At 54.1% G+C, this 57671-nt stretch carries 42 protein-coding genes (1 of these 42 running past the window's edge); 20 read left to right on the top strand and 22 right to left on the bottom strand.

Annotated features, from left to right (window positions below):
- Positions 1-1074, bottom strand: the 5' portion of a protein-coding gene (prfB, locus tag LOC67_RS01540) for a peptide chain release factor 2 (protein WP_410001106.1). It extends 45 nt beyond the left edge of the window; the window shows 1074 of its 1119 coding nt (coding positions 1-1074); the start codon lies at positions 1072-1074; its stop codon lies off the left edge, out of view.
- Between the two features lie 160 nt (positions 1075-1234).
- Between prfB and mnmA the strand changes: the two genes are divergently transcribed.
- A complete protein-coding gene (mnmA, locus tag LOC67_RS01535) occupies positions 1235-2359 on the top strand; it encodes a tRNA 2-thiouridine(34) synthase MnmA (RefSeq protein WP_230260683.1) in 1125 nt (374 codons plus the stop codon).
- Between the two features lie 75 nt (positions 2360-2434).
- Here mnmA and LOC67_RS01530 read toward each other — a convergent pair whose 3' ends face one another.
- The 4 genes from LOC67_RS01530 to LOC67_RS01515 all read right to left on the bottom strand — a co-directional run bounded on the left by LOC67_RS01530 (position 2435) and on the right by LOC67_RS01515 (position 9885).
- Entirely contained in the window at positions 2435-3796 is a 1362-nt protein-coding gene (locus LOC67_RS01530; protein ID WP_230260682.1) for a DUF1552 domain-containing protein, read from the bottom strand.
- A 99-nt stretch (positions 3797-3895) separates the two neighbouring features.
- Entirely contained in the window at positions 3896-6442 is a 2547-nt protein-coding gene (locus LOC67_RS01525; RefSeq protein ID WP_230260681.1) for a DUF1592 domain-containing protein, read from the bottom strand.
- A gap of 402 nt (positions 6443-6844) precedes the next feature.
- On the bottom strand, positions 6845-8509 hold the full coding sequence (locus LOC67_RS01520; protein ID WP_230260680.1) for an ABC transporter permease: 1665 nt from the start codon (positions 8507-8509) through the stop codon (positions 6845-6847).
- Positions 8506-9885, bottom strand: coding sequence for a hypothetical protein (locus LOC67_RS01515; RefSeq protein WP_230260679.1), 1380 nt, complete (start codon positions 9883-9885; stop codon positions 8506-8508). The genes LOC67_RS01520 and LOC67_RS01515 overlap by 4 nt, the downstream gene beginning before the upstream one ends.
- A 219-nt stretch (positions 9886-10104) precedes the next feature.
- On the opposite strand from LOC67_RS01515, the gene LOC67_RS01510 reads away from it, so the two are divergent.
- The gene (locus LOC67_RS01510) at positions 10105-10998 is read left to right on the top strand and encodes a leucine-rich repeat domain-containing protein (protein ID WP_230260678.1); all 894 of its coding nucleotides are present in this window, start codon (positions 10105-10107) and stop codon (positions 10996-10998) included.
- Between the two features lie 85 nt (positions 10999-11083).
- Positions 11084-12736, top strand: a complete 1653-nt coding sequence (locus LOC67_RS01505) for a hypothetical protein (RefSeq protein WP_230260677.1) — start codon at positions 11084-11086, stop codon at positions 12734-12736.
- Positions 12737-12843: 107 nt separating this feature from the next.
- Here the strand turns inward: LOC67_RS01505 and LOC67_RS01500 are convergent, their stop codons facing one another.
- Positions 12844-13788, bottom strand: coding sequence for a fructosamine kinase family protein (locus LOC67_RS01500; RefSeq protein ID WP_230260675.1), 945 nt, complete (start codon positions 13786-13788; stop codon positions 12844-12846).
- A 140-nt stretch (positions 13789-13928) separates the two neighbouring features.
- Between LOC67_RS01500 and LOC67_RS01495 the strand changes: the two genes are divergently transcribed.
- Positions 13929-15881 carry a redoxin domain-containing protein gene (locus tag LOC67_RS01495; protein WP_230260673.1) on the top strand — a complete coding sequence of 651 codons (1953 nt, stop codon included), beginning with the start codon at positions 13929-13931 and terminating at the stop codon, positions 15879-15881.
- A gap of 64 nt (positions 15882-15945) precedes the next feature.
- On the opposite strand, the gene LOC67_RS01490 is transcribed toward LOC67_RS01495, so the two are convergent.
- Entirely contained in the window at positions 15946-16740 is a 795-nt protein-coding gene (locus LOC67_RS01490; RefSeq protein ID WP_230260671.1) for a hypothetical protein, read from the bottom strand.
- Positions 16741-17081: 341 nt separating this feature from the next.
- Between LOC67_RS01490 and LOC67_RS01485 the strand changes: the two genes are divergently transcribed.
- From LOC67_RS01485 to LOC67_RS01475, 3 genes are all read left to right on the top strand, one after another.
- Complete coding sequence (locus tag LOC67_RS01485) at positions 17082-18287, top strand: PDZ domain-containing protein (RefSeq protein ID WP_230260669.1); 1206 nt, start codon at positions 17082-17084, stop codon at positions 18285-18287.
- Between the two features lie 213 nt (positions 18288-18500).
- On the top strand, positions 18501-19862 hold the full coding sequence (locus LOC67_RS01480) for an ATP-binding protein (protein WP_230260667.1): 1362 nt from the start codon (positions 18501-18503) through the stop codon (positions 19860-19862).
- A gap of 10 nt (positions 19863-19872) precedes the next feature.
- Positions 19873-21252: a tetratricopeptide repeat protein gene (locus LOC67_RS01475; RefSeq protein ID WP_230260665.1), complete on the top strand. Its 1380-nt coding sequence runs from the start codon at positions 19873-19875 to the stop codon at positions 21250-21252.
- Positions 21253-21501: 249 nt separating this feature from the next.
- On the opposite strand, the gene LOC67_RS01470 is transcribed toward LOC67_RS01475, so the two are convergent.
- Complete coding sequence (locus tag LOC67_RS01470; protein WP_230260663.1) at positions 21502-21873, bottom strand: hypothetical protein; 372 nt, start codon at positions 21871-21873, stop codon at positions 21502-21504.
- 405 nt (positions 21874-22278) lie between these two features.
- On the opposite strand from LOC67_RS01470, the gene LOC67_RS01465 reads away from it, so the two are divergent.
- The 3 genes from LOC67_RS01465 to LOC67_RS01455 all read left to right on the top strand — a co-directional run bounded on the left by LOC67_RS01465 (position 22279) and on the right by LOC67_RS01455 (position 25084).
- Positions 22279-23241: a hypothetical protein gene (locus LOC67_RS01465; protein ID WP_230260661.1), complete on the top strand. Its 963-nt coding sequence runs from the start codon at positions 22279-22281 to the stop codon at positions 23239-23241.
- 330 nt (positions 23242-23571) lie between these two features.
- Positions 23572-23766, top strand: a complete 195-nt coding sequence (locus tag LOC67_RS01460; RefSeq protein ID WP_230260658.1) for a hypothetical protein — start codon at positions 23572-23574, stop codon at positions 23764-23766.
- 73 nt (positions 23767-23839) lie between these two features.
- Positions 23840-25084 (top strand): DUF1559 domain-containing protein, encoded by a 1245-nt coding sequence (locus LOC67_RS01455; RefSeq protein ID WP_230260656.1) that lies wholly within the window; start codon positions 23840-23842, stop codon positions 25082-25084.
- Between the two features lie 28 nt (positions 25085-25112).
- Here the strand turns inward: LOC67_RS01455 and LOC67_RS01450 are convergent, their stop codons facing one another.
- The 3 genes from LOC67_RS01450 to LOC67_RS01440 all read right to left on the bottom strand — a co-directional run bounded on the left by LOC67_RS01450 (position 25113) and on the right by LOC67_RS01440 (position 29064).
- A complete protein-coding gene (locus LOC67_RS01450) occupies positions 25113-26183 on the bottom strand; it encodes a potassium channel family protein (protein ID WP_230260654.1) in 1071 nt (356 codons plus the stop codon).
- Positions 26184-26341: 158 nt separating this feature from the next.
- Positions 26342-28837: an ATP-binding protein gene (locus LOC67_RS01445; protein WP_230260652.1), complete on the bottom strand. Its 2496-nt coding sequence runs from the start codon at positions 28835-28837 to the stop codon at positions 26342-26344.
- Between the two features lie 71 nt (positions 28838-28908).
- Positions 28909-29064 carry a hypothetical protein gene (locus LOC67_RS01440; RefSeq protein WP_230260649.1) on the bottom strand — a complete coding sequence of 52 codons (156 nt, stop codon included), beginning with the start codon at positions 29062-29064 and terminating at the stop codon, positions 28909-28911.
- A gap of 978 nt (positions 29065-30042) precedes the next feature.
- Here LOC67_RS01440 and LOC67_RS01435 point away from each other — a divergent pair.
- Positions 30043-30684, top strand: coding sequence for a biliverdin-producing heme oxygenase (locus tag LOC67_RS01435; RefSeq protein WP_261366109.1), 642 nt, complete (start codon positions 30043-30045; stop codon positions 30682-30684).
- An 8-nt stretch (positions 30685-30692) separates the two neighbouring features.
- Here LOC67_RS01435 and LOC67_RS01430 read toward each other — a convergent pair whose 3' ends face one another.
- The 5 genes from LOC67_RS01430 to LOC67_RS01410 all read right to left on the bottom strand — a co-directional run bounded on the left by LOC67_RS01430 (position 30693) and on the right by LOC67_RS01410 (position 39374).
- Entirely contained in the window at positions 30693-32339 is a 1647-nt protein-coding gene (locus LOC67_RS01430) for a hybrid sensor histidine kinase/response regulator (RefSeq protein ID WP_230260646.1), read from the bottom strand.
- Positions 32336-32782: a response regulator gene (locus LOC67_RS01425; RefSeq protein ID WP_230260644.1), complete on the bottom strand. Its 447-nt coding sequence runs from the start codon at positions 32780-32782 to the stop codon at positions 32336-32338. Before LOC67_RS01425 ends, LOC67_RS01430 begins: the two co-directional genes overlap by 4 nt.
- Positions 32779-35049 carry an ATP-binding protein gene (locus LOC67_RS01420; protein ID WP_230260643.1) on the bottom strand — a complete coding sequence of 757 codons (2271 nt, stop codon included), beginning with the start codon at positions 35047-35049 and terminating at the stop codon, positions 32779-32781. Before LOC67_RS01420 ends, LOC67_RS01425 begins: the two co-directional genes overlap by 4 nt.
- Positions 35050-35224: 175 nt before the next feature.
- Complete coding sequence (locus tag LOC67_RS01415; protein ID WP_230260642.1) at positions 35225-36658, bottom strand: aldehyde dehydrogenase family protein; 1434 nt, start codon at positions 36656-36658, stop codon at positions 35225-35227.
- 148 nt (positions 36659-36806) lie between these two features.
- Positions 36807-39374: a U32 family peptidase gene (locus LOC67_RS01410; RefSeq protein WP_230260641.1), complete on the bottom strand. Its 2568-nt coding sequence runs from the start codon at positions 39372-39374 to the stop codon at positions 36807-36809.
- Between the two features lie 124 nt (positions 39375-39498).
- On the opposite strand from LOC67_RS01410, the gene LOC67_RS01405 reads away from it, so the two are divergent.
- On the top strand, positions 39499-39963 hold the full coding sequence (locus LOC67_RS01405) for a hypothetical protein (protein WP_230260640.1): 465 nt from the start codon (positions 39499-39501) through the stop codon (positions 39961-39963).
- A gap of 124 nt (positions 39964-40087) precedes the next feature.
- Positions 40088-41056, top strand: coding sequence for a glycoside hydrolase family 18 protein (locus LOC67_RS01400; RefSeq protein ID WP_230260639.1), 969 nt, complete (start codon positions 40088-40090; stop codon positions 41054-41056).
- Positions 41057-41072: 16 nt separating this feature from the next.
- On the opposite strand, the gene LOC67_RS01395 is transcribed toward LOC67_RS01400, so the two are convergent.
- Entirely contained in the window at positions 41073-42359 is a 1287-nt protein-coding gene (locus LOC67_RS01395; RefSeq protein WP_230260638.1) for a phenylacetate--CoA ligase family protein, read from the bottom strand.
- Positions 42360-42674: 315 nt separating this feature from the next.
- Between LOC67_RS01395 and LOC67_RS01390 the strand changes: the two genes are divergently transcribed.
- The 6 genes from LOC67_RS01390 to LOC67_RS01365 all read left to right on the top strand — a co-directional run bounded on the left by LOC67_RS01390 (position 42675) and on the right by LOC67_RS01365 (position 49518).
- Entirely contained in the window at positions 42675-43928 is a 1254-nt protein-coding gene (locus LOC67_RS01390; protein ID WP_230260637.1) for a type II secretion system protein, read from the top strand.
- 103 nt (positions 43929-44031) lie between these two features.
- Positions 44032-44814, top strand: coding sequence for an alpha/beta hydrolase (locus tag LOC67_RS01385; RefSeq protein WP_230260635.1), 783 nt, complete (start codon positions 44032-44034; stop codon positions 44812-44814).
- Positions 44811-45374, top strand: a complete 564-nt coding sequence (locus LOC67_RS01380; RefSeq protein ID WP_230260633.1) for a DinB family protein — start codon at positions 44811-44813, stop codon at positions 45372-45374. The genes LOC67_RS01385 and LOC67_RS01380 overlap by 4 nt, the downstream gene beginning before the upstream one ends.
- Positions 45375-45598: 224 nt before the next feature.
- Positions 45599-46798 carry a GTPase ObgE gene (gene obgE, locus LOC67_RS01375; RefSeq protein ID WP_230260632.1) on the top strand — a complete coding sequence of 400 codons (1200 nt, stop codon included), beginning with the start codon at positions 45599-45601 and terminating at the stop codon, positions 46796-46798.
- Positions 46795-47832: a type III pantothenate kinase gene (locus LOC67_RS01370; protein WP_230260631.1), complete on the top strand. Its 1038-nt coding sequence runs from the start codon at positions 46795-46797 to the stop codon at positions 47830-47832. The genes obgE and LOC67_RS01370 overlap by 4 nt, the downstream gene beginning before the upstream one ends.
- A 120-nt stretch (positions 47833-47952) precedes the next feature.
- Positions 47953-49518 (top strand): hypothetical protein, encoded by a 1566-nt coding sequence (locus tag LOC67_RS01365; protein WP_230260630.1) that lies wholly within the window; start codon positions 47953-47955, stop codon positions 49516-49518.
- A 300-nt stretch (positions 49519-49818) separates the two neighbouring features.
- Here the strand turns inward: LOC67_RS01365 and LOC67_RS01360 are convergent, their stop codons facing one another.
- From LOC67_RS01360 to LOC67_RS01345, 4 genes are read right to left on the bottom strand one after another with little or no spacing between them, the layout of a single operon-like run.
- On the bottom strand, positions 49819-53742 hold the full coding sequence (locus LOC67_RS01360; protein WP_230260629.1) for a hydantoinase B/oxoprolinase family protein: 3924 nt from the start codon (positions 53740-53742) through the stop codon (positions 49819-49821).
- 7 nt (positions 53743-53749) lie between these two features.
- Positions 53750-55099 carry a Trk system potassium transporter TrkA gene (gene trkA / locus LOC67_RS01355; protein ID WP_230260628.1) on the bottom strand — a complete coding sequence of 450 codons (1350 nt, stop codon included), beginning with the start codon at positions 55097-55099 and terminating at the stop codon, positions 53750-53752.
- The gene (locus LOC67_RS01350) at positions 55099-55290 is read right to left on the bottom strand and encodes a hypothetical protein (protein ID WP_230260627.1); all 192 of its coding nucleotides are present in this window, start codon (positions 55288-55290) and stop codon (positions 55099-55101) included. The genes trkA and LOC67_RS01350 overlap by 1 nt, the downstream gene beginning before the upstream one ends.
- Positions 55287-55910: a DUF6677 family protein gene (locus tag LOC67_RS01345; RefSeq protein WP_230260626.1), complete on the bottom strand. Its 624-nt coding sequence runs from the start codon at positions 55908-55910 to the stop codon at positions 55287-55289. The genes LOC67_RS01350 and LOC67_RS01345 overlap by 4 nt, the downstream gene beginning before the upstream one ends.
- Before the next feature lie 203 nt (positions 55911-56113).
- Between LOC67_RS01345 and LOC67_RS01340 the strand changes: the two genes are divergently transcribed.
- On the top strand, positions 56114-56710 hold the full coding sequence (locus LOC67_RS01340) for a hypothetical protein (protein ID WP_230260624.1): 597 nt from the start codon (positions 56114-56116) through the stop codon (positions 56708-56710).
- A gap of 610 nt (positions 56711-57320) precedes the next feature.
- Here the strand turns inward: LOC67_RS01340 and LOC67_RS01335 are convergent.
- Positions 57321-57509 carry a hypothetical protein gene (locus LOC67_RS01335; RefSeq protein ID WP_230260623.1) on the bottom strand — a complete coding sequence of 63 codons (189 nt, stop codon included), beginning with the start codon at positions 57507-57509 and terminating at the stop codon, positions 57321-57323.
- Positions 57510-57671: the final 162 nt, after the last annotated feature.

Raw genomic sequence — 57671 nt, 5'->3', positions numbered from 1 at the left:
AAACGCATCGAGGAAGCCCTGCAGTTCGCTGCCATCGAGCACGCTATTGAAGTTCCCGACATAGTGCCCGGTCCGAGCGTCCTTTACCCGTTGGTCAGGGTGCAAAAAGTAGTTACGGATTTGGCTGCCGAACCCTGTTTTCGCCTGGGTGTTGTACTTTTTGGCGTCTTCGGCTTCGCGGCGTTCTTCTTCCAGACGTGCCAGCTTTGCCCGCAGCATTTTCCATGCGGTCGCACGGTTTTGGTGCTGACTTCGTTCATTTTGGCACTGGACGACGACGCCACTGGGCGCGTGGGTCAAGCGAATCGCACTATCGGTCTTGTTGACGTGCTGACCACCCGCACCACCGGCCCGAAATCGGTCTTCACGAACGTCTTTTTCGTGAATTTCGATCTCGACCGAATCGTCGATTTCGGGGGATACGCTGACCGCGGCAAAACTGGTTTGGCGTTTGCCTTCGCTGTTGAACGGGCTGATTCGGACGAGTCGGTGAATGCCTTCTTCGCCTTTCAAATAGCCATACGCCATGGGACCACGAATCGCGACGGATGCATTGTTGATCCCGGCTTCTTCGTTGTCTTGTCGGTCGAGTAGTTCGATTTTGTATTCCTGTCCGACCGCCCATGCGGAATACATCCGCAACATCATGTCAGCCCAGTCGTTGGCATCGGTACCACCATCTCGGGCGTTGATGGTCAGAATCGCACCGGCGTTGTCGTTGGGGCCGCTGAGCAGCGCTTTCAGTTCCAGATCATCCAGAATATTTTCCAGGCGGTCCAACTCACCTACGATTTCATCGACAATCGATTCGTCTTCCTCGGCCATTTCCATCAGCGCGCCTAAATCACCGACGGCGGTGGACAATTCATTCATAGGACCGACAATGCTTTTTAGACCTTTCAGCTGGGAAACGGTCTTTTGCGCCGCGTCGTTGTCATCCCAGAAAGTAGGCTCCCCCATCTTGGCTTCGATCTTTTTGACCTGAGCCGATTTGGAGGCAAAGTCCAGCGATTCGGAAAGTTGAGCCAATCGCTTTTTGATTTTGGCACCGCGTCCATTTAGTTCGGCGTCCATTGATAATCCGTTGTTCCCGATCGCGAAGTCGGTCTGGGACATCGCGACGCTGTTTTTGTGGTCGGTAAAGCAAATTTGCGAACATCAACGACTTAGCGATCGCCAAGCGGTTCACCGGTTCGCACGGCGATTTCACCCGTTTTAAGGTAAAGAACTATACATGGCACGCGTTGTTCTGGCGATGAGTGGGGGAGTCGATTCGAGTGTCGCGGCACACCTTTTAAAGGAAGCCGGGCACGAAGTTATCGGCATTTTCATGCGTCACGGAGAAGAATCCAGCGAAGTTTGCAAAGTCGATTCCGGCACCGCAGCGTCCCTTCCAGTTTTGGGGGGCCTCGCCCAAGGCCGCGCCGACCATAAACAGGGTTGCTGCACCGCCAGCGATGCGGCCGACGCCCGGCGTGTTGCCGCTTCGATGGGCATCCCGTTTTATGCCCTTGATCTTCAAGCCGACTTTCGCCGCATCGTTGACTACTTTGTGGACGACTATTTGGTTGGCCGTACCCCCAACCCCTGCATCAAGTGCAACCACTGGATCAAATTCGGACGGCTTTTTGACTATGCAGATGGCGTGGACGCGGACTACGTCGCCACCGGTCACTATGCACGGATGATCAATGGGCAGCTGCATCGCGGACTCGATGGTCACAAAGACCAATCCTATGCCCTGTTTGGGATCCGCCCCGATCGCTTGGACCGGATGATGCTGCCGGTTGGCGATTTCGAAAAGCCTGAAATCCGTCGCATCGCCGAAGGCCTCGACCTAGGCGTCGCGACGAAAAAGGACAGCCAGGAAATCTGCTTTGTAACGCAAGGCCACCATAGTGACTTCGTCAAAGCTCGTCGTCCCGAGATGGTCGGCACCACCGCTGGCGAGATGGTCACCGTCGATGGAACCGTTGTCGGAACCCACCAAGGCTACGAAGCGTTCACGATCGGCCAACGAAAGAAGCTGGGTGTCGCATTGGGCATCCCCCATTTCGTCATCCGAATCGAACCGGAGACTTGCCGCGTTGTCCTGGGCACGAAAGAACATCTAGCCAGCACCGGGCTCCAAGCAAACGAAGCGAACTGGTTGACCGACGACCTGTCCGGCGAGCTTTCGGTGCAGATCCGCTACAACGGATCACCGCACTTGGCTGATGTTCAAATCGAAGACACCGACCGAAGCCGATTCAAAGTCAATTTCACACAGCCGGTCGACGCGGTTGCCCCAGGCCAAGCCGCCGTGGTTTACCGAGGGACGCAAGTCATCGGCGGTGGCTGGATTGAACAATCGGTATAGCTGACAACATCGCTGACTGTTCAGCTTTGAAACGCATTTGTGCTGTGGTTAGATCACAGTGCTAGCTCACCGTGCTTAGATCACCAATCGACCGCTGCTGTCACCAATCGACTCAGCCGGTGTTCCCATCATGTCCAACATTGTCAGGAACAGATTGGCCATGGGGCACTCATCACCGGTATCGATGTAGCGACCGGTTTCGATTTGCCCGGAAGCACCGCCCGCCATCACGATCGGCAGGTCTTCGTGGCGGTGACGATTGCCATCGCTAATGCCACTTCCGTAAAGCACCATCGACTGGTCGAGCAAGCTTCCACCGGCATCCGATGTCGCATCCAACTTTTCGATGAAGTACGCGAACTGCTCCACCAAGTATCGATCGATCTTGGAAAGCTTTTCGACCAGGTCTTCTTTGTTGCGGTGATGGCTCATCCCGTGGTGGCTGTCGCTGATTCCGATTTCGGTATAGCGGCGATTACCACCGGCGTTGTCCAACATCATCGTTGCGACACGAGTCGAATCGGTTTGGAACGCGATTACCATCAAGTCGAACATCAACCGCGCGTGTTCACGGAACTGCTCGACGCGCCCGAACGGGACTTCCAAATCAGGCAATGCAGCGGCATCATCTCGCTCGCTCTGTTCGATCCGTTGCTCGATCTCGCGGATCCCTGAGAAGTACTCGTCCATCTTGCGAGTGTCGGTCTTGCCGAGACTCTTCATCAGGTTCTTTGCATCACCACGGACCACATCCAAGATACTACGACGAACGCGGTTCTTTTCACGACGCTCATGTGCATCGCCGCTTCCAAACAGCCGCTCGAATGCCAACCGAGGAATGGTTTCTTTCGGCATGGGCTGCGTTTCGTTGCGCCATGAAATGTTGCTGCTGTACGCACAGCTGTAGCCGGAGTCACAACTGCCCGCGTTGCGGCTGCCTTCGAGTCCCAATTCGATCGAAGGCAAACGAGTCTTGCCAGCAAGCTGCGATGCGGCAACTTGGTCAACCGAAACACCAAGATGGATGTTGCCGCTCGTTTTAAGCGGGCGGGCGGCTGTTAGGAACGTCGCCCCACATCGCGCGTGATCGCCAGCACCATCTTTGTATCCCCGACCATTGTCCAGTGTCAGGTTACGGAACACATTGATCTTTTCCTTGAATGGACTGAGCGGCTCCAGTGTTTTGGAGCATTGCCAATCGCGTGGATCGTCGCTGTCGCCTTTGATAGGTGTCCAATCGGGAACGATCACACCGTTGGGAAAGAAGACACAGGCCATGCGTACCGGACGGCTGATTGAATCCGCAGACGCATAAGCGCTGCGTGCCATCGGTGTCATCGCCTCCAAAAGAGGCAACCCGAGCACGGCACTGGTGCCGCGCAAAAGAGTCCGTCGGTCGAGACGCTTTTGTTGAATCGGTTTCTGGAGAAAGCTCATCGCGTTTTCGCTTTGGTAGGACGGTGTAGGCGGGATCGCCTGCGGTAAATCGAGCTGGTGGGCAGCCCTCAGCAGCAGGCAAGACGGTGGGAGGCGGGATTATCGGGAAGGTGATTGGAAACGGAATTGTCGACTGTCGACAATCGCCGAAACGATGTCTGCGAGTCGAAAACCGTTCTCTCGGGTGGTCTGGACGACTTCGTCGATTGTACAACGATCGTCGGGTGTTAGCTCGCGACCGATCGCGAAGGTCAACATTCGCTCGGTAATTGTCCGGGCTAAGGCTTCAATTTCGGTATCGCCAAGCATTTTGCTCAACTCAGCGCCACCGTTAAAGGAGCGTCCGTCAGGCATCGCTCCGCTGGCATCGATCGAATGACCACCGTCTTCTGTACGGTATCGGCCAATCGCATCAAAGTCATCCAAGCCAAATCCGAGTTGATCCATCACGCGGTGACATGACGCACAACCGGCACTTTGACGGTGCAGCTCCAACTGTTCACGCAACGAAGCATTCGCCGCTGCGGAACCCGATTCTTCTAATTCGGGAACCCCGGCGGGTGGATCGGGAGCCTTGATTCCTAAGATGTTTTCTAAAATCCATTTGCCGCGGAGCACCGGACTGGTCCGTGTCGGCATACTCGTCAAGGTCAGCACACTGGCGTGCGAAAGCAGACCACGGCGAGGTGTTCCGGCTAGGGAAACCTTTTCGAATTGAGCTCCATTTGATTCAAGCCCATAGAGCTTCGCGAGCGGCGAATTGACGAACGAGTAATCTGCGGTCAAAAATTCGCTGACCGGCAAATTCTCTCGCATCACATGCATGAACAACAACTCGGTCTCACGACTCATCGCTGATTTCAATTCGTCGTCAAACATCGGAAACCGTTCTTCGTCGGCTTCGTGACCGTCAAGATTTCGCAGTCCCAACCACTGTGCCGCAAAATTGCTGGCCAACGCGTTGGCGTGATCGTCACGAAGAAGTCGCTGTACCTGATTACCAACTTCGTCGCCCGTCAACTTGCCTTCGTCGGCCAGCTTCAAAAGCGTCTTATCGGGTGTGCTGCTCCACAGAAAATACGATAGGCGTGCAGCTAGCTGATGCTGTGTCAGCTCATAGTCACCGAACTCGTTTGGCTTTGCATCTTCACTGGGAAGCTCTGCCCGGAAAAGAAATCGTGGACTGACCAACAAAGCCGTTAATGCACGGCGCATCCCCACGTAAAACGATTCACGTTCGCGAGTCGCTTGTTCGACCAATTCGGCGTAGGGTTCGATCTCTTGATCAGTCACCGGACCGCGGAAGACCAATGGCATGATCTCGCGCAGATTCTTCATTGCCGTTTTCTTGACGTCACGATACCGCCCCCGATCTCGCGGCGGCATTTCACGCACGAGTTCGAAATGCTTTGGCGGAAACGCTTCTTTGGGATGACGCTGCGGACCATTGATATCAAGCGAGCGGTACATGAATGGATGCTCGCCAAAGTCAATCCGTCGATTGGGAGCCACCGGCGTTGCCAACTCGGCGAGAACCTGTTTGACGACGGAGTCATCCATCTGGCCAACTTGATCGAACCGCGTCTCGTTGATCTTCAGTTCGCGATCGTCATAGACCGGAATAAATGCCAGGCGTTGCTTGCCCTTTGGCAGATGAACGTTCTGTCGCATGGAGTCTGAACTGCCGCTGCCGCCAAAGTACTTCAGTTCGTCAACCGCTAAGACGAGGCCTTCGCCATCAACAATCGCGACACGAATTGGATCGGACTTTTCACTGGAGACTCCGCCCCGAACTTCGACGCGATATTCACCTTCGAACGGCACATCAATATCGACCCAAGCGAAGCTGGTCTTATCCACGAAGCGGCCATTAAAACTGCCGACTTCAAATTCACCATAAACGGGAATCTGATCAGGAGCCCAATCTTTATCAAGCGAAGCAAACTCGTCAGGATCACCGATGACGTCCGCAGCGACCGACTCGGCCGCCTGAAAATACTTTTCGATCAACATCGGGCTTAGCGAAAGGACGTCCGCGTTGTTATCAAACCCGGCGCCGACTTCATCTGATGGGAACTTATTGGCCGGCTCTAGGTTTGTTCCAAACAGGTCGCGAACGCTGTTGTTGTATTCGCTACGGTTCAATCGCCGAACCGTCACCTTCCCCGCCTTGGGACGCAGGTCACAGGTCGACGCGAATGCCGCATCCTCTAAAGCGCGGACAAGCTGTTTGCGTTCTTCAATCTCGGGCGTGTCGTAATCTTCCGGCGGCATCGCACCGAATCGAACCATTTCCAGCACCCGCTGCACCTCCGCAGGACTGGTGTTCTGCAAGGTTTCAAACGGTGTTAGATCGAGCCCAGCTTCTTTAAAATCGGCATTGTGACAATCGACGCAGTAGGTCTGCATCAAAGGCAAGCCTTCGCTTTTCCAAGCAGCCAATTGCTCTGCGGCAACTTTTTGCAGCAGTTCGTCATCACCAGCAGTGTCCGCAACCTGATCGCTGCCGGGCTTATTTTCGCCCGGCTTATCTTCACTGGCCGTATTGTCACTGGGCTGATCTGCAAACACAGCCTGACCGTGCGAAAAAACGGCAAGCGTTGCAAACAATAAAATGATGGCCTGACGAACCTGAATGCGCTGCATGGGATTCGTGAGCCAATCGATCGTTGGACCGGGCACGTATGCTCAGGGGTATTGGTAGAGGCGGGACCGAAACTGTGGCTGCGTCAGAGGATTAACGCAAACTCCAAACTGGGAACTCCGCTTGGGGAGCGTTCCGGCGTAGGGTGGGACCGTTGTATTGTAGAAATCTGGCGATCTATTTCCACCCAAATCACACGACTAAGACGATCGACAGCCTCCAATCATCGCACTTCATTCACAAATGGCGGCAAAACGCCACTCGTCAGACAACCCAACCCCCACCGTTTGGCCAGCAAAACCGCAGACATTCCGACTAGTCCACCACCAACGGTTCATCACATGTTGGATGCCGCGATGAACGCCTGACAACTGTTAAAACCACACCATAAAAGACGTGTCCGCCTAGAACTCCATCAATGCGACGATCAGGTGAACGAACAAAACGAACAGGGTGGTCCACAAGACGGTTGAAGTAATCGAATGGCTAACGTCACTTGCTGAGCGCTTCGGCGATAGCCCTTGATAGTAAGCGATTGTGGCGGTTCCCAAACCACACACAACATTCTTGGCCAGCACCCAATGCCAGCCCAGCGGTAACCATTGTTCGGGCCGAAACAGATTCCTGTCGAAATGGAGCTGCCAGTAGTACGGGCCGACCTCAGGAAACGACATGGAGAACGCAAACATGCTGACCAGCCGTGACGTCTGGTAGGCGAGCGTTTCCAAAACGGGCGTCCCAAGGACGAACGCGATTGCGATCGGCAGAAACAGATATGCCCTCGACGAAACACCGAGTGTCTTCATCGCATCCACCTGCCCGCCATACTGTTTTACACCGACATCGGCTGCAACAGCGGCACCGCAACGGGCTGCAACCAAAATGGTCGCCAGGATCGGAACAAGCACTCGATAAAGCGCAAAGCCAATCGAAGCGAGAAGCTCGTCTATCAATAGTGGCTGGGTGTAAACACGAAACGGTAAGAACCGAAACGTGAAATACGTCGCGGTGAAACCGATGATCAGTCCCGCAATGATCAGATAAACCCAAGCCGAAGGCCCGGCAACCAAGCGTGCATAGTGCAATGTAAATCGCGCCGCCCAGCGGTACCGCGGGACATAAGGGACTAAATCAAACGGCAGCTTCAGCGCCGCGACCAAGGCACCACCGGTTCGCTCCAAGGTCGGACCGACGATTCGTTCGGTTAAGCTCGGTTTCGCTGCGTCTGTGTCTGCATCGGCTCGATCACGCGCCGGAATCATCAGATTCGGGATTTGGTCCCAACGTTCGCGTTCGACTTCGACAAGTCGTTCGCCCTCGGGATCAAGCAGATAAACCTTGTCAGCGATCGGAATCAGTGTTTCGTAGTCATGAGTCACAACGATGCTTGTGCGGTGATACTGTTCTTGTGTTTGCCGAATCAACTCGGCAACCAGTCGACCACTCGCCGCATCCAAACCGCTCGTCGGTTCGTCGTACAAAATCACTTCGGGTGAAGCCGCCAAAGTCCGCGCGATTGCCAGTCTTTGTTTCTGCCCACCGCTTAGGTACGACACGGCGGTCTTCTGTGGAACCTGCAAGTGCTGCAACCACTGGCTTGCCGTCCAAGCGTGTTGATCACCTTTGCGTCTGGGGCGATGATCGATCGCGAACTGAACGTTTCCTCGCGCCGAAAGCTCGTCGAAGAGCGCAAATTGCTGAAAAACGATTCCAACCGATGGTTTGCCCTGTACCGATGGTGACGCGTTCGCATCGGACGTTTCGCCGTTGTTGTCCAGTCCCCTGTTATCCAGCCCTGAACCGATCGTTCCCGACCAGCGAATCGAATCTCCATTGGGTGGACAAAGCCCGGCAAGCAAACGGAGCAGCACACTTTTGCCGGCACCGCTACCGCCAACGATCACGGTGATTTTCGCTGCCGGAAATACAGCATCGGTCTCGCGCAGCAAACAACGCTCACCGGCCATCACTGTCAAATTTGATAGGCACAGCGAATGCGCATCGGGCAATGGCGCGTTCAGTTCTGCTTGGGCCGCATCCAGCGGTTTGGGTTCGTCGGAATGATTCATTCGTCCGCCATTGCTGAACCCAAATCCGTTTCGGCCATGTAGACCACTGGATAGGGTAAATGATCTTTCGCAAGCTCGATGACACCGTTGTTTGCACCGGTGTGCCAAGCGACAATCCATTGGCGATCCTTGCGCAGGATCTGGCTGCGCAGCACTCGCGCGAAATCGGGATTGATCCCCTGCTCTTCATTACCAAACAAGTCATCGCCAATGCTGCGAATAACAGGCTCCAATCGCTCACTCGCTAAATCCAAGGCCGCATTCGCTTCTTCGCTCGTCCAGACTTCCCGCCAAAGTTGCCGAAGTTCTTCGTTATCGACGAACGCTTCTTTCAAGATGACCTGAACGAGCTTTCTTGTCTCGGGATCGGATGCCAACTCTCCCGCCGCACGCACAGCTTCGCGACGAACTGCATCGTTCTTCGTCACGTCAGTCACGGTCCTTTGGATCGCGACAACGATTTCATCCATGTGGGATTCCAAGATCGGCACAGCATCCTCATCGACAAACCGCTGCCATTCTTGACGCAACAAATCTTTTTGAGGCAAAGGTGACTTGTCGTAGATGGCACGCCAACCGAAACGAAAGATCGAAGCACGGTCCCAGATTTCGCGGCCAATCTTTTCCGCCGGCGGGCGACCATGCTTTTGAACGATCGGAAGAATCTCTTTCTTCGCCAGCGGGATAAGCCGATCTTGAACCATTTCTTGATTCCATCGTCGGCCCAAGCGTTCGATTTCGCCGCGGTGATTGGCAACCGCATCGCGAAACCCGTTTTCGATGATTGGCAGCGATCGACGGAAACTCTCTTCCACCAACGGTGTCAGCGCTCGCGACAGTTCCTCACCATGTTGCTTCATCGCTTTGGTGATTCGATCGCGTATCAGTGCCTGCTTTTCAGGTGGCAGTAGTGTCTGGACGACCTCTGACAATCGGCCGGTGCTTCGATAGCGGAACATCTGACACTGTTCCGGATCGACTGCTGAATCAGCGTTGGCCTTTCCAAGACTCCAGGACTCGTACCAAGTCAACTGAACATCACCACCTGCTTGAGGGGCAACAGCTGAGACATGTCCGACTTGACGAAACAGCATCTCACGGCTGCCCGCTTCCTTGGGCATCGCAAGAAAAATAGGATCGCCTTTCTGCAGTTTTCCGTCAGTATCAACGCGTTCGATGACATGCACAGACCCCATCAGGTAGCTTGCCACGGAAGCCAGACTAGCCGACGTTTGCCGCTGGCCATTGCTGACAAGATCAGGGTGCCCACCCTGCGTCTCAGGATGCTGTGCTTCAGGATGCTGTGCTTCAGGATCTCGCGCGACCCAATACGCCGACAACAACGCGGACGATAAGAGCACCAGCCAAAAGGCCAAGCCGACGATTCGTTTCGAATAACTTGTCAAACCGCTCACCCCAAGGATTGGCCCCGAACCTCTTCGATTTCAGGCATCAATTCGCGAAATTTGGGGCGCAAGTCAAAACTCACACGCCCCCCTGTTCTTCTCGACGACATTCTACGACGAACCGAGTAAACTAAGGGCCTGCGAATCCCTCCTCAATCCCTCCCGATCAACGACAATCCATTGTTCGCCATGCAACCAATCGCCAGCAAACCATTCGGATTCTTTTTGTCGACACTTGTTTTGACCACCAGTTTGGTTGCGACGGCCGCTAAAGCCGACGACGCGGCCGAAAAAAAAGAAGGCGAAGCGAAAGCCGAAAAGGTCGTCTCAATTTTTCCAGACAAGGCACTTGAGGAAGCGGTCCGAAAGCAGGTCTTCGCAAAGAAATACAACGACGAGCCAATCGTTGCCGCCGATGTCGAAAAAATCTCTCGCGTCGAGGGCGTTGGTCAACAAATCAAAAACCTTGAAGGGCTGCAGCACTGCCACGCGTTAATGCTAATCGACCTGCGTGACAATCAGATCAGCGACTTAACTCCGATCGCCGGCCTGAAACGACTGCAATCGGTTTCACTTTCGGGCAATCGGATCAAAAGCTTAGAAGCGGTCAAAGATCTCACCGCGATGCAGTTGCTGGATGTTTCTCGCAACCTGATCGACGACTTAAAGCCACTCGGTGCGATGAGCAACTTACGAACGTTGTATGTCGCCGAAAACGACATCAAGTCTCTGGAGCCGATCGCTTCGCTAAGCAAGATATGGTCACTCGATGCGTCCGGCAATGAATTGCAATCGGTTGAACCGGTCGGCGGGCTGAAGTGGATCACGATGCTTGATCTTCGCAATAACGCGATCGTCGATGTCAAACCGATCGCACAGTTGCCCGCAATCAATATTCTGCGTTTGGACAACAACAAGATTACTGATCTGTCACCGCTGGTCGAAGCTTGTAAAAAAGATGCGGAAGGCGACAACCGATTTGCCCCATTCCTGCGTCTTTATCTAGACGGAAATCCGATCGACGAAAAAGCCAAGGCCGAAGCGCTTGAAGCACTCAAACAAGCCGGCGTCAAAATCAAATAGCCTGGCTTTAGCAGCACTGGCTTCGTCACGAACGATCGGAATCTGATGCTGATCTTCGATCGATTAACCAACTCGGATGGACAACGTGGTCAAGCGACCCAAACGACGAAAACCAAACCTTGCCCCCCTGGCGATCGATGACATTCCTAGCGGGGGCGAGCTTTCTGGGTGGCTTGCAAAGCAAACTTATCCACCCGCGGCACTGCGACAAGCGGCGAATGACCTCGCCGCTTCGGATCGCACTCTCGACGCGTTGTATTTGCTGGACCATCTGATTGGCAGGGAACTTACCTTGCCGGTGGACTGGAAAACGACAGGGCAGTTGCTTTGCAGACTTGGCGAATTTGCACAGGGGATCGATGCGTTACAAAAATACGAACGTTTCGTCCCGCATGATCCCGAGGGCAACCATGACCTAGGTCGTGCCTTTTATAAACTTGGTCGAACCAGTCTCGCACAACACTATCTGCGAAATGCCATACGTTTATCGAGTGAACTGTCGCCGCTACTTGCGCTAGCCACGATGATCCCTGGCGCCAGCGATGCCAGCCAGCACGAGATCCTTTTCTGCAGAACAGAGTTCGCCAAACAACTTGGCCAATCAGATCCGCCACTTCGGTTGATTACAGAGAACCAAGAATCGTCGCCCAACCGGCCGACTCCAATCGGCTTTATCTCCAGTTGGTTTGACAAAGAAAATTACATGAAACCGGTCTGGGCTCTAATCAACCATCTGAACCGCGATCGTTTCATCGTCCACTTTTTCGACGACACCGACTCAGATGAACAAGGCCGGCCACCGGGATACCAAGAAATCGCGACGGATGTGTGGCACGCCACTTCCAGCCGATCGAATGCGGACCTGGCAAAGCTGATTGCCGACAGCGACGTTCAAATCGCGATTGACCTGAATGCTTACAGCACGCCACATCGACTTGGCCTGTTCAACAAACGTTTCTCACCTGTCCAAGCCGCATGGTTCAATATGTATGCGACCAGCGGACTGCCCGAACTGGATTACATCATCGGTGATCACGTCACCGTCAAACCGGACGAAGATCAGTTTTACAGCGAATCGGTTGCCCGTTTGAACCAAAGCTACCTAACGTTCTCTGTCACCCACCAAGCTCCGCCATTGGTTGAACCACCGGTAACCCATTCTGGTCACGTGACGTTTGGGTCTCTGGTCACGTTCTATAAAATCACCCCAGCGGTAATCAAAGCTTGGTCAAACATTCTTCAACGGACTGCGAATTCGCGTCTGCTACTTGGCAACGCGGAGCTTAAGTCGAAACACAACGGACGGTTTTTGCTGGATCAATTCGAAACCAATGGAATTTCGCCGGATCGAATCCAATTGCTTGGCCCCGCGCCGCATGACCAGTTCCTCCGCTATTACGATCAGATCGATATCGCTTTGGACGCGTTTCCTTACAACGGTGGCACCACGACGATGGAAGCCATTTGGCAAGGCGTCCCGGTGATCACGTTCGATGGCGACCGGTGGGCTTCGCGGACCAGTGCCAGCTTATTGGCCGAAACGCCATTCGCAGAATTTATCGCTGAAGATATCGAAGGCTACGTCGAAACCGCAGTGCAACTTGCGACGGCTGAGGATCGCGATTCGAAATTGACAGAGCTACGTCGATCCTGCCGCACACAACTCGAATCATCAACGGTTTGTGATGCCCAGGCCTTCGCACGTGACATGGAATCATTGTTCGTTAGTTGGCTTTAGCAGGAACAGCCCAGCGATGACCCCAGCGACAAACTCAGCAAAGCTTTATCCACTTCACGTTCCGACCTTTGGATACCACCATCAGCTAGTATCCTAAGCCACAGTGGCTATTGCCTTAGCAACCGCTCCGCCGTTGCGACGCAGGCGCCATGATACGACGCACCAAAGAGGTTCAGATGATTGAGCTGGTGATACAGTTTGTATAGCTCGACACGTCGCTGCCATCCGTCTGGCATCGGCCATCGATCTTGGTACCCCGTGGTGAATGACGGTGGACAGCTACCGAACCAAACAATCATTCCCCATTCTGCCTCTCGACATCCACGATAGACAGCCGGATCGATGATTACTGGTTGGTCGTCGCTGTCGAACAGATAGTTACCGCTCCAAAGATCGCCATGCAGCAGGCTGCACACCGGATCACGACCACTTAGCAAGTCAGGTGTTCGCTCAATGATCGACTCACATGCTTTGATCAGACGGGATTCGGCGAGCCCCTGATCTCGGCTCCATCGCAATTGAAAACCCAATCGCCGTTCGGCGAAGAATTCTTCCCAGCTTCTACAAGGTTGATTTTGCTGGGGGGCGGATCCCAAGTAGTTGTCTTGATCCCAACCATGGTCTTCACCCTGGCTGGCGCGATGAAGCTCAGCCAGGCGTTCTCCGAACAAGCGAAAATTGTCAGCCTGGGAGGTGCCCTTTTTCTCGGCAATCCACTCCATCGCCAAGTATGCCTGGTCATCGACGAGGCCAACCGCGATGGGTTTTGGAACCCTGATCGTCTGGGTCGCCGCCAACGCGATCAATCCGGCGGCCTCCGCTTGAAAGTTCGACAGCATCTTGGCTGAATTTCGCTTCACGACAATCGGCAGTGTGCAACCACCGCTTTCTGATCGAAGAGGCGAGCCCTCGATTGCCCTCAAACAAGTCTCTTTGCCCTCTAACGAGATCGTGCAAACTTGCACATCACTGATACATCCGCCACCCAGGGGCCGACTGTCGACCAGCTCTGCGGAGATGCCAAGCAACTGAGAGATCTCACTGGATTTCATAAGGCAAGAGATTGCAGAAATGGATTCTGGGAAAATGAAACTATGAACGCCGGTCCGAGGTAATGTAATCTGATACGGCTTCTTGTTGCAAAATCCGTTTGGCAGCCTCCGATTACTCGACCTCTTGGACGCGATGGGTCATGACAGTATCTCGATTGACAGTCACGCTTTTTTCGATCGTTTGCTTGCTGTTGTCGATGTGCAATGGCAAGGTTCTCGCCGAATCCCCATTGGCGGATTTGGCGTCGCCGACTCTTGAAAGGATCGACCTGGACGATTTCCGCGGACGGCGTTGGACGATCAAGGATTTCGCCAAAGATGACGTGCTGGTAATCGCGTTCCTGGGAACCGAATGCCCGCTGGCGAAACTTTATTCAGTTCGACTTCAATCGATGCAGCAGGAATTGCAGTCCAAACAGGTTCGCATCGTTGGCGTGATGAGCAATCGCCACGACTCGCTGCTAGACATCACGGCCTTTGCAAATCGACAGAACATCAGGTTCCCTTTATTGAAAGACGCCGGTGCGAGATTGGCCGACGAACTGGGAGCCACACGAACCCCCGAAGTCTTCGTCTTTGACCAAGCCCGGAAACTTCGCTATCGAGGACGTGTCGACGACCAATACGGAATCGGTTATGTCCGCGATACCCCACGCCGAAAAGACCTGCAAGCCGCACTCGACGAACTGCTTTCCGGCAAAGATGTTTCGCTTTCGAAAACAGAAGCCGTCGGATGCATTATCGGCCGCAAAAAAGAACTGATCGCTTCGAATGAAGTCACCTATGGCGGTCAGATCGCGGGCTTGCTTCAAAAGCATTGTGTCGAATGTCACCGCGAAGGCGAAATCGCACCGTTCGCGTTGACCGAGTACGAAGAGGTCGCCGGATGGGCTGACATGATTGCCGAAGTCGTTCGCGACCAACGAATGCCTCCATGGCATGCCGATCCGAGCCACGGACACTTTGCCAACGAACGCCGACTGACCGACGATGAAAAGCAACTGCTGTACGACTGGGCAGACGCCGGCGCACCGGCTGGTGATCTGACCGACCTGCCAACCCTTCCGGAGAAAATCACCGATTGGCAACTGCCACGCGAGCCCGACATGGTTTTCAACGTCAGTCCGGAACCGTTCGATGTTCCAGCCGAAGGCGCGGTGCGTTATCAGTACTTTCGCGTTGATCCAAAACTGGAGAAAGACGTCTGGATCCACGCCGCAGAATTGCTGCCCGGCAACCGACGCGTCGTTCACCATATCCTTGCCTTTGCCGTTCCCAAGGGCGAACGCGATATCAATGGTGCGAGAGGCTTTTTGGTTGGCTACGTTCCAGGAATGCGAGTTGATCCGTGGCCCGAAGGTCACGCCAAACGCATCCCCGCAGGCAGCGAATTGATCTTTCAAGTTCACTACACGCCAATCGGCTTCAGCGTCAAAGACCAAAGCAAATTGGGGATATGCGTACTAGAAGACGACGAAGTCACACGCGAAATCGTGACGACCAGCGCCGTTCAAACACGCTTCGAAATCCCCCCACATGCCGACAACCACGAAGTCGCCGCCAGCAGCCCACGTTTCCCTGCCGACGCCAGACTGCTGGCAATGAGCCCGCACATGCACGTGCGTGGCAAAGCCTTTGAATACGCACTGGACAAAAGCGGTGACGTCCTGCTTTCGATCCCCGAGTACGACTTCAATTGGCAAACCACGTATATCCTTGATCCTCCACTGGATCTTGAAACGAACGACCGCATCGTTTGCAAAGCCGCATTCGACAACAGTAAAGGAAATTTGAACAACCCGGACCCGAGTGCCACCGTTCGCTGGGGTGATCAAACCTGGGACGAAATGATGATTGGCTACTACCATCTATCCGTCCCGCGAAGCGATACCCCCAAAGGCAAAGACAGTGCCGACCGTCGTCGTCAGCTGATCGAAAACGCCGTACGCTTGGCGACGTTTGACCGAATCGACAAAGATGGTGATGGCAAAATTACCAAGCCGGATACCCCGCGACGTTTCCACCGTGTGTTCGAAGAACTTGATGCGAATAAAGACGGCGTCTTGACGCGGTACGAAGTCGAAACGAAGTAATCGTTTGCGATAACAACATGTCAGCTGAAAAAAGCTACTGTTGCCACACCGAACTTTGTTCACGTCAGATCAATTCGATTTCTGACGCACGCAGCCAAAGGTCGCGTCCGTCACTTAGCGCCGCATGAACCCATTGATCGCGTTGCTCAATGACCGTGATCTCAACACCTGCCGGCAAGGGTTCCGTCAGTTTCGCGGGTGCTCCCGGAGAATCCGCCGATCGCGCGATGACGTCTGGAATGACGATCACTGCTTCTTCAGGTGAGTCGCCGCCACGCAGTGCGCCATGTATTGCAATGAACACGATCACCGCAACCCAACCAAACAACACCGGGTAAGCGATCCAGCGGAGCTTCGCCGGTCCGACTCTCGATGCGGCAAAGCACAACGCAGCGATAAAGAACATGACTGCGGCTAGCGACTGCCAGTCTGCCGATCGCAGCTGACGCATCGACCCCACGAATGAACCGAATGCAAGCATTTCATCTTCGGGCACCGGCACCCAACCGGGCAAGATCGAACGTGCGTGCACAAGGTTTTGACGTGCCTTTTCGTTCGAAGGATCCACTCGCAACGCACGCCGATATGCCAACACCGCACCGGCAAGATGATCGGCTCCCAAAGCCGCATTGCCAAGGTTGACATAGAGATCTGCCTTCACAGGCGGCGCGATCGAATCGATTGCTTTTGCGAAGTAGCGTTCAGCCCTCTCAAAACGCTCCGTACGCAAACCGCGTTCGGTCGTTTCTAAAGCGCGTTGGTAGTTGTCGATACCATCGCGCAACAATTCTTCCGGATCGGCCGATCGCCCTACAGTGGCTGAACTAAAGACGAACAGAATGACTAAATACGCTCTCATGCCGATCACTCGATTTGATGGAACTCTCGCCGTGAATCATCGATTGGCAGAAAATAATTGTCAATCGAGAACACCGAGACAACGCGTTCGGAGACGTTTTTTACCGATTCAATTCAACTTCGGTGTTATCGAAGTCAAAAAAATCATGCCACCACTTCGCTGGTTTTGGAACTGCATTTGCGACTGTTCCAAAGCCACGTCCCAGTCTTGTTGACCGAATAAGTCAACCAGACACGGCCGCCGCGAATCGACTTATACGCGGACAGGCAGAAAAGCCTAATCAGGCAGAGCATTCTGCTCCAAGGGACAGTGATTCCCCCACAAATCTAAAGGAGATTAAGATGAAATTGCGAAGTAAACTGGCTGCAGTCGGTGCGAGTGTTGCCCTTTTGGCCCCCGCCGTTCAAGCACAAAATATTGGTGGTGCGATTTCCAACGCGGTCCAAGATCGACTGAGTCCTGGCAATCCAATCACAAACGGAACTCCCGTCGAAAACGGAATCCGTCGAGCGACCGGCAGCGTCCTCAATGGCAGCAACTTAAATCAAGCCGTTCGCGACGGCATCAATGAAACAGCTCGCTCAGTCGAGCAGCGTGCATACACGAACGGCGGTATCCAAGCGGATGGATCGATTCGTGCTACCAATCAAGCGTACGTGAATGGCCAAAGTCGTTCGATGTATCAAGGCAACGACGGTCGCTGGTTCTACCTGAATAGCAACGGCCAAGCTGTCTACACCAATGCACCAATGCACTCGAGCAGTCAGCAGTACGACAATCGTACTAGCGGACATGCACAATACTACGGTCACCAGAACAACTATTCGACCAATGGTAACGTTGCCTACCAAAGCCAGCAGCGTGGCCGCCTAGGTGCCTCGATCGAAGAAACCGATCAGGGCGTACGTGTCACTAGCGTTTCGCAAGGCAGTGCCGCCGAGCGAGCAGGCTTGCGAACGGGCGACATGATTATCACCGCCAATGGGCAGAAGATTGAATCGCCAACGGCACTTGGCCAGCGTATCGCTGACGCCGATGCCAACTCGCAAATGACGTTCGTCGTCAAACGCGATGGACGTGAGCAAGAACTGCAAGCGTCGCTTGGCGCGAAGGTCAGCAGCGAAGGTGAAAACTGGAACGGCAGCGGCCAAATGCACAGTCAGGCTGCACTTAGCACTCGGGTGAATCAACTTGAGCAAGAGCTAAACCGTCTGCGTACGAACATCGATACCTTGCGACGCGACATTGATGCCGGTGCTGAAAACGCGATGACTGCTGCGGAACAAACCACCGATGCTGTCAGCAACGAAGCGCAGGAAACCGCCGAAGATGTCACTGCAACCGCATCGAACGCTGCCAATGAAGCGAGTGAAACGGCGAATGAAGCTGCCGATACTGTTGAGGAGACTGCAAAGTCGACTACAGAAACGGTTCGCAACACCACCGATAAAGCTGTAAACAAGGCTTCGGATGCGGCAAAGAAGGCTGGAAACTCAGTCGAAAACGCAACCAAATCTGTTAGTGAGTCGCTTGGCTTTGATCAGTAATCCTTGCTGATACTCTGTCACATGACCACAACAAGTCAACGTCGACGATGACGTTCGCACTTGAACTGCCAAAGTACCCCGGCGAATCGTCGGGGTATTTTTTTTGCCATTGTGTCGCTCGCTGAAACGGGATATCGGCATTGGTTACCTCATGGAAGCGATCGATAGATTGCCTGTATACTCTTGCGATCCTTTCCCTGAGAGCAAGTGAAGATGAGTGACCAAAAGACGATCGAGAGCTTACGATTAGCTTTGGAAGTTTCGCCGGAGAACGTGCCACTGCGATTGCATCTATCTGAAATCCTTGCCGGGTTGCGTCAGTACGATGACGCCGAAACGATCCTACGGACAGGGATGGCCAAGCAGCCGAACGACAACGACCTGAAGCTCGCCCTCGCAAACGTCTTCTATCTGCAAAAGAAAGACAATGAGGCGATCGTGCTGCTCGAAACGATCGGCAAGAAGGAAAAGCAATATGCCGAATCGATGCTACTGCAAGCGAAACTATTAGCTCGCAGTGGTGATAGTCGACAGGCAGCGAATGCCTATCGAACAGCGATCGACGAGGATCCCGAGCTTGCCGACGAAGCGCTGAGCGAAGAACTCGGCGTTTTCCCTTCGCCAGACTGGGGCTCCCCTGATCCCGCATCAAAACCTTGGCGGCAGGCAGAACCCGCCGGTGACCAGCAGGCCTCGACACAATCAAGTTTCGAACTTGAACGGCCAGACGTTTCGTTTGATAACGTTGGCGGTATGGAATCGATCAAAGAAGAAATACGGATGAAGATCATTCATCCGCTAACGCATCCGGAGATCTACAAGGCTTACGGAAAATCGATCGGTGGCGGAATCCTGATGTACGGCCCGCCCGGATGTGGCAAAACGCATCTCGCCCGAGCAACTGCCGGACAGGTCAACGCTAAATTTCTATCTGTCGGCATCCATCAAATCTTGGACATGTGGATCGGCAACAGTGAAAAGCAACTTCATGCGTTGTTCGACCAAGCCCGCAGGAACGCCCCTTGCGTACTTTTCTTCGATGAAGTCGATGCGTTAGGTGCTTCACGAACGGACATGAAAACCAGTGGCAGCCGACACTTGATCAATCAGTTTCTGTCCGAGCTTGATGGGGTGAACTCATCCAACGAGGGCGTTTTAATTCTGGCTGCGACAAACGCGCCTTGGCATTTAGATTCCGCGTTCCGGCGCCCGGGACGATTCGACCGAGTGCTATTCGTGCCGCCTCCGGATCGGACCGCGCGCTCGGCGATCATCGAGATCATGCTAAGCGGCAAGCCTATTGATAAAGTCTCCTATGATTCGTTGGCGAAGAAAGCAGAAGGCTTCAGCGGCGCCGATCTGAAAGCCGTCATCGACGTGGCGATCGAGGCCAAATTGACCGAAGCCATGAAAGCAGGTATCCCCCAACCACTAACAACCAAGGATCTACAGCAAGCGATGTCTAAAGTGAAGCCATCGACAGCCGAATGGTTCTCCACCGCCAAAAACTATGCCTTATTCTCCAACCAAGGCGGTGCGTACGACGACATTTTGGATTACCTGAAGCTGCGATAGGGACATAGCAATGGAACAGTACGACTCCCTGATCAATCGTGCGCAATTATTGCTGACGCAAAATCGATACGACTTGGCCGACGAAACGCTTCGGAAAGCAATCGGGCTGGAACCCAATCGTGGTGATGCCTACATCATGCTTTCGCTGGTCAAGTGCAGCCAAGAATCCTATCGCGAAGCAAACGAACTGGCTGAACGCAGCATCGCGCTCGCACCTGACAATCCAAATTCCTATTACGCGCTCGCATCGGTTCTGTACCACCGAGACAAGTTTGCTGAAGCCGCGAAAGCCATCGATTCGGCAATCCGCCTGGACCCCACCGACCCGAACTATCACGGACTATCAGCCCACATCGCGCTCCAACAATACCGTTGGCAAGACGCTGTCGATGCGGCAGAGATGGGGCTGCAGTTCGACCCGGATCATCAGAACTGCAATAACACTCGAGCGATCGCGCTTACAAAATTAGGGCGACGCGACGAAGCCGGTATCGCGATCGACTCTGTACTCGCCAAGAATCCCGAAAACTCGACCACACATGCCAACAGTGGTTGGACCAAGCTACATGCTGGCAAAGCAGATGAGGCAGCCGAGCATTTCAAAGAAGCGTTACGCTTAGACCCCAACAACGAATGGGCACGCAGCGGAATTGTTGAATCGCTCAAGGCCAAGAACTTTATTTACAGGCAGTTCCTTCGCTACATCTTGTGGGTGTCGAGATTTCCGCCGAAAGTTCAGATGATCGCGTTCATCGGTATCATCGTCGTCCTTCAAATCATGGTCCGAATGCCTGAAGGCGGCCTGCTGCAAACGATCGGTCTGTGGCTCGCACTCGCCTACATGTGCTTTGTCGGAAGCCTTTGGCTGGCCAGCCCTCTGTTTGATCTCCTGCTTCGCTTCAGCCGCTATGGCCGGATGGTGCTTACCGATGCTCAAAAGGCAGATACAAACTACTTGGTGATCGCCGCGACGGCGGTTGCGATTTTGATATCGGGGCCGCTACTGACAAGACTTCGGCTGAACGATTTGATTTACTATGCCGTTCTGTTGCTGCCAGTTGCGGTCTGCCTGAACACGTCGCGGGATGCAAAACGCAAACAGGCGGCTGCAGCAGTCGTCGCCATCTTTGTGATCGCGGGGATCTACTGGTACCGGTTCTATATCAACACGGGTATCGATGGCCTGACGACGATCCGAGACGTGGTTGACTATGTCGTGCAGATCTCGTTAGCTGAACCTGACGACGCCGGTGAGAAAGCCAAAGTTGAACAGAGGGTTCTAGAAATTACAGCTTACTTCCAAGCACAAAATCGCTTGCACGATTTTTTCTTCTGGCCTGCGGTCGCAATGACATGGATTTCAGATTACTTCCATCGTCGCAATCGCTAGTTCGTCGGTCGTGAAGCCAACATTTACAAGCTTCGCTTGCTGCTGATCGTCACTAAGATCCAACACGACTCTGTGAACTCGGTGTCTCTGCGTTTCAATTTTTTCCTGCCTCAACAACGCGATTTTATGATTAGCCGCATGGCGTTAGCCACGGTTCCAGTGCGATAACCGGGGCTAACGCCCGTCGGCTGATAAACCGAACCCGTACTTTCATATCGAACGAAGCACTGGGACGCGGAAACACAAAGGTTACGCATCAGTCGCGGAACTAACATTCGCGGGTTTTGCTTGCTGCTGGTCGTCACTGGGATTTTTTGATTCCCAACGCGTCATCTCGGCGAACTTGCTTTCCAGCTTTGCCGTGATGGAAGAAAGCTCGCCGCCGCGGTGCATCGCGTGCTCACCGCACTGGTCTTTCACCTTGGCGTCTAAGTCTGCCTGAATCGAGCGGCCGCTTTTACTTTGGTATCCCGACATAATCAAAGATCGCATCAATTGATCACATCGATCGTCCGATAGCGAAGCCTCTCCTCGCATGACTTCGCAACAATGCGAAGCCAGCGAGTCCAATTGTGCTTCAATTTCGGGATTCGTATTCGTTGTATCAGTACTGGTATTCATCGTATTAGCCTATTGCTTGGGTGGAATGCAGTCGAGCGGGATCGAAACTCACCGCTCAGAACTTCACGAGAAAGTGATTGCAATGACCGTGCCAAGTGCTCGTTTAGCTGAGACCACGAGTCCAAGAAACGATATCAATCGAGCCGCTGAGCAGCATGACGAATCTGCGTCGGCATTGAAGGATCGCGGGGAGGGCTAGGCGAATCCTTTCAAATGAATGTTGCGTTTTCGACCAACCTGAACAAGGACAGTCCAGACTTTCAGACACCGAACCGGCCGATCCAGATAGAATCGAAAGTGACGTTCCCAATTCGAATGCATCAATTTGAATGCCCAATCTGAATTCCAGCGTTGAACCTTTCGACGCTGCCTTCCTGCTATCCTCATCGACCGGTAAGTCCTCCGATGAAGCTAAATCTCACGCGAAGAAAGTTCGCCACAGTCAGCGGTTCGTTCATCGCCGGAACCGCGATCAATCAACCGAACATACTTCGTGCCGAGACTTCTGAAATACGGCAAATGCGGCTTGTCGAACTCGGTCTTAACGCGCTCGCCCGATCGCCACAGATGAATTACTTTGCCGACGGCCATCGTGGAGCGGCGATGATCTCGGCCCACTTGATGTGCGTTGACAATCAATTCGACGATGCGACGGCGAACCGAATCAACGAACTATTCGAACTCAACTGGGCAAATTCAAAACTATGCAATGCATTCCCAGAAGGTGACCGTATCGAAGATGCCTGCGACCAAGTCGGCAAAGCATTATCCGAAGGAAGTGGAACGTTGCGTGAAGTCGGACATGATGCGATCTTTGCAATGCACGCCATCAAAGCGTTTCGCATGATGCCGCAACTGGCAACAAAGGAACGGGTCGATGGCGTTTGCCAACTTCTGCGTTCGATCAAACCTTGGCGTGACATCGACCCTGATCCGGAAATCGATCCTCCCGCATTTTCAGATCAAGCAGCCGCTGCCAGCTTTGTATTAAAGGAAGCGAGTGATGCGATTGATCGCTTCGTCGGTTTTGGCCAAGGCTTTGCCGGGCACATGCTGACCTTTGGCCAATCGCTGATCGAGATGGCCGCAATGGGAGACGTCGAGTGGGCAGAAAATTGCCGAGTCGCATTCTGCAAATATGTAACCGTCACCCGACAAGGACCACAAGAAGGCGATCGCAAGATCAAGGATCACCAGTTCAGCAAGCTACGTCCTGAAGATCGTGAATACTGGCAGAGACGAGGAAATAAAACGCTCGGTATCGGCCACGTTTTCAAATACCCCTACGCTTATTACGACCTGATTGCTCGAGCGAACGATCCCGAGTTGGAAAAATCATTTGATGACAAAGCATGGCAACTTTTTTAGATGCCTGACTTGTGTATCTGCTTCAACTTAGAAAGCGAATTGCGTTGAGAAGATTTGCGATGAGTTTAACGGCAATCTGCTTGACAGATGATCGCCACATGCGTGCAGGACGTTGACATACGAGCAACAAATCCTTGGGAAATTTAAGTACATCCCAAAAATTGCTTGTGTCTGCTCGCGCCGTCCCTGAGGATGGAACGACACCGAAATGATATCCCCAGTCATAGCGGTCCACCGGTTCAACAATGCTTCCTGAACTGTTACTGCCGAACGATTTGTCAGGATATCGCAGCGGTCCGTCTACATTCCCATCTCATACCGACCGGACTCATGAAGCGTCAAACTTTAATTTTGCTTGGCTGCATGGCCGTAGCTGTGACCACCGGCTGTGAAGAAACCAAAGAAGCACAAGGCCCCGAACTTGGTGCAATCGAACAATATCTGAACGAGAACCCTGAAGAACGCAACGACGACGCAAATGACTTTGGCAGTGAAGAGGATGAGTTTGCTGCCGGAGATGAATGAGCCATCCTGATCGATTCATATCAATCTGTCCGTCACGGAAGAATTATTTTTTTCTCGTTCGGAGGTGTTCTCGATGCGCAAGAACCTTTCTCGACGCGGCTTCACGCTTGTGGAGCTTTTGGTCGTCATCGCAATTATTGGTATCCTCGTCGGCCTATTGCTGCCAGCAGTTCAAGCCGCTCGCGAAGCAGCGAGGCGAATGAGTTGCAGCAATAATTTCAAACAAATCGGCTTGGCGATTCACAACTACCACTCAAACTACAAGATGTTGCCCGCCAATCGTGGTGGCACAGCCAGGGTTCACGGCAACAACGCCCCACAATCAAGAGAAGCTCGCCCGATCGGCGGTTCTTATGGCGGCAATAACCTTCACAACCTAAGTGCCCAAGTTCAACTGTGTCCGTTCTTTGAACAGCAGGGTCTCTGGGATCAAATCAGCAACCCATTCCGCGTTCGCGAACCTGCATCAGCGGCAAACCAATACGAGTTCAGCGAGATGGGGCCGAATGCGGATATCTCGTTAGCACAACATGCTCAATTTCAATACGACCCTTGGTTGACCGAAGTCCCGATGCTGCGTTGCCCCAGTGATCCTGGGCAGGGTTTGCCCGCGCAGTCACGCGTCAACTATGGCGTCTGCCTTGGTGACGCATTGCAGTTTCAGAATACGGGCGGAAGAAACCAAGATGGCTCGTTCAACAACACGGCACACACACGTGCCAAGTCCACTTGTCGCGGAATGTTTTTCCCTCGCATCTACACGCGATTCCGCGATGTCCTTGATGGTTTATCCAATACGATCATGGCCGGCGAAATGAATACCAATTTGGGTGACCGCCACGTCACGACCCAGTCGGTAGACGAAGGCAACCTGGCTCGATTGATGGGCAACCCATCACTCTGCACCGAAGACGTTGATCCCGAACGCCCACGGTTTTGGGATCCAAACAATGCGACTTTCACAGGTGGAAACCAGAATCAACGTGGTTTCAAATGGTCCAGCGGATACTGCGTCCACACCGGAATGACCACGGTGCTGCCGCCCAATAGCCCCGTGTGCAGTAGCGGACCAGGTACTTGGCGTCCTGGCATTTACAGTGCCAGCAGCCGTCACCAAGGCGGAGCCCATATCCTGCTGGGTGATGGGGCAGTCATTTTCATCACTGACTCGATCGAAGCGGGCAACCCGGCAGCCGGGATGGTGATTTGGAACGGGACTGCCGAACGTTCACCCGGTATGCCCAGCCCCTACGGTCTCTGGGGAGCTTTAGGCACACGTGCGAATCGAGAAATCATTGATGAAGCGATCGGTCAATAGCGATCCAATCGCTGGGCCTTCGCAATAATCACGATGAGTATTTCGTACCGCGGTAAACCATCGTTCCGCCCTGCTGTGACGCCTTGCGAGTCACAGCGGGGAGGTCCTCTTTGTGCGAGAGCACGATCAGTCGGTCGCCCGCGTGGACTTGGTCGGTGTGTTTGGGGTTTCGCAAGACGTCACCGTTAATGCGACAGAGCGCTACAACGACATTGCCGCCATCGCCGGTCAATTCAATTTCTTTAATGCTGGCACCTGCCAATGCCGAATTTTCTTTGATCGGTATTTCCAACATTCCCAGACCAAACACATCAAGGTCTTGGTTCATTCGGGCGAAGGCTTTCGCATCCCCGACAAGCGATTCCACACTTGGGCAGGAAATCAGATTGGCGATTTTTGTTGCACCAATCATCGTCGGCAAGACAACTCGGTCGGCACCGCTGCGCAGAAGTTTTCGCTCGGTTGCTTCTGATTCCCCGCGGGCGATGATCTGAATCGAATCGTTCAATTCACGTGCGGTCAGCGTGACAAAAACGTTGTGAGCATCACCATTGAGTACCGTGGCAAGCACACTTGCCCGTTCGATACCGGCACGCTTTAAAACGGTCTCATCGGAGGCATCGCCGACAATCACATAGACTCCGTTCCGTTCGGCATCCAACAAGCGATCGGGATCACGATCGACAACAACCATCGGGATGCCTGAAGGCCGAAGTTCGGCAACCAAAGTCTGGCCGACACGTCCGTAGCCACAAATGATCGCATGGTTGCTGGTCTGTTCAATTCCACGGCTCATTCGGCGGGCTCCCAAGGCACGTTGAATCTCCCCTTCGGCGATCATCTGAACGAAGCCGCCAAGAACATAAATCCCGGAACTGCAACCGGTCACGACTACCAGCAACGTGAATAGCTTTAGTCCCGGATCATCGATCGGACGCACTTCACCATAGCCAACGCCGAACACGGTGATCGCGACCATGTACACAGAATCGAGTACGGTCCAACCGGCAAGCGTGTAGCCAATGACAGCCATGACACACGTGCCGATGAGGACAAGCATGCCCAGACGCATTTTTTGAATCGAACTCGATCCAGACATTTGCGGGGTCGCCCTGCGGATGCGATCAGTGGGGTACCGCACCAGCCTGACAAGGCGCCAGACGCATGTCAACTTTCACGCACTACAAGGTTACCGGGCATGGCACTAAATGACCTTAGCGGCAGACAAATCAAACACTGCCCTACCCTACGGGACGGCTAAACGCGATCATCAAGTTCATCTTTTAACTGATCGGCACGATCTTTCCGTCGCATTCGTAGCGTTTCGCGATCCAGTTCCTGAGTGTACCTGACCGCCATCGCGACAAGCTTGGCGTGGTCGATAGGTTTTGACAAATAGTCGTCGCAACCCGCATTAAGACAACGTTGCCGGTCGCCTTTCATCGCGTCGGCGGTCAATGCGATGATCGGCCAATCAACGCCCATCGAACGCAGACGCGCGGTCGCCTCGAGTCCATCGACATTGGGCATTTGCATGTCCATGACGATCAAGTCAAACATATCACCTTGCCCTAACATGTCACTAACGACACGGATGGCTTCACCGCCGTCTTCCGCCGTTACGACATTGGCACCAGCTTTTTCCAAAAAGTGCTGGCTGATGTGTCGGATGTCACGTCGATCATCGACCACCAATACCTTTGCCGAAAGCCGAGGCATCTTTCTGGAGACCGGTTCCTCAGGTGCTTGACGGACAACCAGACTGGGGCGAATCAATTCCAGCTGGCCGTCGGGTTCCAACGGCAACCGAACATAGAACGTCGACCCTTCACCAAAGTCACTCTGCAAGTCCATTTCGCCTTGCATCATGTCGACCAACCTGTGGCTAATGGCTAAGCCCAGACCGCTGCCTCCAAATTTTCGCCGAACCGATGAATCGCCCTGCGAGAATGGCTTGAACAAACGTTCGATTTGCTCCTCGGTCATTCCGATCCCAGTGTCTTCAACGGCGAATTCCACACGTGGTAATTCGTCACGAAGGAATTTGACTTTCAGGACGACTCGACCTTCTTCGGTAAACTTGATCGCATTGCCGATCAAATTGATCAACACCTGTCGCAAACGTTTGGGATCGGCACTAATCACCCGTGGGACTTTGCCGTCGAAACGGATATCGAATTCCACACCCTTTTCTTCGGCCCGGACCTGCATCAAAGATTGGATATCGGCTACCAGTTCGGGCAACATGCAATCTTGCGGGTCGATGTCCAGCTTGCCTGCTTCGATGCGGGATAGGTCTAGAATGTCGTTGATCAATTCAAGCAAATATTCGCCGTTGCGTTTCATGATCAAAACGCAATTTCGATTGTCTGGATCGGCGAGATGCCCAAGCAACACGTCAGCGTATCCGAGGATCGCCGACATCGGAGTGCGAATCTCGTGACTCATGTTTGCCAGGAATTCGCTTTTGCTCCGACTGGCCGCTTGGGCAGCCTTTTCGCTTTTCTTCAACCGCCGCTCTTGCGCCTTGCGTTCGGTGATGTCTTGGATGATCGCACTGACTGCGGTGACCGATCCATCGGTTTGCTCAACATCACCATCGGATGCCAGCCAAAGCGGGTAGAAACTCGCGAGCCAAGTCCGACGCTCGGGCGAGACGGATGTCTTTCCGACGATCTCGATGCCAACCATTTCCTGTCCGGTTTCGAACACTTGCTGGTAAATCGGATCGAGCTGACTTGTCAGTGTTGGCACGACTTCATCAATGTGCCGACCGATATGGTCGTCGATTGAAAGACCGTCAATCTCCGCGAGCGCTTCGTTCACCCGTAGAAAACATCGGTCGGTATCAACAAGGCACATTCCCACCGGCGCCGCCTGATAGATCAGTTCCAGCTCACGTTTCTGACGTTCAAGTTCGGTGCGAATGACGCCGAGGCTCGTTTCGGCCTGATACTGATCTTCGACATCGCTGATCGTTCCGACCCATTCGCGAGTCGTTCCATCGGCATTGTGCACGGGCACGGCTTCGACAATGAATCGCCGGTAAGTCCGGCTGTCGTTATGCCAAATTCGCCCAGTGGTCTGGTACAGCGCCCCTTGAGCGACAGCACGCTGCCAATTTCGAGCAAGCTGTGCGCGGTCGTCTTCGTGAATGACGTTTAACCAACCTGCCGCTTTGTGCTGCTCCCAAGTCTGGCCGGTATAACGTTCCCAAGAAATCTGTGGCGTGATGAATTCGCCTTCGGGATCCGCCGTCCAAATGATACTGCGTGTACCTCGCAAAATTGCATCATGGCGATCCTTGGCTTCACGAAGCTTCGCCTCTGTTTCTTCACGATGAACAATCTCTTCTTTCAGCTGATCGATCGTTGCCGCGATTGAAGGAAGCTTCATCAACTGAGGCATGTGTCGAATCAAAACCACCACGGTGGTGCAAGAGACGACAGCCATCACAGCTTTGACCAAGCCCGAGATGCGGTAGATGGGATGCCAGAAAATGATCGCTTCGATCGCGTGCACCGTCCCACAGGCCAGGATGAACGAAGCGAACAACCAAAACAGCCTGGGATAGGGAAAGTCTTTCCGCTTGCGTGCGAAATAAATTAGCGCGATCGGAATCGCAAAGTAGGCACAAAAAGTTGCCAGATCGGAAACAATGTGTAGCCAGCCGAGGAAGTCAGACCAGTTTCCACAGTGCCACCGAGCGGGGAAATCGTCGGTGTCGAAAAGCTTTTGAAAAAATTCGGACATGTACGGCTGAAGCAGTTCGGAAAACCGCTGTCCCCGAGAAACTGGGGGTGGAGGGGCACGCCGATAAGAGATTACCGGTCTTGGGTCAGTTTACCCCAGATCCCATTGCCTGCTAGCGTCCAAGTACAGCCGACACGCAAGTGTTGAATCCAGCTCCGCAAATGCTGGATGCGTCCCCGGCAGTAGCTGGCAAGCGTGCCATCGATGCCGATTGCCAGATCGTCCATTTCGCTTGATGCAAAGCGCAGAAGACTATGCCAACCCAGGGCGCGGAGTGATGGAACTCTGCGAGCGCAAAGTGTTGGGAGAAGCAGTCCTTCGATAACCACCGCCGCGGTTCTCGTATTCCCTTACCAGCAGTTGTGCCTTTCTGGCCGACCACTGTCCGGGTTCCCCCCCAACGTTCCCCTGCAGCAAGCGTCGGCGGATCTCACGTCGTAGGTTTGGTTTGGTATATCGGCTTTCATTTGTAAGTTTCATATCCAGAGCCATCCAGTTAGCTACAAATCCAAGTACCCCCAAAGTCCTTTCACTTTGTTGAAGTCTGAGTGGAAGAGGTTCGAAGCCAATCGATCGTCGTTTAATTCGACGTCATCGGGTGCAAAACGAAATCGGATTCGCAATGTTGCATAAGTTATGCCAATGCCCAAAGCAGCCTTTCAGACAGGTCAAAACATGAGAAAGACTGCGGATTCTGGCGAATTTGCGCTCAATGAACGCGCACGAAGGACGCTTCTAAACCAGCGTCAATACCCCATCGCATGGATCGAGCCACACGAAACCATCAGCTTCGGGTGACGGTCCGCCTGCCTATCCCCAGATAGAACTCGAACAAATTCAAGTCATTGCTAAAATGCAGTACTAGCGCTTCGTTCCAACTCGATTTTAGGACTCGCCGCATGGCATTAGCCACGGTTTCAGTGCAATCACTTTAGGATTAGCCGCATGGCGTTAGCCACGGTTTCAGTGCAACCACCTTAGGATTAGCCGCATGGCGTTAGCCACGGTTTCAGTACAATCACCTTAGGATTAGCCGCATGGCATTAGCCACGGTTTCAGTGCAATCACTTTGGGATTAGCCGCATGGCGTTAGCCACGGTTTCAGTGCAATCACCGAGGCAAATCCCTGTCGGCTGATGGCTTGAACCCGTACTTTTCATATGGAACGAAGCACTAGCGTTCCACACTACCATTGAGGCCTGACATTGCAGCAAGATCTACGAGACTCCCTTCGGTCAGAAACAGGCCCATCTCATCAACGGCTTGATCATCGAATGGGCCAACTTGATATCTTTGGCTTACGAGAGCACTACGCTGCCTATCTGAGTCTTATGCACTCGTTGCACCAATGTGTCCGGATACGTGTGAACCGAGTTGCCGAGCATCTTCAGTTGCCAGGCAACGAACGTTTGATCGAGTGCCTTCAACACGACCTGGATTCTGCCGGTAGCTCCAGCCGGTCGGTGACACCAGCAGACCTGGGGGAACAGTCATGGGTGCAAGAAATCGTTGCTTCTGGGGATTCGTCCACAGACGCAAACGCCCCCAATGAGACGGACTGGGGCGTGACCTATGTCATCGAAGGATCATCAATGGGGGGAGTGTTCCTTTGCCGTCAGGCGAAAAAAAATCTTCCTGACGGGTTAGAAATGACTTTCCTAGAACAACTGTCTGAGAACGCCGCAAACCGATGGCCGACATTTGTTGCTGGCCTTCGGTCCGCGTCACTGCAGCACGAACCAACCATTGAATCTGCGAAACAAACGTTTCAGTTAACCGAGCTAATCTTAGAGAAGATCCTCGCCAACGAACCCATCAGCAACTCAAGCAACGAGCCTGCAAATTAGCTTGCAGGCTAGGCGTCGCAACATTCACCGTCGTTTCCGGAGTCGTTCGAATTGGACGATAGTTCATTCGATTCACAGTAGCGTGCGAGCGTTTCCAGCAGCTCACGTCTGACAATCGGCTTTGTCAGCACATTATTGGCGCCAACGGCGGACGCCTGCTGCTGAGTTTCGGAAACTGCATCCGCAGTCAAAACGACGATCGGTATATCAGAATTGAATTCACGAATCCGCTGCGTCGCTTCCAAACCGTCCATCTCTGGCATTTGAATGTCGGTCACAACGGCGACGAATTCACCGGGTCTCGATTTGACTTCATTCAGCAACTCAATCCCGCTTGAAACGACCGTGGCATGACCGCCGGCTTTTTCAATCACTCGCTTGAGAATCATTTGCGTCGCCGTTGTGTCTTCGGCAACGATGAAGTGACATCCTTGAAGCAGCTCTTCCACAGAAGCCGATAGCGGTGGCAATTCAAGCTCGCTGGGTTCAGGCAACTGGGCTGGTACCAATGGCACGACGAAGGAGAACATGCTTCCTTTGTCGACTTGGCTTTCCACGTGCATCCAGCCACCCATCAAGTTCACCAGTCGCCGGCAAATTGCCAACCCCAGCCCCGTGCCACCGCCAGTCTTCGCACGACCTTTCGTTTCAGACTGAATGAAGGGCAGGAAGATCTTTTCCAAATCGTCTTCGGGTATCCCGCAACCTGTGTCGACCACATCGACCTTAATCAGTTCAACGCCGTCATTGTCAACCTTTTTGTTGACTCGCACATCGACGTTTCCACCGGGGCAAAACTTGATCGCGTTGCTGACAAGATTTAGCACCACTTGCCGAATCCGAATCGGATCCGCAGTCACCGCCTCCGGCAATTGCTCATCAAACTGCAATGACAGCTTTGTTTCGCTGACGCGCGCTCGGACTTGCATCAGTTCGATCGAACGGTCGATCAGTTGATGCAGATTGAATGCCTCGTCTTCGACCTCCAGCTTTCCGGCTTCGAGCTTCGACAGATCCAATAGGTCATTAACGATCTCGACTAAGTAGTGACCGTTGTCACGCATCGTTCGGACAAGCTCTGCTTGGTCTTCTGTCAGTTCGCCTTCAAGCAACAACTCACAGATTCCCAAGACAGCTGTCATCGGTGTCCGGATTTCGTGACTGATATTGCCAACCAAAGCGGACTTGGCGCGGTTGGCAGCATCAGCAGCTTGGCGACTTTCGTGTAGCTCTCGCAACAAAGCATGTCGCTCGATCGCATTGTCAACGACGCGAAACATCACCGACGGATAGATCGAATCCTTCGTGATGTAGTCCTGCGCTCCCAACTGCAACGCGTCACCGGCATCATGATTTAGAGTGCTGCCGGTCAAAATGACGATCGGAATCTTGGGGACACCCGTCGGACGCCGGATCTGCTCCAAAAAATCCTTGCCAGACAGTTTGGGCATATGCACATCGACGATCACACAATCGATCGGATCGGGATGCTGCATGCATAGTTCCAGACCAGCCTCACCATCCTCAGCTTCAAGAAACTGATATCGACGTCGGGGCGCACCCTGCATCAGTGCTGACCTGACACGCGCGCGATCTTCCACGCAATCGTCAATCAACAGGATTCGCTGAATCCGATCCTCGCGTTTACTGTTCATCGAGAACTCTCACGAGGAAGAAGCGGACGTGTTTCGGGTGGCAAAGCAACAATATTGAGCCAATAGTCAAGCGTCTTGTCCAACAGTTCAATCATTTCCGACGTCTGGACTCGTTTGACGTGGAAGGAACTGATCCCAAGCTGGTAAGCCTGTCGAATTTCGAGTGGATTTGCCGAAGTGGAAAAGACAAGCTTCGGCACATTTTCAAAAAGTAAATTTTGCTTAAACGTCTGCAAGACTTCCATACCACCAGCGATGGGAAGCCTAAGGTCCAAGTAGATTAAAGTTGGCGAACAATTGCCGACATACTGAAGCAATTTCTCTCCAGACACGAAGCGTTGGATAGAGATCAGATGATTGCTTCGCGCGCAAGCCGCTTCGATCAATTCAAAGTCTTCGTCGTTGTCCTCAAGAACCCAGAGGTGAACGATACCGGCGATCATGAATCAGGCTCCCATCCGACGAAAAATGTCGTTCCAGCATTCTCGTCCGATTCAATCGCCACCCGACCGCCATGCCTTTCGACAATGCGGCGTACGATCGTTAACCCCGCACCACTCCCCCCACCGTATTGATTGTGCTGGTGCAGTCGACGGAAAATTTCGAACACTTGCTCGCGGTATTGTTGCGCGATGCCAATCCCATTATCGCGAACATAGAAGATGTTCGTAGCGAATTCGGGACAATCCTTAAACGGAGAGTTCTGATACTCAAGTTGCCCAACCTCAACCAGCTTTTCCGATCGATCGTTGTACTTGACCGCATTGGACATCAGGTTCATCAGAACTTCGCGGACACAAGCGTAGTCGCCTTCGATCGTCGTCGATTCACCGCTTGCGACGGCCTGATTGAAAGTGATCGAGAGGCCTTCGGGCTTCCGTCCGCCGAACAGAATATCGCAAGCCTGCGAGTAAGCGTCCTTTAGTAAAAAGCTTTCCCAACGCAGGTCCTGTCGCCCCACTCGCGAAAACCTCAACAGCCCGTCTAGCAATTCACTCATGCGACCGACCAAACGTTTCAGTCCGGTCATCCCGCGCTGGTAGGTCGAATCATCATTCGGGGCTTGCTCCAGCATATACAGGTAGTGATTGATCCCGCGCAGCGGTTCTTTCAAATCATGCGAGGCGGCGTATGCGAACGCATCGAGGTCAGCATTTAGCTGACGCAGCTCTTCGTTGATCCGGTGAACTCTAGCGGCTTGTTCGACGACGACGCTATTGAGTGTCGCTTGTAGCGTTTCAGCTGCTTCACGCTCGGCCGGACTCCACGGAATCGAACGACCTTCGACCTCTTGGGAAAACTTTGCGAACGACTTGCGAGGACTTAGACGCCCTGATTCATCGGCCTCGTTCTTTGCTGGATCGCCGGCCCATTGGATCGTCGACGAATAGGGGCGGCGAAAGAAAACCAATTCACCCGCCTGCTTTCGTCCCAACCGAATCGCCAACATTCCGGCTACTTGATCCTTGTACTCGTCCGCCGCCGGGTACCAATCCGAAATGCAGTCGGTAAATGACAAGTTGTCGGTTGCCCGTTGATCCAGTTGAGCAAGCACCCCTTCGGTCTGTATCTCAGTTGGCGTATGCCCCCAGAAAGAAAGCTCTTCACCGGCCCGGAACACCAATCCATCTGCTGAGAACAATTCGCTTAGCCATGGAGCCGCATCCAAAATCGCCTGTTGCAGATCGTCTTGGTTGGCTAACTTCGACACATGCTTCGCAATGCTTTCACCGATTTCAACGCGACGGGCGAGCAATTCCTCTTGCCGCCGACTCGATAAATAAGTCGACAATAGCGATCCGGCTAATTCGCAAACGTCACGTTGAACCGGCGAAAGCACTTTTGCGGTGCGGTGATGGCAGGCAATCAGACCCCAAAGCCGATCGCCATTCAAGATGGAAATCGACATGCTTGCGCCAACATTCATATTGCGCAAATATTCCAAGTGAATCGGCGAAATCGCTCGCAGCTGCGCATACGACATATTGATTGGCCGCGACTGTCCACCTTCACCGGACAACATTGCGGGCTGCATGGCGACCGGTTCAGCATTCACGTCGGCCAGCAAACGGATCCAGTTCAACTCGTATAGCTTTCGTGCCGGGATCGGGATGTCACCGGCAGGATAATGAAGCCCCAGAAAAGCTTCTTGGTCATCGCGTTTCGCTTCGGCAATCACACTGCCATGATCGTCCTCATGAAACTTGTAAAGCATCACGCGATCAAAGCCTGTAAACGACCGGATGATTTCGATCGTCGATTGATAGACCTCATCCAGCTGCTTGCCTTCAAGCCCAGCGAACAGCTTCCCGATTAACTCCGACCCGACCGAGTTGGACTCTTCTTCAAAAACTTCCAGCTCGATCAGAAAGATGCCGTCACAACGATGAACAGAGACAACAACCTCATGCTTACCAATGACGCAATTTCGCCGAACCCGTTTCCCATCGCGCAACTCGGCAACAGAGTCAATGACTGCGGACAAACGGTCGTCAAACTGATCGATCGACTGTCCGACAACATCTGTATCGCTGTCAAACCACGATCCTAGATTCTCGCTGACGGAAACGATCAGCCTGTCGGATTCACGCACAACGAGCATGCAGCCATGAGACTGAATGGTCGCCGGGATATGGATCGGCTCGCGGTCGCAATTGGTCAGCTCAAGCGGACCTTGAAGCGGAGTGCCTGGCAAAAAATAGGGCTCCATTGGCAGTTTATTTGATCATCGGCGAAAAAACTGACCACACCATGTAGGTAACGCTCCCACATTGCGTGATCTATGTATTCTTCGATCTGCTGATCCGTCGAACTGCCATAGGTCGACCGCTTTGCAGAAGTGCGACAAATATACCTTTCGATTGTGAAGAACGGTAGGCTCGCGTTTACGCTAAGCCCCGGATTACGAGGATTCGTCGCTCAGTCATATCCTCGATCGCGTAGCGAATTCCTTCTCTGCCAAGGCCACTGTCTTTGACACCGCCATACGGCATATTGTCAACTCGCCAGGACGGAATATCGCCGATCACGACACCGCCGACGACCAGTTCATCCCACGCTTTCATTGCCTTATACAAGTCCCGGGTGAACACGCCAGCTTGCAGTCCAAAACGGCTGTCATTCACTTCGCGCAGTGCAGCATCAAAATCATCGTAAACGCTTAGCACAGCGACCGGACCGAACGCTTCGTCAGCACAAATCGGCAAATCCTTAGGGACATTTTCCAGCAACGTTGCCTCGACCATCGCCCCTTCCTGGCCGCCACCACACAACAGGGTACCGCCTTCTTGGACAGCCTGGTCAATCCAACGCTTCAGTCGTTGACCGTCATCAACAGAAATGACCGGGCCGATGAATGTCGCTTCGTCTTTGGGATCGCCACTTCGAAGTCGCTTTGTCGCCGCGACAAACCGATCTCGAAAATCGACATAGACATCCCGGTGCACCAAAACTCGCTGAACGCCGATGCAGCTTTGCCCCGACTGATAAAACGCCCCTACCACCATTCGCTCGACAGCGTCATCGAGATCCGCATCCGCTTCGACAATGCAAGCGGCGTTGCCGCCCAATTCCAACACGACTTTCTTTTTGCCGGCCTTCGCTTTTAATTCCCACCCGACATCAGGCGACCCGGTGAAGCTAAGCAACTTCAACCGGTCATCGGTTGTGAATGCGGAAGCCGCATCGCGGTGACAAGGCAATATAGAGAACGCACCGTCGGGCAGATCTGTCTCCGCCAAAATTTCACCGATCGTCAACGCACCGATCGGCGTCCGGCTCGCTGGCTTTAAAACAAACGGGCACCCCGCAGCGATTGCCGGCGCGATTTTATGTGCCGCCAAATTCAGCGGAAAATTGAAGGGCGAGATAAACGAGCATGGCCCGATCGGAACTCGCTGTTCCATGCCACGATAGCCTTCGGCACGTTTGGATATCTGCAGGTTCAAAACCTCACCGCCGATACGGACAGATTCTTCGGCTGCGATCCGAAAGGTATCAATCAATCGCGTCACCTCGCCGCGACTGTCCTTGATTGGCTTTCCAGCCTCGACGCAAAGAGTTTCCGCTAGCTCGTCCGCACGTTGCTGAAACCGTTCGACACAGTGATACAGAATCTCCTGCCGTTTGAAGGGAGGAAGCTTCGCCATCGCCTTGCTTGCGCCGACGGTCGCGGCAATCGCTTGGTCGATCGCAGCGGTATCGGCAACCGAAACCTGCGTGACGACTTCGCCGCTGTACTTGTCGGTAACATCCAACGTCGATTCCGATTGAACCGGACGGTTGGCAAGATAAAAGGGATAACGATCTTTTATCGTCATTTCGAGACCATTGCGGTTGGAGACGAACTTGCGAGCGTCATTTCACTTTGCATGAATCGATGCAAGGCAACACGATACCGCTGTGACTTTAGAAACGCGTCGAGCCACGGTTGATCGGGTCGCAAACAAATCCGATCAGAGAATCAGACTACAGTACCGCCAAAGGATTCCGCTTGGATTCCAAAGTACCGCGAGTCACACCAAGGCGATTCGTTGCTTGTAGAGTCTGCCAAACGGTTACCCCATCAATTTCGCCATTCAACAATTGACGGTAAAGCCTGACTGTCTTGTTCGTTTCCTCTTGGCCTTCTTCAAGAAGCTCAACACGAAACCATTTGACACCTGCTTCCAATAGCCCCTTGGCATTCTCGGCACCACTTTGTGGCGTCGCATTGTACAACGTGTTGCGACATGCGACGTCAGCTTGCAACGGATGCAAAGCGCCAACTCGATCGCGCAGCTGGACGACATGATCATCGCAGGGACGGCCACAATTCGTTTTGTTTGTGCCCGGTGAAAGCACGCCGCAAAAGACACAATGCTCCATATGGAACATCGGGATGTGTTGATGAAGCACGACTTCCAACCAAGAAGCCGGTAGCGAGGCGACCAAGTCACCGAGCTGATCACAGTTTAGATCGTAAGAAACCGTCGTCCGTTCCGCTCCGATTGAACGGACCCATTCGGCCGAACGATGGTTGGCAACGTTCAAGGAAAAGTCTGCGATGACCCGGATGCCACGACGGTGGAAGTAATCGATCGCCGCCAGATTCCGAGCCAAAATGAAGTCCGCGCCGTGGCGTTCTAAAACTCGCAACAAGCCTTTCTCGCCTGGCTTTTGCATCCGAACGGTCGCGATCCCAAACGGAACACCGAAGGGCTCGACCAATGAAGCGACCTGCGCGTATTCACGAATGTCATGAAAGTCGACATAAATCAAATCGACGCCCGATTCCGCTGCCGCACTAACCTGCTGAAGGGTTCGGCACATCACGGCCAGCTTTGCCTGCGAATCGGCGTTGGCAGCTGTCTCAACGATCGGATCCAACAAGGCTTTCGCTGAATCGACCTGAACTTCACGGATTCCTGTTTGGGCCAACCGGGCGTCAAGATTTTCGATCACTTGCCGACGAAGGTCATTTAAAAGGCTTGCCGGAACCATTGGGCAACCCTCGATCCTCGCATCCACGTTTCGCATCTGAAACTGCGTTCCGCCAAGCCTTTCCAGCTTGTCACGCAACATATCGATTTCGGCGGGATGCTTCCGAGCCACTTCCAAGACCTGATCGGATTGCACACTTGCGATCGTCGAACTGCTGGAAGACGAAACCAAACTGACCGTTAGCTTGAGCGGCTCACCCACGATCGCACTGACTTGAAAGTCAACTTCCATCCGTCGATTCGGCTTGCTCGTTTCAAAGGTTTTTCGCAAACGCTTGTTCAATTGCGGATCGTCATTTTTAAAAACAGTCGCGTCAACTTCGATCGCGTTCCAATCGATTTCACCGCGTCCGAATCCGATCCAAACCTGCTCGCCCGCGACTGCGGATTTCGCACCTTCGCCGTTGGCATGTTTGATCGAGTACACACGACCGCCTTCCATGGCTTGCTCGCTGCTGTGACGCTGCGTTGACTCGATCCCCAAACCATCACCGAGGGCAAGGTTTGCCTCAAGTGTTGTCAGCACTTGATCTCGGCTGACCTGTTGAACCGCCCCAAGACGGATCCCACGTTTGGCGCTCTGCTTACCTGGGACCAACCGTTTGTGATCGTTGCCTTCCAGCCATCCTGGTGAAAATCCGCGAGAGAAAGAAAGCTCCATCTCCTGCCGCGCGATCGGATCGATCGAAACCACGCCTTCGGCCATGGCTTGATCGATCGCCCTGCGATAGTGACCGGTGATGTTGGCAACGTACTCCGGCGTCTTTAGGCGGCCTTCGATTTTCAGCGACGCGATGCCAGCTTCACACAATCCGACGATCGAGCCATAGCCTGCCAGGTCCTGTGGACTTAACAGGTAACGCACATCCCCCAACGGAACCTCTTCACCATCACAAACAACTTCGTATGGCAGGCGGCATGCTTGGGCGCATTGACCGCGATTGGCGCTACGCCCCCCCAATGACTCACTGGTCAAGCATTGGCCGGAATAGGCGACACACAATGCGCCATGGATGAATACTTCAAGCGGCATCGATGTTTGCGCAGCGATCTTGCCGATCTCTTTGACTGACAATTCTCGCGCCAAGACGACGCGGCTGATCCCCAACTGCTCAGCGACGGCAATCGTTTCTGCGCTGGTCAAACTCATTTGGGTGCTGGCATGGATTTCCAGCTGAGGACAAATCTCGCGAATCAGCCTCGCGACACCAAAGTCCTGCACCAACACCGCATCCACACCCGCCTCGGCAATCCTTTCAACCAGCGGAACCAATCGATGTAATTCACTCGGAAACACCAACGTATTCATCGTGGTATAACCACGCACACCACGCCGATGCAAAAACGGCATCAATTCATCGAGATCATCGACATGAAAGTTCTGAGCCCGGTGCCTGGCATTGAAGCCACAATCGAGCCCAAAATAGATCGCGTCGGCGCCGTTCTCGACCGCCGCTTGGGCACACGCCCATTCGCCCGCTGGTGCCAATAATTCGGGGCGATAGGCCGCTTGGCGATCTTGTTTGTCTGTCGAATTGAGCTGCTGTGATTCCATGGGTGAAGTATGGCTGACCAAACCATAATTGCGTAGGGTGTTTTTTCCCTCAGCGACCGACCTGATAACGCAGTCCAGTCAACCCCGCCGCCCTCCCCCCACCACTCTTTTGCCACTCGCCTTGATGAGCGTTCCGCAAACAACTCCGCCATCGCCTTCCGAAGAAACGGGTCTGGCAAATGGAAAACACTTCCCGCTCCGCTGGATCGAGATCTACCTTCGGGTCGTCGGGTACTCTGCCCTGCTAGCGTTTGCTGCTGCGTTGATGCCGGCCGCATGGATCATTTCGATCACAGAGATGCTCCGCCTGGAAACCTTCCCCGAAGTCCCAGTGGCGATCTATTTGGCTCGTCACCTGTCGTTGCTTTATGGGTTCATTGGATGCGGCCTGATCGCGTTCAGTTATCGGTTAGATATCTTTCGAGATTTTGTTGGCTGGCTCGCCTGGGCTGTCATCGCTCTTGGAGTCATGCAAGGCATTATCGACCTCCAATCCCAAATGCCACTTTGGTGGACTGCTGGTGAATCCATCAGCACGGTGATTGGTGGACTGATTTTACGATGGCTCGACCGGCGCTGTGCTCGCTAGCAGACTCGCTCGCTAGTAGGCGAAAGACTCCAACGAGCCGCTACAACGCCTCGGAACCAGCCAACGAAATCCAGACCGCCCTGCCCTTCTCTGCCCTCCCCTTCCCTACCCCACAATCGCACCGATGCGTTCAATCCTGTGCCATCTCTTGCATCATCAGCTTCACCCGATCGCTGCTGGCCTAGCGATCTTGGTTTCAACAATGGTCTGCCCTCTATCGCGATCATTGGCAGACCAACTGGTGGTCGTTGGGTACCTGCCGGACTATCGCATCAATGGTTTAACAAGCGACAAAACAATCGGCGTGACACACTTGGTTTACTTTGGCATCTCACCTTCGAAAGATGGCAAGCTACCAGAGGAACCGATCAGTGAATCCACGTTGACCAAACTGAAACAGCTACAACTTTCCTCACACTGCAAGCTGATCTTGTGCGTCGGTGGCTGGGGACGCTCCGACGGTTTCCCAAGCATGGCAGGCAACGTGCAAACCCGAGAGAGCTTTGTCAAAAGCTTGGTTGACTATTGTGCCCAACATGGCTTTTCGGGAATCGACTACGACTGGGAACACCCCAAAGGCGATACCGAAATGCACCACTACCAATTATTGATGCAGGACACCAAACGACTCGGTAGCCCAAAAGGGATTGAAGTCTCCGTGGCTCAGGCAGGATGGCAAAACATCGGCAAAGCTGGATACGATGCCGTTGATCGCGTCCATCTGATGTCCTATGACCACGGATTCCCTCAAGCAACCATGCCGAAAGCGATGGCCGATGTCGAACGCCTGACCACTTGGGGATGCCCTCCGGAAAAGATCGCGGTCGGTATCCCTTTCTACGGCCGCAACAAAGACGGCAAAGCGAAGACCTATGCCCAACTGATTCGCAGTGACACCAAATCAGAAGGCGACCTGATCGAAGGATATGCGTTCAACAGCCAAGCGACCGTGGCTGAAAAAATCAGCGAGGTCCAACAACGATCTCTGGCAGGCGTGATGATCTGGGAACTCGCACAAGACACATCGAATCCTGATCAGTCGCTTCTGATGACGATTCGCAATGCGGTACAGACGGAACCGTCAACCCGTTAGCGAATCGAAAACCCCATCAGTCCTTGCGATGATCGACCAATCGCCGTGACTTCGCCTCAAACCGAGGCAACGATCCTGATTCAACAGGCCGAACATCAACACGCATGGCCAATCGTTTTTGAAACAGTTCGGCGAGGCCATTGCAGCCTTCCGAATGCAACTCTGCTTCGACGGCGAGGGTATCCATCTGGCCGACGCGATCGACGATCATCCGGAACTCCGCCGTCGCATCAAACTCTCGCACGATCGCTTCGACACTGCTGGGAAAGACGTTGACGCCTCGAATCACCATCATGTCGTCGCAACGACCAAGGACCCCACCGTCGAGATACATGAACTTGCAATCATGCTGGTGGTCAACGTAGCTGCGGACGACATCCCCAGTGCGGTAGCGAATCGCCGGACCACCGAATCGCCCAAGTCCGGTCAACACCAGCTCGGCCTCTTCACCGTCTGCGGCCAGACGACCATTGGGCGAGTCCTCATCGAAATGCAACCGCTCGGCGATGAACTGAGTCTCGATGACGTGCAAGCCTTTGCCATTTCGGCTGCCGAATCCCCAAGCGCCGATCTCACTGGCGCCACTATGGTCAATCACCATAGCGCCCCACCCAGCTTCGATACGTGATCGAATCGCCGGCCGGCTTCCTCCGGGTTCGCCAGCGACGATCAAACGCGTGACCGGCGAAGACGCCAAATCGATCGACAAACGCTCCGCCACGGCAACGAGGTGCAGTGCATACGTCGGCGTGCAACAAACCAGTGTGCACTGCTGATCCAAAATCATCTGCAAACGAGTCTCACTCGAAACTCCACCGCCCGGGATCACGAGCGCACCGGCTTGGACGAGCGCATCACTTGCCGTCCAAAACCCGATGAACGGCCCAAATGAAAACGCCATCATCGCGACGTCTTTTTCGGTCACGTCTGCCGCATAAAGAACATGCCGCCAACATTCCAACCACCAATTCCAATCCTCTGCCGAATCAAGCACCGGCATCGGAAAGCCGCTCGTTCCACTGGTCTGGTGATAACGAACATACTGGTGTCGTGGCAGACCGAATATTTGCCCTGGCTGGCCGACAGCCGCTGGCATCATCTCATGCTTCAGAAGCAGCGGTACCGATTGGAGCTGCTCAAGCGAAACCAAAGGCAATTCGATATCGCTAAGCCTATCCCGGTAAAACGGCATCGACTTGGCCTGGCTTAACACACCGTTAAGTCGATCGAGCTGGATGGATTCGAGGCTTGGGCGGTCAAGCTGCCAAGCGAGAGACAGGTCTTGGTCGTCAAATGCAGACAAAACGAAGCACATATCGAGTCGGATGAATGGGCGTAACGGCGTCAGTTTAACAGCAATCTTGCTTTCCAGGCCGTTGTTCAAACGGGACGCTTCCCCCCGAAGGCACTCTCCCCCGCACACAGACCCGGCAGCGGTGGCCCTCCCCCCCTCCGCATCGCTTTGTTTGCGAATCAACAAGCACTGGTGAAGGAACGGTGAAGAACGTCGATTTGTGATTGTTGACCCCGAATTATGAAGGGACCCTGTGCGAATAAATTCTGATAGCGAGCTTTATAGCCAAACCATCCCCACCCGAATCACTCTTAAGGCTGATTCATGCAACGTTTCGCAGCTGTATCGAAAAACATCGACGGAAGCGATCAACAAACCGTTTCGGCTCGCCACGGCTTTACGCTCGTTGAGCTGCTGGTAGTCATTTCGATCATCGGCCTGTTGGCCTCCATGGCATTGCCCGCGTTAACTAAAGCGCGCGCGGCGGCCCGTTCGGCAGCTTGCCAATCAAACCTTCGCCAATTCGGCATCGGATTGATCCAGCGCGCCAACACCATGCCAGACAAAGCATTCTGTAGCGGCAACTTTGATTACGCACGTGATGGTGTTCCCACCGAATACGGATGGGTCGCTGACCTGGTCGACCGAGGCATCATGCCTGGGGAGATGATGTGCCCAAGCAATCCAGCCAAAGCCAGTAAGGCAATCGACCAGATGCTGAACGTCACGGTCGCTGATCTGAATGCATGGGTTGCAACACCAGACCCCTGTGTGGACCGTCTGGGAAATCCGGTTATCACCGACAGCACCGGAAGCACGATCGCCAACGTTGCCCGTCAAATCATCATTGATGGTGCCGCGGTCGGGTCGCCTCAGCGAAGCGATATCGTCGCCCGCAAGATGCTGGAAAACGGTTACAACACAAACTATGCGGCTACGTGGTTCATGGTCCGCGGTGATGTGAACTTGGATACCGAAGGCAACCTGAAGAAAGAGAACCCCGCCTGCAGCTTCGACATCAAAGGTAAAAACGTTACCAAAGGCCCACTTCGTGTTGACGTTGTCGATACCGCCCGAGCCCCCATGTCGACGATCCCGCTGCTGTGCGATGCGACTCCCTCCGGCTATATCAACACCAACGTCGGAAACATCCCTCAGGGAAGCGTTTATTCAACACCGATGGTCGGATCACCTATTTTCAGCACCCAAAACGTGCTTGATGCGTCTGGCAATCCGATCGCCAACCCACATCACTTGAAAAGTCCGGGCAACCCAGACAAGGGAACCCAGTTCGCGGCGGGAACCGCACGCGGCGGCCCCGACGGCTGGTACAAAACCTGGAGCGCGTTCACACGACAAGACTATCGCGGGATCATGCCGCTTCATATTCGCATCGCGAACTGCTTGATGGCCGACGGTTCGGTCCAACAATTGGTGGACTCCAACAACGACCAGTACATCAACAACGGGTTTGAACTGCCCAGCGGTAAAATTGTCTGGACCAGCACAAAAATCGAAGTCGACAAGACCAAATTGGCCAGCTACTTCTCGTTGAAATCAGACGGCCCAGTTAATTAAGAACCGATAATTAAGAGCCGAATCCTCGCGCCTACTCGACCGGCCCCCGGCTAGTTAGACTCTGCACAGCATTGGCGAGTCTATTTCCTTCACGGCCGACGAGATGATTTATCCACAGCAGATCCGACTCGGATCGCTCGATTGTATTTCCATCGAACCACAATCCGCTGAACCCGACGCAGCCCCCCCAGAGGCCTTGGTCGTTCTGTGCCACGGATACGGTGCTCCCGGCACCGATATGGTCGGCGTTGTTCAGGAATGGATTCATCTGCTCGGTGAATCGGCAAAGCGATTTAGTTTTCTGTGCCCCGCAGCTCCCTTAAGCCTTGCCGACCTGGGGCTGCCAAGCGGACGAGCTTGGTGGGCGTTGAACATGGCCCGCATGATGGAAGCGGTTCAAGCTCAGCGCTTTGAGGAATTGCACACCGAAACGCCACCTGGGCTAGAAAGTGCTCGTGATCAGCTGACAGAAACCATTAACCTGGCTGTCGAGCAACTCGCCCAAAAACTGGATCGATCGAATGACGAAGTGCCGCTAGCCATCGGCGGCTTTTCCCAAGGCGCGATGCTGACAATGGACACGGCCCTTCGCGGCAAGATTCCGCAGCCTGACCTGTTGGTTCAGTTCTCTGGCACCGTCATCTGCCAACCGGAATGGGAGGCGGCTGCCGAAAGCCTGCGGCAAACCAAGGTATTCCAGTCGCACGGCACCGTGGACCCGATTTTGCCTTTCGCGTCAGCCGAACGGCTTCGTGATCTGTTGACCGCGGCCGATGTGGACCTGAAATTCCACGATTTTTATGGCCCCCATTCCATCGACGGCGTCTCCATCGAAACGACCGCAATGATGTTGCAACAACTGCTTAGTGGGAAGAACGCAGCGTGAATACGAACCGCATCGCCAGTCGTCGTCCACAAGCCGATGAATTCGAATTTCCTTACCACGGTGAGCTGATCGCGCGGGTCGATGGCGAATGTGCGATCACCGTGATGCGAGACCAGCTGTACTGGATTTGTGATTTGGCCGGCAGCATCAGCACCGAACAGGTCGACAAAGTGCACCCGCCTTACCAATGGACGATTCGCCAAGTCATCGAGCACTGCGTCAACGCCGAACGCATGTTTGGATACCGAATCATGTGCATGGCCGACGGCAGCCGCCCCGACCTGCCGGGCTGGGACGAAAACGTTTCTGCGGATAGCCGGTTCGGTTTGGGCAACCTTTCGCGGCTGTTTACCGAACTGGCAGACCTTCGCAAAGCCAACCTGCAACTGCTCGAACGGCTGGTCCCCGCCGCATGGAATTGCTCAGGAACCGCTTCAGGACACCGCCTGACGGTCCGCGTTTTGGCTTGGCTATGCGCTGGGCACCTGCAGCATCACTTCGAAATCATCGAAAAGCGATGTGGAGTGACTGCGAAAAGAAAGCCGGAAATGCTACAGTAGCGGATTGACCGCGATTTTTCCCGCTTCAATGCCCGTTGGGCAGCTCGCCGGATGCTGCGAGCCCCCTCTATCATGCCGCGACGGTTTGAATTTTTCTCTCGATCCCTGAAAAGCGGATCGCCAGAAACCAAACGCTAGGCCTCTGTCCGAAAAGTTGCTGTCCGACAGGTTACTGCACGACAGTCAGTACATTCATCAGTTAGCACACAGAAATACAGAATCCAATGTTTGTCGATCGCGTCCAAATTGAACTGCAAGCTGGCAAAGGTGGCGACGGTTGCTCAAGCATGCGCCGCGAAAAATACGTTCCACGTGGCGGCCCCGATGGTGGCGACGGAGGACACGGCGGCAGCCTAATTCTTGAAGCCCGCTTGGGAGTCAACTCGCTGGCCTCGTTTGCCAACCGCAAATTCTATCGCGGTCCCAAAGGCCAACCCGGCCAAGGTTCAATGTGCCACGGACGCCGCGGACACGACCAGACCCTCTATGTCCCGCCGGGGACGACCGTCATCGACGCCGAACAAGGTTTTGTCATCAAAGACCTCACACGGCACGGCGATTCTTTCGTTGTCGCTCGCGGTGGCAAAGGTGGTAAAGGCAACGCCCATTTCAAAACCAGTACCAACCAAGCCCCTCGCGAATTCACCCGTGGCGAAGAAGGCGAAGAGCGTTCCGTTATTCTGGAATTGAAATCGATCGCGGATGTCGGTTTGGTGGGCAAACCAAATGCTGGCAAAAGCACATTGCTCAGTCGCATCACCGCTGCCCGTCCCGAAATTGCGGACTACCCGTTTACGACCAAACACCCCAACCTCGGCATCGTCGAACTTGATGAAGTTCGCTCGTTTGTTCTCGCCGATATTCCAGGGTTGATCGAAGGTGCAAGCGACGGCGTCGGCCTTGGGCATGAATTCCTACGACACGTTGAACGTGCCGGGCTGTTGGTCCACTTGGTCGAACCCAATCCGACGGACCAAACCGACCCGCTGGAAAACTACGAATCCATCCGCAGCGAACTTGCGTTGTATGACGAATCACTCGCCCAGCGCGCAGAGATCCTGGCGGTCACAAAGTGTGAACTTGATGGTGCCGCTGAAGTTGCCGAACGGATGCGTGAAGCCACAGGACGCAAAGTCTTTCTGATCAGTTCCATGACTGGCGAAGGCCTCAACGAACTGAAAGAAGAAATCATGGAAAGCGTGAATCAGCGCCGCCAAGAGATGCTCGACTCCGGTGAAGAAATCATCGAAGTGCAGCAGACCGAAGCGAAGCCGAAACGCAAACGAAAGCTCCCGCCCCACCTTGCCGGACCGACGGCACAGCTTTCCAACAACATGCAAGCGAAGGACTTTGAAGAACCGACGCTGGAAGGCACCGATGGATCATCCGAAGCAAACGGCACCAAACCCGGGGAGACATCGTGACGGTCGCTTCTATCCGAGTCGCCTTGGATATCGGCAACTCAGCCGTAAAAGCTGTCGCGCAGTCCAACAATACCAACGGATCGGAATCGTCTTCAAAGCAATCGGCGTCGACAATCGACCCGATGCCCTCACTCGATCCGGCAACGGTCAAATCGTTTCCGATCGGCAGTTCAGACGCTGACCAGTCAGGTCGCCTGGGTATTGATGTCTCCGGGCTGCTGTCATGGCTTGCACCGCTATTGGGCAACAACCACCCGGCCGAGCCTGCTGACCTTTGCTTTGCCGTTTCGACCGTCAATCGCTCCGTCAGCAAACCTTTGCGGTCACAGCTGGAATCTTCTCTCGGATCGGTTCGGTGGCACGAACTTTCACACAGTGATATTCCGCTGCAGATCGAAGTTCGATATCCCGATCGAGTCGGGGTCGATCGGCTGCTCAGTGCTTACGCAGCCAGTGCCTACGCAGCCATTAACCAATTCAATGGTGGATGTGTCGTTGTCGACGCAGGATCGGCGGTGACTATCGACCTTGTGACTCCGACACGCAGATCGGATGCGGCTGCAAAGGATGACCTGCCGATCTTCCACGGTGGTGCCATTTTGCCGGGCGTTCGGATGCAACAGGCGGCACTCGCCGGCGGCACAGATAATTTGCCTAGTATCAAAGCGATGGACGAACAGAATCGTCCAAATGGCTCTACAAACCAAGCTCAACCTGGGGGACAGGTTGGCAACAATACTTCTACGATCCCAACGCCTCCTGCGAAAGAGACAGAAGCGGCCATCCGCCTGGGCGTTCTCTCAGCAATCACCGGCGCGATAGAGAAACTTGCCGACGAGTATTCTCGCTATGCGGCGACGCTTTCGACCGACGCCGATTTAAACGGAAAAATCGCTGTAGTCATTTCCGGCGGCGATGCCGACTTGATTTCACGACATTTGCGAATTTCCCACATTGTGAAGCACAATTTGGTCTGCCAGGGCATTTTAGACTTAGCCGGGCGCGAGTGCTTTGGTTCGGCTTCAAGGGTATGATGAAGCAGGTGGAGCGGATCCCCCGCACCACCTAAATCAATCCACTGCCCGCCCTCGCGCCCGATCCCCTGCGATCTCAAGCCAATTGGGTAGCCTGCCAACTTCGACTGCGTTTGACGAATGTCCCAAACGAAGATTTCTGACCTACTGCCGATCAACCCTTCGAACGCCAAGCCGAACGCCTACGATGTGTTCGGTTTGACAGCGGGCGAAAGCGATGCGCAGCGAATCAAGTCGGCAATGCGAGGTGTCTATCAGCAGCTAAAGCAGTCTCGCGACTCCGCGGATCCAAAAGTCTGGAACCAAGCTTTAAAAATCGCAGAAGCGGCTCGGCAGACTCTGGAAGATCCCAATCGCAAACAAAAGCTTGATGCGGCCATCGCTTCCGCACCGGCTGCCATTCATGCATCCACGGCAACATCAAAAGCTGCTGCTGATCCGCTGGCCGACCTCTTGCCCAGTTCCAATCCGATTCAGGAAAACGCGGCAAGACCGTCGCCAGCGGCCACCAACCAAGCGGCCGCCGTATTGGGAATGCCTCCACTGGGATCACCGCCGCTGGGAGCACCAGCTCCTGCACCGCCAGCGACAAGCCCACCGGCGCCACAATCAGCCAGCCCACAGATTGCCACAGCGCAGCCTTCGGCGACTAGCCAGCCGTTCGTCACGACGTCTGAAAACGCCAGTGCGGTTTCATGGACACCGCCAAAGTCCAAAACAAAAAAACGCCGCCGCAAAAAATCGGGCATGCTGTTGTTGGGTGGCTTTGTTGTCGCGATGCTCGGCGTGATCATTTATCTACTCGTCTTCCTAGAAACGGGAACGAACCAAAAGGTTGCTCAAACAGACGATCAAGTCGTCGTTTCAAAGCCACAACCACCCGCCGCCAACCGTGACCCACGTGCCAAAAGCGATGGCGTCATCGGAAGTGCCCCTAGCAGCGGAATCGCAGATTCGATCCGCAACCGAAACCCAAATCCCAACAAGATGGGAATCGGAAGCATGCCGGCAGCGCAAGACAACATGCCTGCCGAAAACATGAACAGCATGCCGGAGACGCCACCGATGAACATGGCTGATCCTGACAGCATGATGGCAAATGAACCTGAAAAACCGGCGGAGCCAACACCGCAACAATTACAACAGTATTCGCAAGAAATCGAATCGCTTGAGCAACTGATCCGTGACGCAAAATGGGATCAAATGAAGCCCGAAGCGGATCGCCTCATTAAAAAGAATATCCCAGGCGAACTGGGTTCCAGGGTGTCGACCCTTTATGACATCGCCGACCTTGCCAGCTACTATCGCGGCGGCATCGTTCGTGGACTCAGCAGCCGGCAAACGGGAAACACTTTCGACCTCGTCGAAGGATTTCCTGTGATTGTTGTCCAAGCCAGTACTCAATCGATTGCGATCCAATTCAACAAGCAAACGCGTGAATACACGCTTGAAACGCTTCCACCGACGTTGATGGAAAAGCTTGCGTCGTTCGCATTGCAGCCTGAACAGCCTGACGTCCAGGCCGCACTGGCACTCTATCGATTAGTCCACCCGGCAACGAACGATGAGTACCGTCAGGATGCTTGGGCGATTTTGGAAAGCGTCGATGGCAAGCTACAAAACGTCGACACGAAAGAGCTGATCAAAGTCGCTCGCGAGCTTTTCCCCACAGCGACGTCTTCTTAATCGCGCAGCAGAACTGTCGAGTCATCGTGATAGCACAATGGCGATGTACACCATCAGACCGGCACGCGTTCTTACGTCCAATCAATGAAGATGAATGGTCCAAGTTTGGAAACACTAATCGGCTCTAATGGAACACTCATTCAGAGCATCAAGCCGGCAGAAGCATTAGTGCGCGATGAGTGAAGATTAGTGGTCCAAGTCTGGAAACACTAATCGGCTCTAATGGAACACTCATTCAGAGCATCAAGCCGGCAGACGCATTCGTGTTCGATCAGTGAAGATTAGTGGTTAACATCAAACTTACTCAGCAACCGGCGCACCCCATCCGCCGCCACCGGGTGTTTCGATTCGCAGACGATCACCGCTTTTAACTTCGATGGTCACCGAGGGATCAAGCTCCGTCTGCACGTCACCTTGAATCAAAAGGTTTCGCCCGCTGGTGCCCGGCTGACCTCCGAAAACGCCGTAGGGCTGTGTTTTGCGACGATTGGTGATCAGCGACACGGTCAACGGTTTAAGAAATTCGAATTCTCGAATCAAACCGTCACCGCCGCGTTGCTTTCCCTTTCCGCCGCTACCACGCCGAATCGAGAACTCTCTCAAGCGAATGGGCATCCGCGATTCCAAGACTTCCGCGTCGGTGATCCGCGTGTTCGTCATATGTGTATGGACGCCGTCGGCTCCCGCGCCAAACACGGTCGCTCCGGCGCCGCCGCCGATCGTTTCGTAGTAGCCAAAACTTTCGTCCCCAAACAGCACGTTGTTCATCGTGCCCTGACTTGCCGCAACGGCTCGAAAGACCGGGGCATCCGACTTCGTCGATCCGATCGCTCCCAGCATCACGTCGACAATCCGCATGCTCGTTTCGACGTTCCCCGCGACCACGGCTGGGCAAAGGCTGGGATCAGGATTCGCTGGCGGATCCAACAAGCCTTGCGGGATCGTCAATTCGATTGGCCGCAACGCACCATCGCACAACGGAAGGTTCGATTCACAAAAACAACGCATCACATACAGGACAGCCGAATTGACGATCGAACGGGTCGCGTTGAACGCCCCGGGATGTACGCCTGCTGTGCCTGTGAAATCGATTTGTAACCGCCCTGCTTTTCGCTGCAGTGACACGGCAAGACTTGTTCCGTCGTCCAGCGCATCGCGGAATGTCAGTTGATCCTCAGGGAGCTTTTCGATCCAACGCTGTACCGCCTGTTCGGCTACGTCTAGCAGTCGATCGATCAATCGCGTCAGCTCGCCCGCACCGCTTTCGGCGGTCATCTGCTTCAGCAACCGAGCCCCTTCTTGGCCCGCAGCAATCTGAGCTCGCAAGTCGGCAATGTTCTCATCAACATTGCGCGATGGATACGGACCAGCCCCCAGCAAGTCAGCCAAGTCATTTTCGTAGCTGATGCCATCGCGAACCAACGCGAAAGCGCGTATCAACACACCTTCCTCGGCCAAGTTCTTTGCGTCTGGCGGCATCGACCCCGGAGTCACACCACCGATTTCGGCGTGGTGCGCACGACTCGCAACATAAAAACTGGGTTGCCCTGTTGTCGTGTCTTCACCGCAAAACACCGGTGAAACCACTGTCACATCTGGCAGGTGCGAACCACCTGCATAGGGATCGTTGGAAACATAACAATCGCCATCCGACATTTTTGGAAACGTCGCTGCGAGGTGCTTCACCGTATGCCCCATCGCCCCAAGGTGAACGGGCACATGAGGCGCGTTGGCGATCAAAGCTCCATCACCACGAAAGATCGCACAACTAAAATCCAGACGCTCTTTCACATTGACGCTGATCGCCGTTCGACGCAGCACCTCTCCCATCGCATCGGCGATACTTTGCAAACGCCTTGCTGCGATCTCCATTCGGATCAATTCGCTCGACGCGGAATCAGCCTGCGTGCTTTCTGATGGACTCCAATCCAGAATGATCGAACCATCCACAGCAACAACAGCTTGCCAATCCGGCTCGACAATCAAGGTTGACTGATCACTGACAACAACGCTTCTTGAAGGTACCTGATCACCAGGCGATAGAGTTTCGCGATCGATCAATGCGAAGTCTTGCCAGACGCCTCGATGATAAACCTTGGTTTGTTGCGTGATGGGCGGTTTGCTGGCAGCGGTTGGCAGCATCAAGATCCGTTGCAGGCTCTCATCACGAGTTTGGCTTTCACAACGCAAGCTAACGCACTGCACCGCGCGATCACTGCGGTGATAGCCATAGCGACTGCGATGCTGCTGGTGAAATCGATCGGCCAACTCACTCAGACTGGTTTCGTTTAAATCCGACAGCGTTAATGCGATCGTCGCATCGGTTCCTCGATAGCGGCAGTCAATTTCAAAACGGTGCGTGACGTTTTCATCCGTACCAAGCCGCCTTGTGTTGGCCGCAACTAATTCTTCGGCAAATTCGCCCAAGTGCTTTTCGGTGACTTCGTCGACTAACTCGTACAAGCCGACTGTTTCGATGATGCCTTGCTGGGCGACCCCCATGCCGACAGCACTTAGCACGCTGGCTTTGGGATGATCGACAATTCTTTTCATCCCCAGCGATTCGGCAACTCGGCATAGATGCTGTGCCGCCGCACCACCGAATCCGACTAACGCATGATCTTCCAGTGGCACACCTCTGGCGGTTGTGATCGCCCGCACCGCCTCGGCCATATGCGTTACGGCGATATCCAGAAAACCTTCGGCAAGCGAATGCAAGTCCTCGCTGGCGTCGGGCATCTTTCCCGCGACGTGTTCCAAGCGTTCCCTAGCCGCATCGATCGAAAGTGGAAACGGAAATCGTTCGACACAGATTCGGCCGAGCAAAACGTTGATGTCGGTAACCGTTAGTGGCCCACCGCTGCCATAGCACGCCGGACCTGGCGACGCACCGGCGCTTCCGGGACCAACCTCAAGCCTCCCGCCGACATAATCACAGATCGATCCTCCACCGGCGGCGACCGTATGGATATCCATCATCGACGTCATCACGCGAATCCCAGCGACTTTGCTTTGGTATCGACGCCCGACTTGCCCATCGTATCGGCTAACATCAGTGCTGGTTCCGCCCATGTCCAAACCGATTGCCAGATCCAAGTCGTTGCACTGGGCGACAAACTGCAAACCGACAACGCCACCGGCGGGTCCAGACAACACACTATCACGCCCGCGGAACTGACCAGCCGCAATCAAGTTGCCGCCACTTGTCATCATCAGCAACTCACAAGTCATACGCCCGAACTGGCGTTGGACTCGCTGAACGTAGCTGGAAAGGATGGGGTTTAGGTAAGCGTCAAGCGCTGTGGTTTCGGCACGTGAAACCAACTTGATCAGCGGAGCGACTTCGCTGGAACGGCTGACATCACGAAACCCTACCGAACGTGCAATCGATTCGATCGCGATTTCTTGGTCGGGATTTAGATAGGAATGCAGCAAGCAAATCGCGATCGCTTCGACGCCCTGACGACGCATTAATTCCAAGGCGTCGCGGATCTGACTTTCGTTCAAGGCGACGATCTCGTTTCCCTGGGCGTCCAACCGCCCACGGACTTCGATGATGTTCTCGGCAAGCGGTGCCGGCTTATTGAAAGCCAAATCGAATAGCTCGTCGCGGTCTTGTTCCCCAATCAGCAACGCATCGCCAAAGCCTTCATTGATGACCAATGCTGTCGTCGCGCCGGTGCGGGTTAGCAAAGCATTGGTCCCACGCGTCGTTCCGACCCGCGCGAGCATCGGTGGCAATGACGTTTGCAGCGGCACACCGAGCAGCAACCTCGTTGCTAAAACAGGAGCCTCCAAACCACAATCGATTTCAAACTGGCGACACTGACTGCTCGAGCCGCACTGACTGCTCGAAGCGATCTCGTCTTCATTGACATCGCATTGCAGGCGGACCAATCCTGATTCGGCCTCGTAATCCAGAACCGTTCCGATTGGGGTGCGAATACCCGAAACCAATTCAGATAACTTTGCACCACAGAAAAACTGGTCGGGCAATCGATTACCGGGGACGCCGCACAGCAATTCATCCGGCAGAGAAAGCCGCACACGCAACGGTTCTCCGGGCTGGATTTCGATCGTGCCTTCACAACGGATCAAGCCCGTCGATAGCACTTTGATACTGCGTAAATCTTCTTGTCCCGTCGACGTCGTTTGCACCACGATGCAGTCGGTGAATGTTCCACCGACATCGGCGCAGACGAATAGAGAAGGTTGTTGCGTCATGCCATTGTTAGCCACGACCGCCGAATAGCGCCATGCAGTCGCTTGCGTGTTGTTGGTCGACAAGAGCGACGACGATGTCGCCGGGTTTCAGTTGGTCCGATGCCATCGGAACTCGAATGAAACTGTCGCGTTGAATTGCGGTAATTAAGCAACGGCCGGCAAATGGCAAATCAGCAAGCGTCGCCTCCGTGACTCGGGTACCTTCGGTGACTTCCAATTCATAGACGCCGATATTTCCGTTGGGCAAACGGCGATGGCTAATGATGGGGCCTTCGTTCAAGAACCCGAGAACTTGTCGAGCGGCGGTGTCGCGTTCACTGACCACGTGATCAATACCAAGCTTTCCGACAACGTTCGCATAATCGGGCCGACCGACAACAGCCATAACTCGCCTAGCGCCCAGCTCGCGAGCTTCGACGCATGCCATGATGTTACTTTCATCGCTACCGGTGCATGCCACAAAATAGTCTGCCGCGCCGCCGCCTTCGTCTTCCAGAACGCTCCGGTTGTTCGCGCTCGCGTTGACGATTGTTAAGTCCGGCAACAACTTGGCAAGCTGTTCACAGCGACGTGGGTCATATTCCAAAATCGTCGTCCGGTAATCCGACGAAGGCAGCGCCCTTGCTAAATGGAACCCGATTTCGCCACCACCGGCGATCAAAACCGTTTGTCGTTTTGCACGTCGCGAAACGGAGGCAAATTTAGATCGGCTTTTATTTAGATCCGCAGGAACACCGATCATCGATACGCGGTCACCGGCGTGGATCTCATCTTCGGCGCTTGCGATCCACATCTGGCCGTCGCGTTGGATGGAACCGATACGGACTCCGCCAGGCAAATTCAATTCACGCAGCCGAACACCGACGGCACCTGCCTTTGATTCGACCTCGACCTCGTAAACTTCCAAATGGCCGCGGGCGAAATGCTCCAGCGGAATCGCATCGGGGTTGCGAATCGCCCTGACCAATTCGAACGCGCTAAGCTGCTCCAACGACAACAGGGAATCGATCCCGAAGTGTGTTTGGTAATCAAACGTGCTGGCTTCGCGAAACACGGGTGCATAGACCCGGGCGATACTGCGGCGGGCACCGAGTGCTTTGGCCATGCTGGCGCTGACAACATTGGCTTCGTCGTTGCCCGTGACAGCCAGACAGATATCGGCGCTCAACACATCGGCCTGAAATAGAACCGAGCTGTGAGCCGCGTTGCCGTGAATCGCACGGACGTCTAACTCGCTATCGATCTGCCGAACCCGTTCGGCGTCCGTATCAATCACCGTGACGTCATGACGTCGGCGGCACAACACGTCCGCGATCCAGTGTCCTACGGTCCCTGCACCCAGCGTCAAAACACGCACTACAGCATCCAGTCAAGCATCAGGAGGATTAAAAAGATGATCAGCATAAAACTGGTCACCCAGCGTGCGGTGTAAAACGCATGCTTTAAAATCGTTTGCGTATCTTCGTGGCGTGTCGCCCCAAAGACCAATGAAATCGAAACGATCAACGGGACATAATAAAGCAAATAAGTCGGTCCGATCGTGATCATGCGGTAGCCTCCGATTTGGTCGCTGCCTCGATGTCGCTATCGCTGGAATTCGGATCGCTGTCCTCGTCGCCTTTCTTTTTACGACCACTAATCGGTACCGACAAAGGTCCCGAATAGGCGTCATAGATCACAAGAATGTTTAGCAAACCGGCAATCATCGTGTACCAAGTTCCCATCTCATAGCCAGCGCCGTACTGGGCATACCACGCCGAGACTTCGTCAGGTCGATCTTCGACGACAGGGCGATGTGGTGGTGCCATGAAGCCACCCCACAATGGTTCATAATTGCCTTTCGTTGCACCGCGATCGGTGGCTTTCCGCATGCGATTGCCCTGAACCAATGCCGGCAAGGCTGCCGCACCAACTCCGGCTTGCAAAAAATAGTGCCAACGCTTGTCGCCTGGCTGCCACGAGGCGTAGACCACATGTCCACCGCCTAGTGCAAAGCCAACGATCCAAGTGGTCAAAATGCAAACGAGATACAAACTGCCTTTGGTATGTCGCCCTTGGTAATAATGCCCGGCCCCCGGCATCAACCACGCGAGGAAGGCGGCGAGTTTTCGATTCTTCAAGTCGATCTTCTGATTGTCGACCTGAATCACGTTGGGGCTGTTGGGCATTAGGAACGGACCTCGCGGTCAAATGATCTTTCTTTGAATTCAGTTTTCAGCATTTTGCTTGAAACAGGCGGCAAGCGATAGCCGAGTCTGCGAGCGATCGGGATCGCCAAACGCTGACCGATGATGTTGACCCGGATTCGGGCCCAATGGTATTGGAGCGATTACGTCACGCTGTATCCCACCACTCATGCCAATCCGAACTTATGGACGGTCAGCAAACTAAGTCACCCCAAGCTCGACTCTTCGTTTTCGCCAGCCAAATCTTGGCCACCGTCATGACATGCCTGTTTTTGACCGGTTGCGGAGGTTCGTCATCCGAACCAGTGGCGGAAAAGCCAGCGGCACAGCCTGCCCCGGCAGCTCAGCCACAACAACCAGCTCCGACGGAAATTGTCAGCCAATTCCTGGATCGCATGCGACGCGGCGGCGACGGCAATAGCGCCAGCGACCTGCTGACGAAGCTCGCGCAACAAGAAATGATTCGGATCGGTCGCCCACTGCAACTGCCTGGGTCTCCCGACACAACGTTCGAAGTCCGACAATCATTTCCGATCCCCGATCAAAAGGACCGCGTCTGGGTCCAGACTTACTTGAACGAACCCGATGCTGCCAACGGACAGACGACCCAGTACGAAGTCGTCTGGACCCTGCACAACGAGTCCCAAGGCTGGCGGATCAGCGGATTCCATGTCGATCAAGGCGATGGAATGGATCCGCTCGAGTTCGATTTCGAAAACGGTGACGAGATGAACGCTCGGCTTTCGGCGATCGAACAGGCATCGGAAACATCGATCCGATAGTCAAATTGACCACTTCGCAGAAACAAATCCTGACAAAATAGGCAATCTTTTCTGTCTATTCCGCAGTGTCACGACTAGGCTTAGATCCGCGACAAAGTGCCTCAAAACCCCCTCAAGGGGGTATCTAAAATCAGGTCAGTAGTTTGTCGTTAAGCGATTGATAAACGGTACTTACGCAGTTTTCATGAAATCTGCGCAAGCAACCCGGGGAATCACCAAAACCTAGTGGACCGCCCTGGGCGGCCTACTTTTCTGTGCGCTTTCACATGATCGTGTGATTGACACGGCTCTGGCCAAAGTTACTTTATCGACGAAATCACGTGGGCCGCAAAAGTTCCGCAAAGCACCTATCTTGCGTGTTCGGAAGTTTCGGCGATGGTCGCCGATGCTGGATCCTACGGGGGAGCCCAAAAAGGGGCTTCTGGATTTGAAAACGTGTGCGCAGAGGGATCGCACCAAAAACTCCGAAACACTTGGGAGATTACGATGAATCGGAATGTGGTCAGCGGGATTGCCGCGTTCGCACTGTTGGTAGGTGCGGCTCTCGCCATGAATGAATCGTCGGCATATGCTGGCAACTGTGGTGGCGGACTGTTCGCAAAGCTTCACGCTAACAAAGCATGTGGCGGCGGATTGCTCGCAAAGTTGAAGGCTCGTCACGCAGCAGATTGCTGCGCTCCAGAGCCAACTTGCTGCGAACCAGCTCCTTGCTGCGAACCAGCACCTGCTCCTTGCTGTGAGCCTGCACCAGCACCTTGCTGCGAACCAGCTCCTGCTCCTTGCTGCGAACCAGCACCATGCTGCGAACCAGCTCCAACTTGCTGTGGCAGCAGCCGCCCGAAATTGTTCGGTCGTCTGATCGCTAAGCTGAAGGCCCGTAAGAGCTGCTGCGCTCCAGAGCCTACCTGCTGCGAACCAGCTCCTGCTCCTTGCTGCGAAGCTGCACCAGCACCATGCTGCG

This window comes from Stieleria sp. JC731 (assembly GCF_020966635.1).
Taxonomy (GTDB): domain Bacteria; phylum Planctomycetota; class Planctomycetia; order Pirellulales; family Pirellulaceae; genus Stieleria.
Note: the sequence above shows the minus strand (reverse complement) of the source record. Positions and strands in the feature narration are given on the sequence as shown.

Bases quoted from the DNA above. Each gene is read 5' to 3' on its own strand.
- mnmA (WP_230260683.1), top strand. From the start codon at position 1,235: ATGGCACGCGTTGTTCTGGCGATGAGTGGGGGAGTCGATTCGAGTGTC.
- LOC67_RS01530 (WP_230260682.1), bottom strand. From the start codon at position 3,796: ATGAGCTTTCTCCAGAAACCGATTCAACAAAAGCGTCTCGACCGACGG.
- LOC67_RS01525 (WP_230260681.1), bottom strand. From the start codon at position 6,442: ATGCAGCGCATTCAGGTTCGTCAGGCCATCATTTTATTGTTTGCAACG.
- LOC67_RS01520 (WP_230260680.1), bottom strand. From the start codon at position 8,509: ATGAATCATTCCGACGAACCCAAACCGCTGGATGCGGCCCAAGCAGAA.
- LOC67_RS01510 (WP_230260678.1), top strand. From the start codon at position 10,105: ATGCAACCAATCGCCAGCAAACCATTCGGATTCTTTTTGTCGACACTT.
- LOC67_RS01500 (WP_230260675.1), bottom strand. From the start codon at position 13,788: ATGAAATCCAGTGAGATCTCTCAGTTGCTTGGCATCTCCGCAGAGCTG.
- LOC67_RS01495 (WP_230260673.1), top strand. From the start codon at position 13,929: ATGACAGTATCTCGATTGACAGTCACGCTTTTTTCGATCGTTTGCTTG.
- LOC67_RS01490 (WP_230260671.1), bottom strand. From the start codon at position 16,740: ATGAGAGCGTATTTAGTCATTCTGTTCGTCTTTAGTTCAGCCACTGTA.
- LOC67_RS01485 (WP_230260669.1), top strand. From the start codon at position 17,082: ATGAAATTGCGAAGTAAACTGGCTGCAGTCGGTGCGAGTGTTGCCCTT.
- LOC67_RS01480 (WP_230260667.1), top strand. From the start codon at position 18,501: ATGAGTGACCAAAAGACGATCGAGAGCTTACGATTAGCTTTGGAAGTT.
- LOC67_RS01475 (WP_230260665.1), top strand. From the start codon at position 19,873: ATGGAACAGTACGACTCCCTGATCAATCGTGCGCAATTATTGCTGACG.
- LOC67_RS01470 (WP_230260663.1), bottom strand. From the start codon at position 21,873: ATGAATACCAGTACTGATACAACGAATACGAATCCCGAAATTGAAGCA.
- LOC67_RS01465 (WP_230260661.1), top strand. From the start codon at position 22,279: ATGAAGCTAAATCTCACGCGAAGAAAGTTCGCCACAGTCAGCGGTTCG.
- LOC67_RS01460 (WP_230260658.1), top strand. From the start codon at position 23,572: ATGAAGCGTCAAACTTTAATTTTGCTTGGCTGCATGGCCGTAGCTGTG.
- LOC67_RS01455 (WP_230260656.1), top strand. From the start codon at position 23,840: ATGCGCAAGAACCTTTCTCGACGCGGCTTCACGCTTGTGGAGCTTTTG.
- LOC67_RS01450 (WP_230260654.1), bottom strand. From the start codon at position 26,183: ATGTCTGGATCGAGTTCGATTCAAAAAATGCGTCTGGGCATGCTTGTC.
- LOC67_RS01445 (WP_230260652.1), bottom strand. From the start codon at position 28,837: ATGTCCGAATTTTTTCAAAAGCTTTTCGACACCGACGATTTCCCCGCT.
- LOC67_RS01440 (WP_230260649.1), bottom strand. From the start codon at position 29,064: ATGGACGATCTGGCAATCGGCATCGATGGCACGCTTGCCAGCTACTGC.
- LOC67_RS01430 (WP_230260646.1), bottom strand. From the start codon at position 32,339: ATGAACAGTAAACGCGAGGATCGGATTCAGCGAATCCTGTTGATTGAC.
- LOC67_RS01425 (WP_230260644.1), bottom strand. From the start codon at position 32,782: ATGATCGCCGGTATCGTTCACCTCTGGGTTCTTGAGGACAACGACGAA.
- LOC67_RS01420 (WP_230260643.1), bottom strand. From the start codon at position 35,049: ATGGAGCCCTATTTTTTGCCAGGCACTCCGCTTCAAGGTCCGCTTGAG.
- LOC67_RS01415 (WP_230260642.1), bottom strand. From the start codon at position 36,658: ATGACGATAAAAGATCGTTATCCCTTTTATCTTGCCAACCGTCCGGTT.
- LOC67_RS01410 (WP_230260641.1), bottom strand. From the start codon at position 39,374: ATGGAATCACAGCAGCTCAATTCGACAGACAAACAAGATCGCCAAGCG.
- LOC67_RS01405 (WP_230260640.1), top strand. From the start codon at position 39,499: ATGAGCGTTCCGCAAACAACTCCGCCATCGCCTTCCGAAGAAACGGGT.
- LOC67_RS01400 (WP_230260639.1), top strand. From the start codon at position 40,088: ATGCGTTCAATCCTGTGCCATCTCTTGCATCATCAGCTTCACCCGATC.
- LOC67_RS01390 (WP_230260637.1), top strand. From the start codon at position 42,675: ATGCAACGTTTCGCAGCTGTATCGAAAAACATCGACGGAAGCGATCAA.
- LOC67_RS01385 (WP_230260635.1), top strand. From the start codon at position 44,032: ATGATTTATCCACAGCAGATCCGACTCGGATCGCTCGATTGTATTTCC.
- obgE (WP_230260632.1), top strand. From the start codon at position 45,599: ATGTTTGTCGATCGCGTCCAAATTGAACTGCAAGCTGGCAAAGGTGGC.
- LOC67_RS01365 (WP_230260630.1), top strand. From the start codon at position 47,953: ATGTCCCAAACGAAGATTTCTGACCTACTGCCGATCAACCCTTCGAAC.
- LOC67_RS01360 (WP_230260629.1), bottom strand. From the start codon at position 53,742: ATGACGCAACAACCTTCTCTATTCGTCTGCGCCGATGTCGGTGGAACA.
- LOC67_RS01350 (WP_230260627.1), bottom strand. From the start codon at position 55,290: ATGATCACGATCGGACCGACTTATTTGCTTTATTATGTCCCGTTGATC.
- LOC67_RS01345 (WP_230260626.1), bottom strand. From the start codon at position 55,910: ATGCCCAACAGCCCCAACGTGATTCAGGTCGACAATCAGAAGATCGAC.
- LOC67_RS01340 (WP_230260624.1), top strand. From the start codon at position 56,114: ATGGACGGTCAGCAAACTAAGTCACCCCAAGCTCGACTCTTCGTTTTC.
- LOC67_RS01335 (WP_230260623.1), bottom strand. From the start codon at position 57,509: ATGGTGCTGGTTCGCAGCAAGGAGCAGGAGCTGGTTCGCAGCAAGGTG.